45 protein-coding genes and 4 pseudogenes (2 of these 49 running past the window's edge) are annotated in these 57,671 nt (G+C 60.9%); 26 read left to right on the top strand and 23 right to left on the bottom strand.

Translation table 11 applies throughout. The annotated features are described in order from the left end of the window. Nucleotides 1–1,037, bottom strand: partial view of a HAMP domain-containing sensor histidine kinase gene (locus QCL51_RS10710; protein ID WP_028697252.1) — the 5' portion only. 238 nt of this gene lie to the left of the window's left edge; only the first 1,037 of its 1,275 coding nucleotides appear in the window; it begins with the start codon at nucleotides 1,035–1,037; its stop codon lies off the left edge, out of view. Nucleotides 1,038–1,187: 150 nt separating this feature from the next. Between QCL51_RS10710 and QCL51_RS10705 the strand changes: the two genes are divergently transcribed. From QCL51_RS10705 to QCL51_RS10680, 6 genes are all read left to right on the top strand, one after another. Then, nucleotides 1,188–2,381 (top strand): ABC transporter substrate-binding protein, encoded by a 1,194-nt coding sequence (locus QCL51_RS10705; RefSeq protein ID WP_338444827.1) that lies wholly within the window; start codon nucleotides 1,188–1,190, stop codon nucleotides 2,379–2,381. Between the two features lie 30 nt (nucleotides 2,382–2,411). Continuing rightward, nucleotides 2,412–3,401, top strand: a complete 990-nt coding sequence (locus tag QCL51_RS10700; RefSeq protein WP_274101520.1) for a YVTN family beta-propeller repeat protein — start codon at nucleotides 2,412–2,414, stop codon at nucleotides 3,399–3,401. Next, complete coding sequence (locus QCL51_RS10695; RefSeq protein WP_028697254.1) at nucleotides 3,398–4,138, top strand: ABC transporter ATP-binding protein; 741 nt, start codon at nucleotides 3,398–3,400, stop codon at nucleotides 4,136–4,138. The genes QCL51_RS10700 and QCL51_RS10695 overlap by 4 nt, the downstream gene beginning before the upstream one ends. Further along, nucleotides 4,135–4,926, top strand: coding sequence for an ABC transporter permease (locus tag QCL51_RS10690; RefSeq protein WP_010953586.1), 792 nt, complete (start codon nucleotides 4,135–4,137; stop codon nucleotides 4,924–4,926). The genes QCL51_RS10695 and QCL51_RS10690 overlap by 4 nt, the downstream gene beginning before the upstream one ends. Before the next feature lie 153 nt (nucleotides 4,927–5,079). After that, entirely contained in the window at nucleotides 5,080–5,628 is a 549-nt protein-coding gene (locus QCL51_RS10685; protein WP_028697255.1) for a PQQ-dependent catabolism-associated CXXCW motif protein, read from the top strand. 54 nt (nucleotides 5,629–5,682) lie between these two features. Next, nucleotides 5,683–6,348 (top strand): response regulator transcription factor, encoded by a 666-nt coding sequence (locus tag QCL51_RS10680; RefSeq protein WP_003254108.1) that lies wholly within the window; start codon nucleotides 5,683–5,685, stop codon nucleotides 6,346–6,348. A 45-nt stretch (nucleotides 6,349–6,393) separates the two neighbouring features. Here QCL51_RS10680 and QCL51_RS10675 read toward each other — a convergent pair whose 3' ends face one another. The 14 genes and pseudogenes from QCL51_RS10675 to QCL51_RS10610 all read right to left on the bottom strand — a co-directional run. Then, nucleotides 6,394–8,292, bottom strand: a complete 1,899-nt coding sequence (locus tag QCL51_RS10675) for a NahK/ErcS family hybrid sensor histidine kinase/response regulator (protein WP_021784014.1) — start codon at nucleotides 8,290–8,292, stop codon at nucleotides 6,394–6,396. Beyond that, a complete protein-coding gene (gene nosP / locus QCL51_RS10670; RefSeq protein WP_103462384.1) occupies nucleotides 8,261–9,424 on the bottom strand; it encodes a nitric oxide-sensing protein NosP in 1,164 nt (387 codons plus the stop codon). The genes QCL51_RS10675 and nosP overlap by 32 nt, the downstream gene beginning before the upstream one ends. Before the next feature lie 140 nt (nucleotides 9,425–9,564). Continuing rightward, nucleotides 9,565–10,752, bottom strand: coding sequence for a porin (locus QCL51_RS10665; protein ID WP_021784015.1), 1,188 nt, complete (start codon nucleotides 10,750–10,752; stop codon nucleotides 9,565–9,567). A gap of 391 nt (nucleotides 10,753–11,143) precedes the next feature. Further along, nucleotides 11,144–11,743, bottom strand: coding sequence for a hypothetical protein (locus QCL51_RS10660; RefSeq protein ID WP_021784016.1), 600 nt, complete (start codon nucleotides 11,741–11,743; stop codon nucleotides 11,144–11,146). Next, nucleotides 11,743–12,441 carry a hypothetical protein gene (locus QCL51_RS10655; RefSeq protein WP_021784017.1) on the bottom strand — a complete coding sequence of 233 codons (699 nt, stop codon included), beginning with the start codon at nucleotides 12,439–12,441 and terminating at the stop codon, nucleotides 11,743–11,745. The genes QCL51_RS10660 and QCL51_RS10655 overlap by 1 nt, the downstream gene beginning before the upstream one ends. A gap of 94 nt (nucleotides 12,442–12,535) precedes the next feature. Next, entirely contained in the window at nucleotides 12,536–13,321 is a 786-nt protein-coding gene (pstB, locus tag QCL51_RS10650) for a phosphate ABC transporter ATP-binding protein PstB (RefSeq protein WP_021784018.1), read from the bottom strand. Nucleotides 13,322–13,371: 50 nt separating this feature from the next. After that, nucleotides 13,372–14,265 carry a phosphate ABC transporter permease PstA gene (gene pstA, locus QCL51_RS10645; RefSeq protein ID WP_064491590.1) on the bottom strand — a complete coding sequence of 298 codons (894 nt, stop codon included), beginning with the start codon at nucleotides 14,263–14,265 and terminating at the stop codon, nucleotides 13,372–13,374. Next, complete coding sequence (gene pstC, locus QCL51_RS10640) at nucleotides 14,262–15,230, bottom strand: phosphate ABC transporter permease subunit PstC (protein ID WP_004574212.1); 969 nt, start codon at nucleotides 15,228–15,230, stop codon at nucleotides 14,262–14,264. The genes pstA and pstC overlap by 4 nt, the downstream gene beginning before the upstream one ends. A 70-nt stretch (nucleotides 15,231–15,300) precedes the next feature. Further along, nucleotides 15,301–16,332 (bottom strand): phosphate ABC transporter substrate-binding protein PstS, encoded by a 1,032-nt coding sequence (gene pstS, locus QCL51_RS10635; RefSeq protein ID WP_003254123.1) that lies wholly within the window; start codon nucleotides 16,330–16,332, stop codon nucleotides 15,301–15,303. 217 nt (nucleotides 16,333–16,549) lie between these two features. Next, nucleotides 16,550–16,783, bottom strand: coding sequence for a hypothetical protein (locus QCL51_RS10630; RefSeq protein WP_021784019.1), 234 nt, complete (start codon nucleotides 16,781–16,783; stop codon nucleotides 16,550–16,552). A gap of 71 nt (nucleotides 16,784–16,854) precedes the next feature. Further along, nucleotides 16,855–17,280, bottom strand: a complete 426-nt coding sequence (locus QCL51_RS10625) for an MAPEG family protein (RefSeq protein WP_021784020.1) — start codon at nucleotides 17,278–17,280, stop codon at nucleotides 16,855–16,857. Further along, complete coding sequence (locus tag QCL51_RS10620) at nucleotides 17,277–17,591, bottom strand: hypothetical protein (protein ID WP_021784021.1); 315 nt, start codon at nucleotides 17,589–17,591, stop codon at nucleotides 17,277–17,279. Before QCL51_RS10620 ends, QCL51_RS10625 begins: the two co-directional genes overlap by 4 nt. A 176-nt stretch (nucleotides 17,592–17,767) precedes the next feature. Next, nucleotides 17,768–18,620 (bottom strand): annotated as a pseudogene (locus QCL51_RS10615) (IS5 family transposase). A gap of 708 nt (nucleotides 18,621–19,328) precedes the next feature. Then, a pseudogene (locus tag QCL51_RS10610) lies at nucleotides 19,329–19,562 on the bottom strand (RHS repeat-associated core domain-containing protein); the annotation flags it as partial. Nucleotides 19,563–20,505: 943 nt separating this feature from the next. On the opposite strand from QCL51_RS10610, the pseudogene QCL51_RS10605 reads away from it, so the two are divergent. The 4 genes and pseudogenes from QCL51_RS10605 to QCL51_RS10590 form a co-directional block, all read left to right on the top strand. Further along, nucleotides 20,506–20,763 (top strand): annotated as a pseudogene (locus QCL51_RS10605) (IS630 family transposase); the annotation flags it as partial. 89 nt (nucleotides 20,764–20,852) lie between these two features. After that, entirely contained in the window at nucleotides 20,853–21,671 is an 819-nt protein-coding gene (locus QCL51_RS10600; protein WP_021784950.1) for a helix-turn-helix domain-containing protein, read from the top strand. Nucleotides 21,672–21,877: 206 nt separating this feature from the next. Continuing rightward, the gene (locus QCL51_RS10595) at nucleotides 21,878–22,753 is read left to right on the top strand and encodes a universal stress protein (protein WP_021784951.1); all 876 of its coding nucleotides are present in this window, start codon (nucleotides 21,878–21,880) and stop codon (nucleotides 22,751–22,753) included. A 292-nt stretch (nucleotides 22,754–23,045) separates the two neighbouring features. Continuing rightward, on the top strand, nucleotides 23,046–24,272 hold the full coding sequence (locus QCL51_RS10590) for an MFS transporter (protein WP_021784952.1): 1,227 nt from the start codon (nucleotides 23,046–23,048) through the stop codon (nucleotides 24,270–24,272). 105 nt (nucleotides 24,273–24,377) lie between these two features. Here QCL51_RS10590 and QCL51_RS10585 read toward each other — a convergent pair whose 3' ends face one another. The 4 genes from QCL51_RS10585 to QCL51_RS10570 all read right to left on the bottom strand — a co-directional run bounded on the left by QCL51_RS10585 (nucleotide 24,378) and on the right by QCL51_RS10570 (nucleotide 31,596). Next, nucleotides 24,378–24,755 (bottom strand): DUF2493 domain-containing protein, encoded by a 378-nt coding sequence (locus QCL51_RS10585; RefSeq protein ID WP_003254146.1) that lies wholly within the window; start codon nucleotides 24,753–24,755, stop codon nucleotides 24,378–24,380. Nucleotides 24,756–24,776: 21 nt separating this feature from the next. Continuing rightward, complete coding sequence (mgtA, locus tag QCL51_RS10580) at nucleotides 24,777–27,491, bottom strand: magnesium-translocating P-type ATPase (RefSeq protein ID WP_338444826.1); 2,715 nt, start codon at nucleotides 27,489–27,491, stop codon at nucleotides 24,777–24,779. Between the two features lie 740 nt (nucleotides 27,492–28,231). Next, nucleotides 28,232–29,857 carry a methyl-accepting chemotaxis protein gene (locus tag QCL51_RS10575; protein ID WP_021784954.1) on the bottom strand — a complete coding sequence of 542 codons (1,626 nt, stop codon included), beginning with the start codon at nucleotides 29,855–29,857 and terminating at the stop codon, nucleotides 28,232–28,234. Nucleotides 29,858–30,105: 248 nt separating this feature from the next. After that, on the bottom strand, nucleotides 30,106–31,596 hold the full coding sequence (locus tag QCL51_RS10570; RefSeq protein WP_021784955.1) for a PLP-dependent aminotransferase family protein: 1,491 nt from the start codon (nucleotides 31,594–31,596) through the stop codon (nucleotides 30,106–30,108). A 79-nt stretch (nucleotides 31,597–31,675) separates the two neighbouring features. Here QCL51_RS10570 and QCL51_RS10565 point away from each other — a divergent pair, with 79 nt between their 5' ends. Together QCL51_RS10565 and QCL51_RS10560 are read left to right on the top strand one after the other, a co-directional pair. Continuing rightward, nucleotides 31,676–33,364 (top strand): NAD(P)H dependent flavin oxidoreductase family protein, encoded by a 1,689-nt coding sequence (locus QCL51_RS10565; protein WP_021784956.1) that lies wholly within the window; start codon nucleotides 31,676–31,678, stop codon nucleotides 33,362–33,364. 1 nt (nucleotide 33,365) lies between these two features. Further along, a pseudogene (locus tag QCL51_RS10560) lies at nucleotides 33,366–33,521 on the top strand (GNAT family N-acetyltransferase); the annotation flags it as partial. Between the two features lie 52 nt (nucleotides 33,522–33,573). Here the strand turns inward: QCL51_RS10560 and dapA are convergent. Next, nucleotides 33,574–34,440: a 4-hydroxy-tetrahydrodipicolinate synthase gene (dapA, locus tag QCL51_RS10555; protein ID WP_021784957.1), complete on the bottom strand. Its 867-nt coding sequence runs from the start codon at nucleotides 34,438–34,440 to the stop codon at nucleotides 33,574–33,576. Between the two features lie 450 nt (nucleotides 34,441–34,890). Between dapA and QCL51_RS10550 the strand changes: the two genes are divergently transcribed. Beyond that, nucleotides 34,891–36,744 (top strand): ABC transporter ATP-binding protein, encoded by a 1,854-nt coding sequence (locus QCL51_RS10550; RefSeq protein WP_028697022.1) that lies wholly within the window; start codon nucleotides 34,891–34,893, stop codon nucleotides 36,742–36,744. Between the two features lie 77 nt (nucleotides 36,745–36,821). On the opposite strand, the gene tssM is transcribed toward QCL51_RS10550, so the two are convergent. The 3 genes from tssM to vasI are packed head-to-tail and all read right to left on the bottom strand — an operon-like array spanning nucleotide 36,822 to nucleotide 42,540. Then, nucleotides 36,822–40,442, bottom strand: a complete 3,621-nt coding sequence (gene tssM, locus QCL51_RS10545) for a type VI secretion system membrane subunit TssM (RefSeq protein WP_028697023.1) — start codon at nucleotides 40,440–40,442, stop codon at nucleotides 36,822–36,824. Further along, nucleotides 40,439–41,902, bottom strand: a complete 1,464-nt coding sequence (gene tssA, locus QCL51_RS10540; protein ID WP_028697024.1) for a type VI secretion system protein TssA — start codon at nucleotides 41,900–41,902, stop codon at nucleotides 40,439–40,441. Before tssA ends, tssM begins: the two co-directional genes overlap by 4 nt. After that, nucleotides 41,890–42,540: a type VI secretion system-associated protein VasI gene (gene vasI, locus QCL51_RS10535; protein ID WP_172402857.1), complete on the bottom strand. Its 651-nt coding sequence runs from the start codon at nucleotides 42,538–42,540 to the stop codon at nucleotides 41,890–41,892. Before vasI ends, tssA begins: the two co-directional genes overlap by 13 nt. Nucleotides 42,541–42,866: 326 nt before the next feature. On the opposite strand from vasI, the gene tssB reads away from it, so the two are divergent. From tssB to QCL51_RS10470, 13 genes are all read left to right on the top strand, one after another. Next, a complete protein-coding gene (gene tssB, locus QCL51_RS10530) occupies nucleotides 42,867–43,370 on the top strand; it encodes a type VI secretion system contractile sheath small subunit (protein ID WP_028697026.1) in 504 nt (167 codons plus the stop codon). 17 nt (nucleotides 43,371–43,387) lie between these two features. Beyond that, the gene (gene tssC / locus QCL51_RS10525; RefSeq protein ID WP_103462378.1) at nucleotides 43,388–44,878 is read left to right on the top strand and encodes a type VI secretion system contractile sheath large subunit; all 1,491 of its coding nucleotides are present in this window, start codon (nucleotides 43,388–43,390) and stop codon (nucleotides 44,876–44,878) included. After that, nucleotides 44,875–45,285, top strand: a complete 411-nt coding sequence (tssE, locus tag QCL51_RS10520; protein WP_084851648.1) for a type VI secretion system baseplate subunit TssE — start codon at nucleotides 44,875–44,877, stop codon at nucleotides 45,283–45,285. Before tssC ends, tssE begins: the two co-directional genes overlap by 4 nt. A gap of 3 nt (nucleotides 45,286–45,288) precedes the next feature. Next, nucleotides 45,289–47,055: a type VI secretion system baseplate subunit TssF gene (gene tssF / locus QCL51_RS10515; RefSeq protein WP_028697029.1), complete on the top strand. Its 1,767-nt coding sequence runs from the start codon at nucleotides 45,289–45,291 to the stop codon at nucleotides 47,053–47,055. Next, complete coding sequence (gene tssG / locus QCL51_RS10510; RefSeq protein ID WP_028697030.1) at nucleotides 47,019–48,035, top strand: type VI secretion system baseplate subunit TssG; 1,017 nt, start codon at nucleotides 47,019–47,021, stop codon at nucleotides 48,033–48,035. Before tssF ends, tssG begins: the two co-directional genes overlap by 37 nt. Further along, the gene (locus QCL51_RS10505; protein WP_028697031.1) at nucleotides 48,032–48,601 is read left to right on the top strand and encodes an FHA domain-containing protein; all 570 of its coding nucleotides are present in this window, start codon (nucleotides 48,032–48,034) and stop codon (nucleotides 48,599–48,601) included. The genes tssG and QCL51_RS10505 overlap by 4 nt, the downstream gene beginning before the upstream one ends. Continuing rightward, on the top strand, nucleotides 48,598–49,395 hold the full coding sequence (gene tssJ, locus QCL51_RS10500) for a type VI secretion system lipoprotein TssJ (RefSeq protein WP_084851651.1): 798 nt from the start codon (nucleotides 48,598–48,600) through the stop codon (nucleotides 49,393–49,395). Before QCL51_RS10505 ends, tssJ begins: the two co-directional genes overlap by 4 nt. Before the next feature lie 55 nt (nucleotides 49,396–49,450). Then, complete coding sequence (tssK, locus tag QCL51_RS10495) at nucleotides 49,451–50,788, top strand: type VI secretion system baseplate subunit TssK (protein WP_084851653.1); 1,338 nt, start codon at nucleotides 49,451–49,453, stop codon at nucleotides 50,786–50,788. 1 nt (nucleotide 50,789) lies between these two features. Next, the gene (gene icmH / locus QCL51_RS10490; RefSeq protein ID WP_103462377.1) at nucleotides 50,790–51,659 is read left to right on the top strand and encodes a type IVB secretion system protein IcmH/DotU; all 870 of its coding nucleotides are present in this window, start codon (nucleotides 50,790–50,792) and stop codon (nucleotides 51,657–51,659) included. Between the two features lie 133 nt (nucleotides 51,660–51,792). Next, a complete protein-coding gene (locus QCL51_RS10485; RefSeq protein WP_010954872.1) occupies nucleotides 51,793–52,308 on the top strand; it encodes an Hcp family type VI secretion system effector in 516 nt (171 codons plus the stop codon). A 77-nt stretch (nucleotides 52,309–52,385) separates the two neighbouring features. Then, on the top strand, nucleotides 52,386–54,554 hold the full coding sequence (gene tssI, locus QCL51_RS10480; protein ID WP_338444825.1) for a type VI secretion system tip protein TssI/VgrG: 2,169 nt from the start codon (nucleotides 52,386–52,388) through the stop codon (nucleotides 54,552–54,554). Continuing rightward, nucleotides 54,551–55,474 (top strand): DUF4123 domain-containing protein, encoded by a 924-nt coding sequence (locus QCL51_RS10475; protein WP_028698404.1) that lies wholly within the window; start codon nucleotides 54,551–54,553, stop codon nucleotides 55,472–55,474. The genes tssI and QCL51_RS10475 overlap by 4 nt, the downstream gene beginning before the upstream one ends. Beyond that, nucleotides 55,467–57,671, top strand: partial view of a T6SS effector BTH_I2691 family protein gene (locus QCL51_RS10470; protein ID WP_338444888.1) — the 5' portion only. The gene runs 786 nt beyond the window's last position; 2,205 of the gene's 2,991 nt are visible here — the first part of the coding sequence; it begins with the start codon at nucleotides 55,467–55,469; its stop codon lies beyond the right edge, outside the window. The genes QCL51_RS10475 and QCL51_RS10470 overlap by 8 nt, the downstream gene beginning before the upstream one ends.

Here is a 57,671-nt window from a genome sequence, read left to right as displayed (position 1 = left end):
AGGGCCTCCTGCAACAAGCGGTACAAATGCGTTCTGCTCGGCCCAGTCAGCGCCGGCAAGTGCTCGCCAACCCGCAGCCGGCATTCGATACCCTGGCTGGCCTGCCACTGGCCCACCAACAGCCCGAAGGCCTCGGCCAGCGGCATGTAGTGCAGCGCCACCGGATACAAGTTGTGCACCAGCGCGCGAAAACCTTGCTGCAGGCGCTCGCAGTTGAGTTCAAGGGCCTGCGCCGTCTGCGTCACCACCTCTGGCTGTTCGGCCACCATACGCAGCAGGCATAGCTGGGCACGCATGCCTGCCAGATATTGCCCCAGATCATCGTGCAGGGTCTGCGCCAGCTGGGTACGCTCCTGCTCCTGCACTGCCAGCAGGGTCTGGGTCAGTTGGGCATTGTCGGCCTGGGCCTGCTCCAGGGTTGCGGCCATGCGGTTGAAGTGTTTCGCCAACTGGCGCGCTTCCGGCAGGCCGGCCTCGCGCAGGCGTGCCGTCAATCGCCCGCCCGAGACCTGGTGCAAGGCACCCAGCAGTTCATCCAGCAGGCGCATGGCCCGCCGCACCGCCCAGCGGATGGTCAACAGGCTCAACAACAATGCCAGGCCACAAACGCCTAGCAGTTGTTGCAGGGAGTCCCAGACTTCATCGATTTCATCCCGCGCATCCACGGCAATAAACACGCGGCGGCCATCACTCAAGTCCAGCAGCCGGCTGCTGTGGTAGCGCTCGCCGACTAACTGGCGGCCCAGCCAGGCATCCATACCGGCCTCCTGCGGCAGCCTTGGCACCTCACCCGGTGCCAGCCAATGCACCCGCACATGGCGCAGGCTCTTGGTCAGGCCGGGCTGCAGGTTTGCCGGGTCGCGTTCGGCGGTGTCGCCCAGGTACGCCACCACGGCTTCGGCTGACTGCAACTCACGCTCGACGTCGGCCACCGCCTGGTGCAACAGCACCCCGGCGCAAGCCAGCGTGACCAAGGCGAAGCATAACGTGACCCAGAGGTTGACTCGCCACAGGGCCGACAAGTTGACAAGGCGCACAAGCGGTTCTCCTCAGGCCGTTGTGGACCATCGTAAAACTGCGGCCCCCGCACTGAATTACTACCTTGGTACCGGCCGAGCGCTACTTTCTGCATATTTCCCCCTCCCGGCGGGCTTCCTATGCTGGCGCCATCTGCCGTGGAGTGTGTTATGCGCCAGCCTGCCCACCTTGCCTTGACCTGCCTGCTGGCCCTGGCCGCGACGCTGGCTACGCCCTTGGCGCCCGCCGCTCAGGGCCCGGGCGCTGCACCGCTGCACATACGCATCGGCTACCTGGGCTATCGCCCCGCCTCTGGCCCGCTGCTGTCCAATGTCATCCCCGAACCCGGCGACGCCGGGCTACAAGGCGCCGAGCTGGCCATTGTCGACAGCAACAGCACCGGGCGTTTCCTGAAGCAGCAATTTCAGCTGACCAGCGCCAACGTCGACAGCCCCGAGGCCCTGCTGCAAGCCGCCAGGGCCCAGCATGACCAAGGCCTGCGCCTGTTCGTGGTGAATGCCCCGGCCGCCAGCCTGCGCGCGCTGTCTGCCGCCCTGCCCGACAGCCTGTTGTTCAACGCCGGCAGCCCCGACGACAGTCTGCGCAGCAGCCAGTGCCTGGGCAATGTCCTGCACAGCTTGCCGAGCCGGGCCATGCTGGCCGATGCCTTGGCGCAGTTCCTGGTACTGCGCAAATGGCAACGGGCGCTGCTGGTGGTCGGCCAGACCCCGGACGACCAGGCGTACGCCGCTGCCCTACGCCGGTCGGTGAAGCGTTTTGGCGTGCAACTGGTCGCGGAAAAAACCTGGACCTTCGATAACGACCAGCGCCGCAGCGCCCAGGCCGACATGCCGTTGTTCACCCAGACTGCCGAATACGACGTGGTGCTGGTGGCCGACGAGCGCGGTGACTTCGGCGAGTACCTGCCCTACCAGACGTGGTATCCGCGCCCGGTGGCCGGTACCCAGGGCCTGACCCCCACGGGTTGGCACAAGACGGTGGAAACCTTCGGGGCGGCGCAGTTGCAAAAACGCTTCGAGGCCCAGGCCGGGCGCTGGATGAATGACCGTGACTTCGCCGCCTGGATGGCTGTACGCAGTGTCGCCAGTGCGGCCAGCAAGCTGCGCCTGGCCGAACCTCGCGCGCTGCAGCAACTGCTGCTCAGCGAGCAGTTGCCGCTGGACGGCTTCAAGGGGCGCAAGCTCAGTTACCGCCCGTGGAACGGCGAACTGCGCCAGCCGATCCCGTTGGTTCAGCCCCGCGCCCTGGTCAGCACCTCGCCGCAGGAGGGCTTTCTGCATCCCTTCAACGAAATGGACAGCCTGGGCTACGACAAGCCCGAAGTGACGTGTAGCTACCCCTGACCCGACAACCACAACAATAAGGAATTCGCCATGCGCCGCCCCCTCTTCCACCGGGCCCTGATTTACCCCAGCCTGCTGTCGGGCGCCATGGCGCTGGCCAGCAGTCACGCCATGGCTGCCACCGCCTGGGTCTCCAACGAGAAGGACAACAGCCTCAGCCTGATCGACATGCAAACGCTGGAAGTCACCGAAACCCTGCCGGTGGGCCAGCGCCCGCGTGGCTTGCTGCTGTCGCACGACAGCAAGCTGCTGTATATCTGCGCCAGCGATTCGGACCGGGTGCAGGTGATGGACGTGGCCACCCGCAAGATCATCAAGGAGCTGCCTTCCGGCAAGGACCCCGAGCAGTTCGCCCTGCACCCCAACGACCGCTGGCTGTATGTGTCCAACGAGGACGACGCGCTCGTGACCGTGATCGACACCGTCACCGACAAGGTACTCGGGCAGATCGACGTTGGCATCGAACCCGAAGGCATGGCGGTCAGCCCTGACGGCAAGTGGGCGGTCAACACCAGCGAGACCACCAACATGCTGCACTGGATCGACACCAGCACCCAGACCCTGGCCGAAAGCACGCTGGTCGACCAGCGACCGCGCTTCGTCGAGTTCAGCAAAGACGGTTCGCACCTGTGGGCCTCGGCAGAGATCGGCGGCACGGTGACCATACTCGACGTGGCCACGCGCCAGGTGCTGAAAACCCTGAACTTCCAGATCAAGGGCGTACACCCCGACAAAGTCCAGCCAGTGGGCATCAAGCTCAGCGCCGATGGCAAGTACGCCTTTGTCGCCTTGGGCCCGGCTAACCACGTGGCGGTGGTCGATGCCAAGACCTTTGACGTGCTCGACTACCTGCTGGTCGGGCGGCGGGTCTGGCAGCTGGCATTCACCCCGGACCAGCGCCAGTTGCTGGCCACCAACGGTGTCAGCGGTGACGTTTCGGTCATTGATGCAAAGAACCTCAAAGTGCTCAAGTCGGTGAAGGTCGGGCGCTACCCCTGGGGTGTGGTGGTGACACCATGAACGCCCTCGATGTCAGTGACGTGAGCTTTGCCTATGGCCAGCGCGAGGCACTCAGGCAGGTCGGTTTCAGCCTGGCACCCGGGCGCTTCGCCGCATTGCTGGGCCCCAATGGTGCCGGCAAGTCGACCTTGATCGCCCTACTCACGCGCCTGTACGACCTGCAGCATGGCGACATCCGCGTGTGCGGCTGCTCGCTACGCAACGCTGCACGCCCGGCCTTGCGCCAGCTGGGCGTGGTGTTTCAGCAAAGCACCCTGGACCTGGACCTGAGCGTTGAGCAAAACCTGCGCTATCACGCCGCCTTGCATGGCCTGTCGCGGCGCCAGAGCAACCTGCGGGTCGCAGCCGAACTGGCCCGCCAAGGCCTTGGTGAACGCCGGCGCGATCGTGTGCGTGAACTGAACATCGGCCATCGGCGGCGGGTGGAAATTGCCCGCGCACTGCTGCATGAACCGCGCCTGCTGCTGCTGGACGAAGCCAGCGTCGGCCTCGACCCGGCCAGCCGCCTGGCGCTTAACCAGCACCTGCGCCGGTTGTGCCGCGAGCAGCAGCTCAGTGTGCTGTGGGCCACTCACCTGCTGGACGAAGTGCAGCCTAGCGATGACCTGTTGATTCTGCATCAGGGGCGCCTGGTGGCCAGTGGCACCGCCGATGCACTGAGCCTTGAGCACGGCGGTGACCTCGATAACGCCTTTGCCCGCTTGACCAACGCCCCCTCAGGAGCCAACGCCCGATGAACGCTTACTGGCAATGTTTCAACGGCATCATGCTGCGCGAGTGGCTGCGCTTCGTGCTGCAGCGTACACGCCTGCTCAGCGCGCTGGTGCGCCCGTTGCTGTGGTTGCTGGTATTCGCTGCCGGGTTTCGCGCAGCGCTGGGCATTGCCATCATCGAGCCCTACGACACCTACATCCCCTACGAGGTGTACATCATCCCCGGCCTGGCCTGCATGATTCTGCTGTTCAACGGCATGCAGGGCTCACTGTCGATGGTTTACGACCGCGAGATGGGCAGCATGCGCGTGTTGCTGACCAGCCCGCTGCCACGCCCATTCCTGCTGGGCAGCAAACTGCTGGCAACTTCGTTGATTTCCCTGCTGCAAGTCTATGCCTTCCTCGCCATCGCCTGGTTATACGGGGTACAGCCACCGGCTGCGGGCTTGCTGATGGCACTGCCAGCGTTGCTGCTGGTAGCCTTCATGCTCAGCGCCCTGGGGCTATTGCTGTCGAACGCGATTCGCCAGCTGGAGAACTTTGCCGGGGTGATGAATTTCGTGATCTTCCCGCTGTTCTTCCTGTCTTCGGCGTTGTACCCGCTGTGGAAAATGCGCGAGGCCAGTCAGTGGTTGTACTGGCTGTGTGCTGTGAACCCGTTCACCCATGCCGTAGAGCTGGTGCGGTTTGCACTTTATGAGCGATTGAACCTGCTGGCGCTGGCGGTATGCCTGGGCTTGACCGCATTGTTCACCCTGCTGGCGATACTCACCTTCAACCCCCAGCACGCGGCGCTGCGCAAACCACGCTGAGCGGCCACAAGCCGAAGGTTCATGTGGAGAGGCGCGCAGCGCCCTTTGCGCCCGGCCATCTACTACTTTAGTACCGCCTTTGCTGTCTAATCGTCGCATTCACAACGCACCGTCCCTGGCATGTAATGGGCCTATAACAAGAAGGATAAAACCATGCCACGTGCCCCGCGCCCTTTGTTGGTTGCCCTTGCGCTGAGTCTGTCGCTGGGTATCGCCCACGCCGACACCACGCCGCTGTTCTCCGCCGACGGCTATCGCACCACGCACTATCGCAGCCCGACCCCGCAACAGGTCGAAGGCGGCCAGGTCATCGACACCGCCACACTGCAAGGCCTGCTGGGCCAGACGCCCAGGCCGGTGCTGATCGACGTCTATCGCCGTCAATGGCTGCAAGGTCGCTTCATAGAAGACGAACCGCACAGTAACCTCCCCGGCAGCCTGTGGCTGGCCAACACCGGCAACGGCGCACTGAGCCCGGCATGGCAGGACTACTTCGTGCGTAACCTGCAAAGAGCCACGGCCGGTCACCCGGACCAACCGCTAGTCTTTTACTGCCGCTCCGATTGCTGGTTAAGCTGGAACGCGGTAAAACGCGCGAAAGCCTTGGGCTATAACAACCTGTATTGGTACCGCGACGGCCTGGATGCCTGGCAGCAAGCCAACCTGCCATTGCAGCCGGCACAACCGGTACCGTTCCCCTGAAATGCCTGCATATGCGTGCCCCGCTCCATCCAATAAAAACAAGGTGAAAAGGCCATGTACAAAATTCTGATTGCCGACGATCACCCCCTGTTTCGCGAAGCCATCCACAACGTCATCAGCGATGGTTTCCAGGGCAGCGAGGTCATGGAGACCGCCGACCTTGAAAGCGCCCTGGCCCTGACCCAGGCGCATGACGACCTCGACCTGATCCTGCTCGACCTGAACATGCCCGGCATGCACGGCCTCAATGGCTTGATCACCTTGCGCAACGAGGCGCCGACCACGCCGGTGGTCATCGTTTCGGCCGAGCAGGAAAAGCAGATCGTGCTGCAGGCCATTACCTATGGTGCCGTGGGCTTCATCACCAAGTCGTCGCCACGCTCACAGATGATCGAAGCGATCGAGCAAATCCTCAATGGCAATGTCTACCTGCCGCCAGACATCATCCGCGCGCAGAAAAGCAGTACCAGCCGGCGCCATAACGATGCACCGAGCTTCCCGCCGGAAATGCTCCAAGCCCTGACCCGTAAGCAACTGCTGGTGCTCGAGCGCATGACCAAAGGTGAATCGAACAAGCAGATCGCCTACACGCTGGACATCGCCGAAACCACGGTCAAGGCCCATGTTTCGGCGATCTTGCGCAAACTCAATGTGCACAACCGGGTACAAGCCATTCTCAGTGCCGGCGATATCGATTTTGCTGATTATCTGCGCCGTTGATCCCTGCCCGCCGTTTCGCGGATAAACCCGCGAAGCGGCCACCCGTTATGCCACGCCACTGGCCAGCAGATGGCTCATCGCCGTCTTGAGTTTCATCGGCCTTACGGGCTTGTGCATCAGCGTGTGACCCAGCTCGCGGATCTGCTGCTTGAGATCGTTGCTGTAGTTGGCAGTGATCATCAGCGCCGGTAGCGGCTGGGCACGGCGGGCATTGATCCGCGCTACGGCGTCGACACCATTGCAGTCGTTGTCCAGGTGGTAGTCGGCAATCAACAGGTCGGCCTCGGCGTGGTAGTTGTCCACCTGGCGCGCCAGGTCTTCCTCCGACAGCGCAGTGACCACCCGACAGCCCCAGCCTTCCAGCAAGGTGCGCATGCCCGCACAAATCGCCGCATCGTTATCCAGCACCCACACCCGCGCCCCGCGCAGGCGTTCGAGCATCGGCTCGCATATCGCCTGGCTCGGCTGGGCTTTGGGGGCGGTGGCGCTCAGCGGTACCTCGACTGCGAACACTGACCCTTTGCCCAGCCATGACCGCACGCGGATCCGGTGGCCGAGGATGCCGGCGATCTTCTCCACGATCGCCAGGCCCAGGCCCAGCCCACGGTCCTGGTCCGGGCGCTGCACATCACCACGCTTGAACTCCAGGAACATGTCTTCCAGATGTTCTTCGGCAATGCCGATGCCGCTGTCCCATACTTCAATCCGCACGCCACCGCGCTGGCGCCGACACCCCAGCACCACGCGCCCACTGCGGGTGTAGCGAATGGCATTGCTGAGCAGGTTGCGCAGGATGCGCGCCAGCAGCTGAATGTCACTGCGCACCACGGCAGAACACCCCACAAAGTGCAGCGCCAGCCCTTCGCTACGCGCCACCTGGGCGTATTCGGCGGCCAGGTTGTCCATCAGCTCGCTGAGGGCGAACGGGGCGACATCGGCCTTGATCACGCCAGCATCGAGCTTGGAAATATCTACCAGCGTGCCCAACAGGTTTTCCACATCCTCCAGCGAATTGCTGACATTACGCACCAGGTGGGCAGCGTTTTGCGGCTCGTCGCGTTCGAGCAACGCGCTGGTGAACAACCGCGCCGCGTTCAGCGGTTGCAACAGGTCATGGCTGACCGCAGCAAGGAACTTGGTTTTCGACAGGTTGGCCTGCTCGGCCTCGCGCTTGGCCTCGCGCAGACGCGACTCGGCCTGGCTGCGCTCTTCAATTTCACGCAGTAACTGGTCGTTGAGGCTGGTCAGTTCGGCAGTGCGTTCGCGCACCCGTTGCTCCAGGTGCTGATAGGCCTGGTGTAAGGCCTGTGCGGTGTTGCGGCGCTCGGTGATGTCGCGAATCAACACGAAGATACCCACCACTTCGCCACTGGCCAGGCGGTTCGGTACGTAGGAGCGCAGCATATAGCGTTCCTGACCGTTGATATTGGTTTCGGCAAATTCAAACGTCACGCTCTCCCCCGCCAGCGCCCGTACCACGTAGCCTTCCAGGCGCTGGTAGTGCTGCTCGCTGTGGGCCGCGCGCAGGCTCTGGCCCAGCATCACGCCATGCGGCCAGCAATACCACTCTTCGTAAACCTTGTTGGTGAATTCGTAGACCAGATCGGCGTTCAGGTAGGCGATCAGCGCCGGGACGTTGTCGGTAATCAGGCGAATCTGGTGCTGGTGGGCCGTCTCGGCCCGTTGCCTGGCCTCGCTGAGCAGGCGGTTGACGGCCTTGAGCTCGGCCATGGCCTGGTTCAGCGCATCAGTGCGTTCGCGCACCTGCTCGGCCAGCACCACCGAATGCTGGAACGCGGCGTATGGGTCATTGCCCCGGGTCACACCCGACTCGATGCGCTCGATCAATGCGTCATTGATGCGCTGCAGCTTGTGGTTCTGGTGCTGCAGCCGAGTCAGCTCGGCCTGCAGTTCAGCGACCGACAGGAGGCCGGTTGCGGGCAATGGCGACCCCGGTGAAGGTCTGGTTGATGTGCATGCCATTGAACTGTTCTCCGTAGGTGTTGAAACCGATCACCCGTTGCTCGCGCAGGAACGCGCCGACCGGCTCCAGGCCGTGATGGGCCTCCAGTTCCAGCCGCCGCAGGAAACAATCACAACCGATAGTCAGCAACAACGGGCCGAGGCGCTGGTGCAGGCCATCGAACAGCTGGTGCAGGTTCGGCAACAGCGGGCCCGGAGTCATGGCCGTGAGCACGATGCCGTTCTCCACCGCGCAGTAGAAGCTCAGGCTGAGGTCAGGATGCATTTGCTGGATCGCCCGCACGTAGTACTGATCATGAATGCGCACGGCTAGCGGGTGGGCGGCGAACACCCGGTGATCGAGCGCATCCACGGGCACACCGATGTGGCGGGCATACTCCTCCGCCGCCGGCTCGGCATTCAGTTCGAAAACCCGGCGCTGGGCGCTGTCGGCACCGGTTACCACCAGCTTTTCCTGGCGCGGCAGGATGTGATGCGTGGTGAACACTTCGAAGTCGAGCCAGGTGTTGACCAGCACCACCACGGCTGCGCCGTTGTGGAATGTACCGCCGTAATACACATGGGTGCGGTTCAGGTAGTTGTCGTCACCGGCCGAGCCGCCGAAGTGCGGGATATCCCCCAGTGCTGCGCTGAGTGCGGCAAGCACCATTTCCTCGCGGCTGGACAAGCCATCGAGCAGTGTGAGTGCAAAACTGTGGCCCTTGATTGGCGCCAGGGTATTGCTGCGGCAGGTGCCGACCAAGCGCTCGACCATCTGCTGCGCGTCGATCAGGCTGAAGCGCTCCATCTCATCGATCAACGCAGTGGCGATCGAAAAGTGTCGGTGATCAAAGCCCACCGCCGTCACGCAATTACGGCCGTAGCCCAGCGGGGTGATTTCACCGGCGCTGGTGCAGCCGACCAGGCGTATGCCGCCAAAATCCTGCTCCAACGCTTCGCCCAAAGCCTGCAAGTCGTATTCGGCGGAACAGAAGAACAGCACGAAACCCAAATGCGGGTGCAGCAACTGCCGCGCCAGGTCCTGGGCGGCCAGCCGTGCGTCGGTAGCCTGAGACATGGCACTGACCACACCGTCGTTATGAGCCTGTTGCATCGTGGTCTCCGGCACGGGGTGGCTGAGCGATCAGTTTAAGGAGGTGGTAGCGGGTGACGAATGCTACTTGGGTAGCGGGTGGGCGGTTCCATGGGCGTAAAAGGCCGCGTCAATCGGGGCCGCCTTGCGGCCCCGGGCGCTTACCAGGTCAATACCGCGCCCACGGCAAAGGTATCGGTGTCTTCGTTCTGCGCACTGGTGTCATGCCCGTCGATGGAAAACTGGTTGTACTCGGCCACCAGTTTCAGGTTGTCGTTGATGTCATGGAACAGCGCCACACCCCGGGTCTCGTAGTCCGCACCGCTGTCAACCGCACCATTGCCATCGTCCTTGGTCTTGCCATAGGACAGCGCCACGCGGTTCTTGCCGAACTTGTACGAGCCCTGCAGCAGGTAGCCGTCACTGTCGACATTGCGCAAAACCGGTTCGCCGGCATTGTTGGTGAAGAACGGGTTGATGCCCTTGGCCTGGAACCCCGAGCCGGTCAGCGACCAGCCGCCCATCTTTGCCTGCACCCCGTAACCCACCCCCTTGGAAGTGACCGTCTCTACCGTGGAGTCAGTATTGTCCGAGGTCTGGTAACTGCCGTTTATCCAGCTGTAGATCTGCGCCCCACCCAGGTCGAACTGGTAGGTGATCTCGCTCTCGGTGCGTGGGTTTTCCTGGTAGGCCTTTCCGGTCGGGCTGCTGTCGTTGGTGTCCACCGGGTCCATGATGCCCACCGCCACCCGCAGGCCGTCCATCACTGGCGTGCGGTAGGTGATCTGCGAGGTTGGGAACGGGTACGGGTAACCGCTGCCAATGTTGCCGAATGACACCCCGCCGCCGTCCACCAGCCCCAGGGTGTCGCTGACCTGGCCATAGCCGGCCAGCAGTTCGTCGAGCAGGATGTTGGAACGGGCGAACAGCCCGAAGTCCTTGCCGATCAGCACCTCGCCCCACTCGGGGTTGGCCACCGTGCCGTAAAACTGGCGTACGTCGATGGCGGTGTCGGTGCCGTTGGTTTCACTGTCGTTGATGGTTACCCAGAACGAGGCACGCGCGCCGAGCTTCAGGTCATCCACCTGCTTGCCCATGTTGAAGCCCAGGTAGTTGGGCAAGAAGCCCATCTTCACCCGCGACTGGCGGCGGTCAAACTGCTCGCCCTCGCGGTCGACCTTGCTGTTGACGTAGAAGGCGTTGATATAGCCATCGGTGGAAAACGTCGTCTGGTCCTTGTCGTACAGCATGATCTCGGCTTCGGCGACGCTGCTCAGGCCAAGCGCAGAAAAGCTGGCGATGGCGGCTGCGAGAAAACGAGGCGGCAGGTGCTTATTGTTGTTGTGCATGGCGCGCTCCAAACGGGGACGGGATGTCGGAGGCGATTATCAGAAGTGGGCAAATTGCCAGGAACGCTGCTTTGGCGTGGGGTGGCGAGTGCTTTGGGGCGGGAGGGTGTGGCCCGGTGATTTGGTCCCGGTACCTGCTTGGGTCTGGGTTCGAGACTTAGGACTTAGACATGAGTGGTAGGCAGGTATCAGTACCGCTGCATGAGCGGGTTAGTACGGTCAATTGCAGGCGTGGCTGTGTTGAAGATGCGCGGGGGATGGCACCGGCATTGCCGGTGTTCGCGGCTAAAGCCGCTCCTACAGGTGCCGTGCAAGACCCGAAGGTTGCGAGCGTCTGTGGGAGCGGGTTTACCCGCGAAGGATGCTACGCGGTCGCTGGCATTGCGTCCGTTCAGGAAGCCAGTGCCTGCGAACGCTGGCAAGCGGGCATTTCATAACGGTGCGGTTGCTGCCAGGCCAGCCGTGCCTGCACATCCACCACCGCATCCTTCACCTTCTGCGCCCAGTGCTCATCCTTCGGGCACACCACCACCACGCGGAAACCGTGGTCGACACCTTCCAGGCGCACACCTTCGGAATCATCTACGTGCAGATCAATATCAAAAGCCGAAGGCAGCTTGGAGGGAGAGTTTTCCAGCCCACGTTGGGCCAGGATATGCTGGTGCCGATCACTGTTGACCACGCCATCGACATGAATGCCGTAAAGCATCAGCCACCGGCGGATGTAAGCCGGGGTGCGCCCCGACGAGGTGTAGATCCAGATGCTGCAGCCCTGGCGGCGCAGGTCGCGGATCAGTTCACGGGTGCCGCTGCGCAGGGGCTCACCCAGCCAGCGATGGACGAAACCCGGCAGCTTGCTGTCTTCGGCAGCAGCGTGCTCGGGCAGGCAGGCCAGCGTGTCGTCGATATCGAACGAAATGCGTACCTGGCCACGCTTGAGCTTGCGCTCGATGGCTTGCCGCCCTCGGGCGAACAGTGATGAATGTTGCATCAGCGGCTCCCCTCACAGGCAGGCTCGGGCGTGCCGCTCAGGAAGAACTTGCCGGGCTCAGGCGCCTTCGCTTCCAGGAAAGCGGCGTACTTTTTCTTGATCTTGGGGAGTTCGTACAAAGCCTTGACACCGTGTTTGGCGGAGTTGCGTATGACCGAGGACGGGTTGAAGTAACCCTCGGCGTTATCCAGCGACAGCACGAATGGCGGCAGCCCGGCACGCATCAGCAAATAGCTGACAATAAGCGAACCCGTGCGGTTGTTGCCTTCGATGAACAGCTGCGGCTTGCTGAGGATCCGTACATACACACCCGCGGCCCGCTTCCAGATCGAATCGCTGCGGTACGAGCAGTACCAGTTGTACAAATCCTTGATGCCACCTTCCACGTTGTTGAAAAAATGTGCCTCGGTCGCTGCAAGGTGCGGGGCGAACTCCAGGCGACGGGCCGGATCGCTGCCGCATAGCACGGTGGCATTGATTTCCAGCATCAGGTTCAGCTGTTGCAGGTCGAACAGGTCGATACCGCGGGCGACATAGTCGTCAATCAGCGCATAGCCTTCAACCACATTCAGCAGCACCTCGTCGGTAAACGGGTCCCGCGGTTCGGTGAAATGCTGGCTGAGTTCGGTAAAACGGCCCTGCACCTCGCGCAGTGCGCGCTCTACCGCTGACAGATCAAGACGACGTGTCGCTCGCATTGGTAATCCTGGGTAACACTTTAACGGAAGGTAACGCGGCCAGGCGTCGCAACCATCCTGGCTGCAACACCTGGCCACCTTGGGCTTGCATGACTCAGCTGAACTTGCCGCTGATGTAATCGCTGGTCAGCTGCTCGCGCGGGTTCTGGAAAATCTGCGCGGTTGCGCCCATCTCGACCAGATAGCCGGTGCGGGTGCCCTGGGAAATGTCGACCGAGAAGAACGCGGTGGTGTCGGCCACACGAATCGCCTGCTGCATGTTATGGGTCACCAGCGCGATGGTGTAGTCCTTCTTCAGCTCGACCATCAGTTCTTCCACGCGGCGGGTGGCGATCGGGTCGAGTGCCGAGCAGGGCTCGTCCAGCAACAGCACTTCCGGCTCGGTGGCGATGGCACGGGCGATGCACAGGCGCTGCTGCTGGCCACCAGACAGTGACAGCCCGCTGACCTTGAGCTTGTCCTTCACTTCGTCCCACAGCGCGGCGCCTTGCAAGGCGTGCTTCACGCGATCGCCCAGGTCGCCTTTATAGCGGTTCAGGCGCAGGCCGAAGGCCACATTGTCGAAGATGCTCATCGAGAACGGGTTGGGCTGCTGGAACACCATGCCGATATAGCGGCGCACCACAACAGGGTCGACGCCCTTGCCGTAGACATCCTGCCCAAGAAAGTGCACATGGCCTTCGAAGCGGAAGCCCTTCACCAGGTCATTCATACGGTTCAAGCTACGCAGCACGGTACTTTTGCCACAGCCCGAAGGGCCGATAAAACCGGTGATCTCGTTTTTCCTGATCGGCACATGGCTGTCACGCACGGCCATGAAGTTACCGTAGAAAATCTTGTCGAGCTTGCAGTCCATGACAATGGGGGCTTCGCTGACCATGGGAGCGGCTCTTTGCGCAGTGGATACGTTCAAGTTGGATGCTCCCTTTCTCAATACTTGGGCTTGCCGAAGACTCGGCTCAAAATGTTGATGACCAGCACGATCATGACCAGCACCAGCGAGGCCGCCCAGGCGAGCTCGAGCTGGTTGTCGAACGGCATGCCGGAGAAGTTGTAGATCAGTACCGCAAGCGAGGCTGTGGGGTTCATCACCGCCAGGTCGCCGTCGTGGTAGATCCAGTAGTTGCTGAACAACGCGGTGAACAGCAGTGGCGCGGTTTCGCCAGCGGCGCGGGCCACGGCCAGCATCACCCCGGTAAGGATGGCCGGCAGGCCGGTAGGCAGCACGATTTTCCAGATGACCTGGGCGCGGGTGCAGCCCATGCCGTAGGCGGCGTCCTTCATGATCTTGGGCACCATCTTCATCGACTCTTCGGCAGTCAGCACCACGATCGGCAGCATCAGCACCGCCAGCGCCACGCCGCCTGCCGGTGCCGAGTAGGTACCGGTGGTCATCACCACCAGGGCGTAGGCAAACACACCGGCCAGGATCGATGGCAGGCCAGTGAGCATCTTGGCGGCAAAGCGCGCAGCATTGGCCAGCTTGCTGTCGGGGCCGAGCTCGGCCAGGAACACCGCTGCCAGGATACCGACCGGCACAGCGATGGCGGCGGCAATGCCGACCATGACGAAGGTACCGGCCATGGCGTTACCGAAGCCGCCGCCCATTTCGAAACCGGTAGGTGGCAGTTCGGTGAACACTTCCAGGTTGAGCCGTGCGCCACCGCGGGTGATCAGCATGTACAGCACGGAAATCAGCGGCACGCTGGCCACCAGTGCCGCGAACCAGGCCAGCGTGGTCAGGATCAGGCTGCGCAGGGCACGGCCTTCCAGCTTGCGCTGCAGGCTGGGCAACGCGGCTACAGGGGTCGTCAGGTCAGTCATTGTTTGTTACCACGCTGGGCGTAGAGCATGATCATCGAGCCGAGGACGTTCACCAGCAGGGTGATGAACATCAGTACCAGTGCCGCGTACATCAGCACTTCGACCTCGTTCGGGCCGGCTTCCGGGAAGTTCAGCGCCAGCAGCGCCGCCAGGGTGTTAGCCGGTGCGAACAAGGACAGGGAAATGGTGTTGGCGTTGCCGACCAGCATGGCCAGCGCCATGGTTTCACCGAGTGCACGGCCAAGGCCCAGCACCAGCGAACCGAAGATGCCGGTAGCCGCCGAGGGCACCATCACCTTGAGGATGGCTTCCCAGTGGGTGGTACCCATACCGTAGGCAGCCTGCTTGGTTTTCATCGGTACGCTGGTCAGCGCATCCTGGGAAACCGCAGCGATGGTCGGCAGGATCATGATCGCCAGTACCAGCGCCGCAGGCAGCAGGCCTGGGCCACTGAGGGAGGTGCCGAAAAACGGGATCCAGCCCAGCTCGCTGTTCAGCCAGGCGGTCAGCGGGCGAATCGCCGGGATGACCACATAGATGCCCCACAGGCCGTACACCACGCTGGGGATGGCGGCGAGCAGCTCGACGATGGTGCGAAACACCGCGGCAAGCTTGGCCGGAAGGAAATCCTGGGTCAGGAAAATGGCCATGCTGACGCCGAAGAAACCGGCGATCAACAGGGCGATCAAGGCGCTGTACAGCGTGCCCCAGATCGCTGGCAGAATACCGTACTTGCCTTGGTTAACGTCCCAGACACTACCGAACAACACGTCAAAACCGTGCTTTTCAATGCCGGGCAGTGCCTTGCGGCCCACTTCGTAGACCAGCGCGAAGACCAGCGCCAGCACCAGCACCACGCCAATGCGCGCAAGCGCACGGAAGGTGCGATCGACCAGAAAGTCTTTCGCAGACGGTGGCTGGCACGCGGAGTCGGGGTTATCCGGTATGGCAAAAGGTGTGTTCATTGGCGAGTTCCGGGACAAGAGACAAACACCCCCGGCACGGCTTCATGCCAATACCGGGAGCGCCTGGGTATTACTGGATGTTGGCGGACGCTTTACGCACCTGGTCGACTACCGACGGCGGCAGCGGGATGTAACCCATCGAGTCGGCGATGGTCTGGCCTTTGGTCAGGCTGTACTCGACCATTTCACGCATGGCCTTGGCCTTTTCCGGGTTGCCGTTGTCCTTGCGGAAAATCATCCAGGTATAGGAAGTGATCGGGTAGGACTTGGCACCGTCCGGGTCAGGCAGCCAGGCCACCAGGTTTTCCGGCATGTTCACCGCAGCCAGTGCTTCGGCACCGCTCTCGGCATTCGGCACGACGTATTGGCCAGCCTTGTTCTGCAACATGGCGAAGTCGACCTTGGCCAGCTTGGCGAAGCCGTACTCGATGTAGCCGATAGCGCCCGGGGTCTGGCGGACGGTGGCGGTTACGCCGTCGTTCTTCGGCGACTTGATGAACTTGTCGGTGGCCGGCCAGTTGACGGTGTTGCCTTCGCCCAGCCCTTGCTTGAAGTCAGCGTTGATGGCCGACAGGTGCTTGGTGAAGACGGCAGTGGTGCCGCTGGAGTCGGCACGCACGACCACGGTGATCGGGGTGGCAGGCAGCTTCAGGTCAGGGTTGGCCGCAGCGATTTGCGGGTCGTTCCACTGGGTGATCTTGCCGAGGAAGATATTGGAGTAGACGTCGCGCGGCAGCTTCAGCCCTTTAGGGTTACCCGGCAGGTTGTAAGCCAGGACGATTTCACCGGCGGTCATTGGCAGCAACTGCACGCCTTCGCCAACCTTGGCAATGTCTGCTTCGCTCATGGCCGAGTCGCTGGCGGCGAAGTCGACGGTCTTGTTCAGGAAGTCCTGAACGCCCGCGCCGCTGCCCTTGGACTGGTAATCGACGGTGACGCCAGCCGTGTTCTTGCTGAAGTCCTTGAACCAGGTCAGGTAGATCGGTGCAGGGAAGCTGGCGCCCGAACCGGTCAAGCGGACGTTTTCTGCAGCAAAGGCTGCCGAGGTGGCGCAAAGGGAAACCGCAACGGCGAGTGCAGCAGACTTCATCAGGCGTTTCATCAAAAAAGTGCTCCGTGTGATGGCCAGCACACTTTGCATCAGCTGTGTTACAACTTTGTGACTGTTGAATGGCAAGCCGCGCGGTAGAGCTTTTTGCCTGTGCCATCAGCCGCTGAGCCGGGACCCTGAAACGGTTCCAGCCTCATCGCAAACGCTTGAATGTGGCGATAGACCCTGCAAAGCAGCACCAGAAACAAGAACGGGCCACAGCAGGCGATCAACCAATACTGGCGAGATCTGCATCACCGGCATCCCCACAGCGGTTGCGGCATGCACATTCGAACTCGGCTTGGGCACGGGTGGAAAAGTTCAGGCTCAGACGCATCTTGTCTTGCGTGTCATAGAGGTCGTACCCCTCCGCCAGTGCGGCAGGAAAGCCAAGCCGTCGAGGATAAGCCTCTTTCTTGGGTGGCACTGCGGGAACCACAACGAAGCGTGTCTGCATGATCATCCCCTTCGGCAGTGCTTAAGTATTAGTACTGCTATGTGAAAGCATCAAGATGACTCATGCAATATTTTGGGTCAGCCGACTATTTTCGCTGCGATGAGTGAGCAGAAGCCCAGCAGGCAAATGACCCCGATGCCATAGAACAACGTTCTCCATGGCTGCAGGCCCCGCAGATAGGCCAGCGTATGCAGGACCCTGGCAACCGTGAACACCGTACTCAGCCACAGCACCGGTTGCGTGGCTGCTTCCAACGCGACAGCCAGCCCGCCGAGGGCAAAGAATATGGGAATGTTCTCCAGATCATTGGCCCATACCTTGGCAGCACGTGTCACCTGCGGGCGTTCAACGGCCTGGGCGACGCGCCTGAACACGGCAGCGTCCTCCGGGTTGGTGAACGCGACGAAGCGCAAGCGGTGATAGCCCTGATAGCAGGAAACCAGGAACATCTTGAGGAACAGCACCACCACGCACAGCGCATAGACCTGCAGAGCACCGCTCATGGCTGGCGCCCCTCGGCAACGCCTCTGGTTACCAGGTACAGCAACGGCCCCAGCGAAACGAACATGACGGTCAGCATCAGGTAAGGCAGCACCGCGATCCCGGCTCTGCCGCGCACGCGGTTGTCTCTCATCATCCAGCAACCGGCCAGCCCGGCCATCAGGTACAGGTCGATGACCACCTGGGCGGTGTCCGGCCGCGCCAGCAGTGCCAACCCGAATGCCAGCAGCGATTGCTCGGCAATCAGCAGCGTCCAGCCGGTGTACAGCGAAAACAGCACCAGTACCGCCAGCGCGCAGATACGCAAGCCCATATGGCTCTCCTTGATAGGGTTTGCCGGCACAGTAGTGATAGGGTTGCTTGCACTCAATGACCCGTGAGGTCATGGACATTGCACTCAAGGACGATCAGGGCAACGTATGATCATCGCCCACTGCCTTTGCTCAATCCAGAAGGCTGCCCAAATTACCGGGCTACTTGAAACCTTCCCTAGGCACTGTATGAAAAGTAATGTCGTAGACACCGCCGCCAGCAAGCCAGCGAGACCATCGCAGCGAAGCTTTCCGCCAGCTTGCAATAGCGTGTACCCAGACGGCGGTGCTCCTTCAATCAACCCAATAGACGTTCGATAGAATTGCGTTGCCGATACTTGGGCCTGTCAAACAGCCGCGGCAAACCCGGCTTCGGCATACGTTTCATGTCACGTAGCGGAATCACCGGTTGCATCCGATAGCGGTCGCAGCATTGCCGCAAGGATTCTGCGTCATACCCTTTGTCGGCCAAGAGCAAACGGCAACGATTGTGTGGCCGGCCTCGACTCGAAGGGATGTGGACACCGTCCAGCAGTCGTTGAGCATGGGAGATGTCGCTGGCGTTTCCGCCTGAGAGCGTGAAGTGGAGTGGGATGCCACGAGCGTCACTGACCATGTGAATTTTCGTCGCCAACCCGCCCCGGCTTCGTCCAAGTGCGTGGTCCGTTGGTTCTTCGCCCCCCTTTTTTGCCTGCGCCTGAAGAGGCACGGGTGGCTCTCACGGCGGTTGAGTCGATGCACCAAGTGTTCAAGTCAATCAGGCCCTGCGCATTGAGCTTGAGGTGTAACCGCGTGAGCATCTTGTTGAAAATTCCTTGATTTCGCCAGTCTCGAAATCGTTGATAGACCGTCGACCAAGGCCCGAATCGTTCTGGCATGTCCCGCCAGGTTGCACCGGAGCACAGCACCCATAAAACGCCGTTGAGCATCAAGCGATCATCGACTCTTGGGCGTCCTGTACGTCGATGTGCGGTGAAGAGGTCCGCGACTATTTCCCATTCTGCATCGGAAAGTTCGTATCGCTTGGACATGGCAGAATCCTTCGCCTAAAAAGCGAGAAATCTACGGAAAATCGGCTTCCAGAGACTCCAGTGAGGTTTCAAAGGTCTTCATACAGAACCTAAGCTTACACAAGGTTCCACTGCCCCTCAAAATGGCGCCTCGTTAGGCCTAAGAAGCACTACAGAATCTCTTATACCTGACCGGACTGCAATTAAATGATATGCAGGCTCCCTGATGACAATTTCTAAATTTCTACGCATCTCTGCGACGCCCTCACGCACTCTAATCGAATAGTCTCGCCCTAATTTGAGGCGACTGGCGTATTTGATATAAACTCCGTATAACTCTGGTGTTTTCCCGCGCATCCAAAGACTTCGAGCGTACATAAAAGGGTGGTACGGATCAGGAGCAAGATAGAATCCCTTTCCAAACAGTTGAGCATGGCTGGAACCTTGAAACGCTGGATCAAGCCCTGACATCAAGCTGGGGCCATGCTCCTTCGAACTTCCGTGAGCTCCAAGATAATCCCAGTCACTGATGTCCTCCACACCAGGCGCACTAGAAGCAAGCGACGGTGCGGAGGCAGACCTCGCTCTCGTTTCTCGGGTATATATTTTGGTCTGGCTTGTAGTAACCGCGTTGAATAACCGACCCGCCCCTTTCGCTTCCTTAATGAAGCCAGCTTTTAGGCCAGCCCACCTGAAGAATCGAGATAAAAATGTTGGCACTGGAAAACGCCCGCTCGGGTCTCGTAAATTTATTGGATCCCCAAGGCAACAACAATAAGAATTAGTCCCACCCCGCCCGAACGGACTCATACTGTCTGGGGAGTTGAAACGCATTAAGACAGGATTGAGCCCTCGATGGCCATTACCCAACAGATAGTGCCCAGTTACTGGATCTTCTCGCTCGCCATTAAATGCAATTAACTGTGAACATCCCGAGCAGTATCCATAAGGTGTATAGCTGAGAGCCCGCCACAACTGGCATTGACTTTCATCCATGCTATTTTTAATTTTTCGTGCCATCAGCGTGCACCTCAAAGCTGCCTTTAGCACGACTGTCTCATAACAAGCCTGAAACCACTACTGGCATAAATACCAGTTTTCATGCTGACAAACTCCTGCTATGCGTGTAACGCTTATATAGCCAACGGAGGAAGAAGAGGACAGGATCAGGAGCACCAAGCACCATGATCTATTCGGTGGACCGTTATCTGGTAGAAATCCGAGCCCCATTGAAATCTACCCATTAAATCCAGCATCATTTCAGAAGTCCCCTAGTAGCAGATCTATCAGTTTCTCCTGAGCGACACCCAGGTGGAGATCAACAAACATTATTTGAAAAATTGTGCTTATTCGTTGAACAAGACGGGGGTCCGTCGGAAATTCATACCTGCAATGATAGCGCTGAAGATAAGTATTCCGATCGCGGAAAACATGACCCAGCGAACAACCTGCTTCCAATCGCCAGACCTCCAACAAAGAGGCGTTGGCGCCCCACCCTGTCACCGAGGATGCCCGCACCCAATAGCAAGCCAGCGACGATCGATGGATACATGTTGACGATCAAAAACTTGTCGGTAGTGGATGTATCGAGATGCATGGGTGAGGGTCAGAAGCGCGATCTAGAGAACGGCCATACCGATCGCGACCAACAGCAGCGCAAAAGACAGCACGAATAGTACTAGCCAGCGCCGAGGGTTGTTAGCCAGGAAGTTCTCCTTGCCACCAACACCCGACATCCATGTCGTCATTTCCTCAAGCACATCCAAGGCTAGCTGAGTAGTATCCCATTGCAAAAAACAACGAGACAATCTGTTAATTCATGTTGCACAGCATCAGGAAATCCCGCAGAAGGCGAGTTTGATCGAAAAAACAGCTGAGGGAAACGCCTCTCTTCAAACAGTTATTCAAGCGACATCAACGTATTTCATATACACTCACTCCGACCTTCAACTCCTGGATTAACTTAGTTGAGCGCATTTTTCGGGATATCACTGTTTACCCACGCGACGGCAGCCTCAGTTCGACATGCGAATTGGCCGGTTCCATTAATACATTTTTAGCGCTGCACAACGCTCAGCCCTACCGGTATGTATGGCGCGCAAAAGGCGAAACATCTTGCGCAAGATCCAGAAAGGGGACTGACGAGCCTTCCGATCACGCCTAGGCAGCACTCGCGGCGGCCTGACAACCACCAACACAAACGCCGCGCAAATTGATAGGGTTGCTTGTACTCAAGGACGATCAGGGCAACGCATGAATCATCATCTGTTCCATCGCAGCACCCCTGCCCCACACATCTCAGCGGGCCAGCATCTTCGCGAACTGCGCCGTCAGGCCAAACTCAGCCAGCTGGAACTGGCGCTGCTGACGGGACTGTCGCAGCGTCATCTGAGCTGTGTGGAAACAGGACGCGCCAAAGCCAGCCCAGGCACCTTGCATGCCCTCCTGTCGGCCCTGGATGCACCGCTGGAGCGGTGCAACGAAGTGTTCGTTGCTGCAGGATACGCGCCCCGCTACGCCGCCACACCACTCGATGCGCCTGAACTGGCCTTGGTGAATACTGCCATCGAGCATATTCTGCAGGTGAACAACCCCGCTCCGGCGATCGTCATCGACAGCAACTGGGACGTCATCGCCGCCAATGCCAGTACCGGCCTGCTGCTGGCGATGGCCGGTGTCAGCGCACAGCCGGCGACCGGCCTCAACCTGCTGCAGACACTGCTGTGCCCCGGTGGTCTGGGTGATCATATGGCCAACGCGCCGGAAATCCGCGCTGCTGCCTGGCACCGCGCATCCAGGGAGGCCGCAGGCAATCCGGCACTGGCAGCGCGCTTGCGCGACTTGCCGCCCCCGGCAAGCCCGTGCCAGATGGCAACAGCCACCCCTTTGCTGCTGACCCGCGTGAACACCCCGTATGGCGAGCTGAGGTTCCTGTCCACGTTCACCACCTTCGGCATGCCGCTGGATGTCACCGTGCAGTCACTGCGCATCGAACACCTGATCCCCGCCGACGCACAGACCCGGCAAAGCATGCAGGCAGCGTTCGAGCAGTGGTCGGCCGTTACTGCCTGAACGTCAGGGTCTGGCTGCGCCCGGTTGCGTGCTGTTGCCGGCATGATCCGCCGCCGCACCTACACGTCATTGACCCAAATCAAGCCCTCGCGCCGAGTTCGCGCGACGATGGCTGCACGCAAGGAATGACTCAAGCACCGCCAGGCGCACAGTGCTCAAGGTTTACCGCTTGATCGCTGTGCGCGGCCTTGGCCAAGGAGCCCCACATGAACCCGCTGAAACACATACTGGTTGCCACCGACCTTTCCCCACATGCCCGCAACGCCGCTGAGCGCGCTGCCTACCTGAGCGATGCGCAACAGGCCTCGCTGGACCTGCTCTACGTTGCCAACCCGGCACCCTTCGAGCGCCTCAAACAGTTGGTGACGCCTGATGACGATCTGTTGAAACGCGTACTGGATTGCGCAGGCGAGAAAACCCACGCACTGGCAGCACTGCTGTTCCAGCGTTACGGTATCTCCGCTGGCGTGCAGGTCGCCGGCGGCTCGGTGATCACGGAGATCAACCGGGTGGTGCAGGACAAGCACAGCGACCTGCTGGTGTGTGGGGCCAGGGGCCAGAGCGTGGCGCGGCGCCTGCTGCTGGGTTCAACCGTGCAGAAAATGCTCAACCACATGCCCTGCCCTTTGCTCGTGGTCAAGCCGGCCCCTCGTGATGCCTACCGCACTGTGCTGGTGCCAGTCGATTTTTCGCCCGTTTCACTGCGCACCCTCAAACTGGCCAAGGCCATTGCCCCGCAAGCGGAGATCATTCTGCTGCATGTGTACGAAGCCCCGTTTGAAGCCAGCGTGCGCTTCGCCCATATCGACCACGGCACCCTCACCCACTACCGCAATGTCATTCGCAAGGATGCAGAAGCACAACTCGCGGCGTTGAGTGAGGCTGCCGGCATGGCCGATGCGCGGCAGGTCCTGGTGCACGGTAACCCGGGCTGGTGCATTGTCGAGCAGGAGCAGGAGCTGGAGTGCGACCTGATTGTGGTCGGCAAGCAGGGAGCAAGCGCGCTGGAGGAGCTGCTGGTCGGCAGCGTCACCAAGCATGTGCTGAACGAATCACTGTGTGATGTGCTGGTGGCACCATAGGCGGCATAAGCACGCTGCACTGCCGCCTGTTGCACCTGTCCGGGTCAAGCACAAGCGCCCTTGGCTAGCCTGACGGCGAACGGGTTAGGGAATAAAGCCCCCGCCCATAGCATTCGCAAGCGGGACGCCATTGCTCAGAGCAGCCGCTCTACGCAAGACGTTTCATCGATTGCGCTGATGATTACTATCGAGCGGCCTGCCTGTCGGCCAGGCAAGGCCGTCTCTACAATCGCCTGCAAATCCCCCCGCTCTTGCGCCTGCTACAGGCGAGATCCCTCATGGAACCTAACCCATGCCAAGCAACAGCCAGGCCCCTCGCGGCCTTCCCGAACACAATCAACAGAGTGTCACCCAGCAATGGCTGGCAATCCTCTCGGTAGCCGTGGGTGCGTTCGCCCTGGTCACCAGTGAGTTCCTCCCGGTGGGGGTGCTAAACGATGTGGCCAGCGACCTTGGCATCAGTGCAGGCCTTGCCGGCCTGATGGTGACCTTGCCCGGCATCATGGCTGCATTGGCCGCCCCATTGATTTCCGTAGGCGTGGGCGCGCTGGACCGGCGCTACCTGCTGATCGGCCTGACGCTGATCATGATCATTGCCAACGCCATCGTGGCCTACGCCGGCGACTTCAGCCTGCTGTTGGCCGGCCGTGTGCTACTGGGTATCAGTATTGGCGGCTTCTGGGCCACAGCCATCGCCCTCAGCGGCCGCCTGGCACCTGAAGGGATGGGCGTAGCCAAAGCCAACTCCATCATCATGGCGGGCGTAACCCTGGCGACGGTAGTGGGCGTGCCTGTGGGCACCTGGCTGAGTGGCCTGATGGGCTGGCGCATGACGTTCCTGGTCACTGCACTGGTAGGCGTACCGGTGCTGCTGGCACAGGTATTCCTGCTGCCGCGGCTGATGCCGGAAAAGGCCATCCGCATTCGCGACCTGCCGGCGTTGTTCATCAACCCGCAAGCACGGGTCGGCTTGATCGCCGTATTGCTGATCGGCCTGGCACACTTTGCTGCGTACACCTATGTCGCACCGTTTTTCAAACAGAATGCCGGCTTTGACGGGCCTACGATCGGTTCATTATTGCTGTTGTATGGCGTGGCCGGCTTCATGGGTAACATCTTCGCCGGCTTTGCTGCCAACCGCAGCGTGCGGCATACGCTGATGCTGGTCGCGCTCATGATCGCAGTCAGCACCGCCCTGTTCCCGCACTTCGCCACCGGCATGACGGGTGCCGCGATGCTGATCGCACTGTGGGGCTTTGCCTTCGGTGCGTTCCCGGCTTGCGCCAATATCTGGATGTTTGTCGTGGCGCCCAAGGACGTCGAGCGTGGCATGCCACTGTTCGTGGCCATGTTCCAGGTAATCATTGCCGTGGGCTCGTTCTTCGGCGGGCAAGTCGTAGACCATATGGGCACTGCGGTACTGCTGAGCCTGGCCACGGCGCTGGTGGGCTGTGGCTTTGTCACCGTGCTGGTGCTGGGGCGCAACGTCAGCAACGATCTGGCGACGCAGCCAGGCTGAGCAGCCGCCCAGGGCGGCTGCGCAATGCTTGAGGCCGTGAAACCGAGGCGCCTGCTTCGCGGGCAAGCCCGCTCCCACAGGTACCGCACGGCCCCAGGCGCTGCATTAGCTGCAATCGCCCCGCTCAGGCTGACGTGGTTGCCTGGCGCACATCACCTGAACCTCGGCGCCACGGGCCCTGGCCAGCAGCTCCTCGGTGTCATCCCCGCCGGGCAAGGCAAGCAACAAGTCAGGGCGGCTGTCATTGAGCATGAACAGATTGCGCAAGCGTTCGGCCTGCTTGCCGTGCAGCTGCCAGTTTGGTGGGTAACGCACCAGATCGGCGCCATGCTCGCGTGCCCAGCTTTCAATTTCCCCGCCAAGAAACTGGCTGCCACCGTGGATCAACACCCGGATCGGCCGCTGGCGCTGGACGTCGTCCAAGGCCTGCCGGCAGCGCCGGGTGTCTGCGTAATTGCGTCCTGCACAGATCAGTACTCGCATGGTCGGCTCTCCTTGAATGACTCAGAACCACTGGCCGAAACGGCGGATGTAGAGGGTCTTCATGGCCTGGGCGACCACGCAGTAGCCCAGCAGGGTAGCGACCAGCCAAGGGAAGTACTCCCACGGCAGCGGCACCAGGCCAACCATCGCGCCCACAGGAGAGAACGGGATATAGATACCCAATACCATGACCAGCCCTGTTGCCAATACCACCGGCAATGCAGCGGTGCTCTGGAAGAACGGCACCTTGCGAGTGCGCAGCATGTGCACTACCAGCGTCTGGGACAGCAACCCCTCGATGAACCAGCCGGACTGGAACAGCGCCTGCATTTCGACGCTGTTGGCGGCGAACACGTACCACATCAGGGCGAACGTGGTGATGTCGAAGATCGACGACGTAGGACCTATCCACAACATGAATCGGCCGATGTTGCGGGCATCCCATTTGCGTGGCTTGCTGACGAACTCCTTGTCCATGCGGTCCCAGGGCAACGACAGCTGGGAAAAGTCGTACATCAGATTCTGTAGCAACAAGTGAATCGCCAGCATCGGCAGGAACGGAATGAACGCACTGGCCACCAGGACCGAGAACACGTTGCCGAAGTTGGAGCTGGCAGTCATGCACAGGTACTTCATGATGTTGCCGAAGGTTTCGCGGCCTTTGAGCACGCCCTCCTCGAGCACCATCAGGCTCTTTTCCAGCAAAATGATGTCGGCTGATTCCTTGGCGATGTCGGTGCCGCTGTCCACCGAGATACCGACGTCAGCGTCGCGCAGGGCGGCGGCGTCGTTGATGCCGTCGCCAAGGAAGCCCACGGTGTGACCATTGGCCTGCAGGGCCTTGAGCACCCGTGATTTCTGCAGCGGGGTGAGCTTGGCGAAGACGGTGCGCTCCTCCACCTGAAGCTTCAGGGTGGTGTCGTCCATGCCCTCGATGTCCTGGCCGAGCAAGGGCTGGCCTGGCGCCAGGCCCACTTCACGGCAGACCTTGGACGTGACCACCGGGTTGTCGCCGGTCAGTACCTTTACCTGCACGCCCATGTCGCGCAAGGCGGCGATGGCCGGGCCGGCAGTTTCCTTGGGGGGGTCGAGGAAGGTCAGCAAGCCCTGGATGACCAGATCGCGCTCATCTTCGGTGTGATACTGCGCCTTGCCTTCGGCCGCCGGGATCTCCCGGGTGGCAACCACCAGCACGCGGAAGCCGTCCTGGTTGAAGGCATCGACCCTGGCCATCAGCTGCTGGCGACGGCACGGATCAAGGGCAACGACCTTGTCGCCTTTCTGCACATGGGTGGCGATGGCGAGCATCTCCTCGACCGCCCCTTTGCTTACCAGCAGGTGATCGCCCAAGGCATTCTTCACCACCACTGACAGGCGGCGGCGGATGAAGTCGAACGGCAGTTCGTCGACCTTTGCGTAGGCGTAAGGCGCCTGGAACTGGTGGTCCTGGCGGGCGAAATGCAGCACGGCCTGGTCCATCAGGTTGCGGATGCCGCTTTGGTGATGGCTGTTGAGCCAGGCCAGTTCGAGGATGTGCTTGTCGGTTTGGCCGTCGAAGCGCACATGGTGCTCGAGGATGATCCGATCCTGGGTGAGCGTACCGGTCTTGTCGGTGCACAGCACATCCATGGAGCCGAGGTTCTGGATGGCGTTCAGGCGTTTGACCACCACCTTGCGCCGGGCCATGGCCACGGCGCCCTTGGCCAGGTTGGCGCTGACGATCATCGGCAGCATTTCCGGGGTCAGGCCCACTGCCACGGCAAGCGCGAAGAGGAAGGCATCACCCCAGTCGCCTTTCACCACTCCGTTGATCATGAATACCACTGGCACCATCACCAGCATGAAGCGGATCAACAGGCTGCTGACGCTGTTCACGCCGCGGTCAAAAGCGGTCTGGCTGCGCGAATCGGCAATGGCCTTGGCCAGCGAGCCAAAATAGGTGCGTCGGCCGGTGGCGACCACCACGGCGCGGGCGCGGCCACTGACCACATTGGTACCCATGAAGCAGATGTTCGGCAACTCGAGCAGGTTGTCCTGGCGGGCGCCATGCTCGGCGGCGGACTTCTGCGCGACATTGCCCAAGGTGTCGTACTTTTCGACCGGCAACGCTTCGCCAGTGAGCACGGCCTGGCTGATAAACAGGTCACGCGCTTCGAGCAGGCGGATATCGGCGGGAATCATGTCACCTGCAGAAAGCTGCACGATGTCGCCAGCCACCAGTTCGTCCATGGGCACTTCGCGCAGGCGCGGGGCTTGGCCGACCTGCTCGCGACGCAACACAGTGGCAGTAGTGCGCACCATTGCCTTGAGCGCATCGGCAGCCTTGTTCGAGCGGTACTCCTGCCAGAAGCGCAGCAGGCTGCTGAGGCTGACCATGGTCATGATGATGATGACCTTGGTCAGGTCGGCGTCGTCTGCTTCGCCTGCGCTGACCGGCAGCCAGTAGTCGGTGACGAAGCTGATACCGGCCAGGGTCAGCAGTACATAGATGAACGGGGTGTTCAGGGCCTTGAGCAGCTGCACCAGGGCGTGGGGTTGCGGGTCGTGGGCAACCTGGTTGGCCCCATCGCGCGCCAGGCGCTTGGCGGCTTCGTGCTCGGTCAGGCCCTGTTCGCTGGCATCGAGGTTGGCGAGGGTGACCGCCAGGCCATTGCGCGCTTCACGGGCGGCGCGGGTGGACAGGCGGGTTTCGCGTTCGGCCTTGGCCGATGAGGTGTTACGGTGTTTGACAGTCATGTTGCTGTGCTCCTGCCGCTGCGGCGGCACGACACACAGACGTTTCACTCAGGCGGTGAACGAAGGCATGTCGGGTCGCTGAATAATGCTGGTTCTTTCCGACAGTTGTCTGTCCGCTGCCGAGAGTCGGAAGTTGTTTCGGCAGCGAACTTTCTACTCGCACAATCCATGGCTTGATTCCTTTTCATAAACACAGGGCAATAGTTATCCCGCGAACTTTTAACGTAAAAAGTTCGAGCACAAAGATACCGTTCAATATCTTTTATTCAGTGAGAAGTGCGGGGGCTCAAGCGTGCATGAAGACGCGCCAGCACCCCGTAACTACTTGGGGGGTGCTGGTGGTGGTCAAGGTAGCCGTGCAGACGCCGCGGCCAGGCGCGGGCCTGCCGCGGTGCAAGGCACGCAGGCTGGCGATGTGAAACGAATGAAGTGAGGTTCATGAGCTTGCCTCCAACCGGCCAACACCGGCGGCGGCAAGTCACGGGGAGCATCAGGCTCTGGCGCGGCTTGCCCGACCGGGGTGTCGGGACCGGTGTTCCGGTTCAAGTGCCTGACCGGGCCATACGGCAGGGGTCAGGCAGCGACTAGATACTGTGTCCATTGAATTCTTCAGTGAAGGGAAAAAAGGCCCCGCGCTCGGGGCGGTCGAACTTTATTCAAGCGTAGTATCGAAGTCAACCCGCAAAGGGAACTTTGAATAAGTTTAACCTTATCTTAATGTTCCACGCAGGCGCAGCGCCTCAAACCTTGAACCGCCCCACCAACGCCGTCATCTCCCCCACCAGCCCCGACAACGCCTTGCTCGCCTCGCTGGTCTGCTGCGCACCTGCCGCGGAATGGTTCGACAGTTCGCGGATGTTCAGCAAGTTGCGGTCTACTTCCCGCGCCACCTGAGCCTGCTCTTCGGCCGCACTGGCAATGACCAGATTGCGCTCGTTGATTTCGCCGATCGCACTGTAGATGCCCTCCAGCACTTGCCCCGAGGCCAGAGTCACGTCCAGTGTCGACTGGGCGCGGTTGGTGCTGGCCTGCATGGAAGCCACCGCAGCTTCGGTCCCCGCCTGTACGCTGCCGATCATCTGCTCGATTTCCTGGGTCGATTGTTGCGTGCGGTAGGCCAGTGTGCGCACCTCATCCGCCACCACCGCAAAGCCGCGCCCGGCCTCACCGGCACGGGCCGCCTCGATGGCAGCGTTGAGCGCCAGCAGGTTGGTTTGCTCGGACACCGAGCGGATCACTTCCAGCACCTTGCCGATGTCCCGCACCTGCCCCACCAACTGCTGCAGGTGCGCACTGCTGGTCTGGATCTCGCGGGTCATGGCTTCGGTGCCGTCGATGTTTTCGCTGACTTGCCGGCGGCTTTGCGCGGCCAGCTGGTTGGATTCACTGGTGGTTTGCGAGGTGGTGATCGCGTTGCGCGCCACCTCCTCCACTGCCGTGGTCATTTCGGTCACGGCAGTCGCGGCCTGCTCCAGCTCCTGCCCCTGCTGACGCAGGTTGTTGGCGCTTTCCTCGGTGACCGCGTTCAACGCCGTGGCAGCGGCGTCCAGCTGCCGGGCACAGTTGTTGATCTGCCCAAGGGTGTCGCGCTGGCTCTGCTGCATGCGCTGCAGCTCATGGAACAGTTGGCCGATCTCGTTGTTACCCTGCCCTTGCACCGGCACGCTCAGGTCGCCACTGGCAATGCGCCGGAAATGCCCACCGGCTTCACGCAGGGGGTGCAACACACGCTGGGCAATGAACGCCCAGCACAGCACCGCCAGCACCACGGTCATGCCCAGCAGGCACACGCTCAGCAATTGTGCCCGGGCCAGACGCCGGTCGGACTCGAGCATGATTTGCTGGCCACGTTCGCTCAGTGTGGTCACCAGCTGCTGGCGCAGGGTTTGCAACCGCCCCATGGCATTACCGGCATCGCTGTTGACCTTGAAATACTGCTCCAGCGAACGCTGGCGGGTCGCTTCACGCTGCCCCGCCACCGCCTTGGCGTATTCGGCAAAGGTAGCCTGCAGCTCGGTTGCCAACCCGCGAAGGGCGGGTTCGCGGGCGTTTTCGACAAATTCGTCGACCAGCACCTGGCTCTTGTTGTTCAGCTCCACCGACAGCGCCATGCGCTTGCCTGCACTCTCGTCATGGCCACCCAACTGCTCGATAAAGCCCGAAGACACATTGGCACTGGAGCGAATCGCCATCAGCAACGCATTGTTCAACCGGTCCGACTGGTGCGCAGTCTGGTCCAGTTCAGTGATCTGCTGGTCGCTACCCACGGCAGCCCACCAGGCACTGGCAGTCGAAAACAGCAGGGTCAGGCTGAACAGCGACAACACCCAGAACATTCCGGTGCGAATTTTCAGGTTTGCAAGCATGCGGGCAGTACTCCTTGTTGGCACCACTTCTGATCGATGATTCGAGGGTGGGTGTGCTGCTATCGGAGGTACTGGCGCAGGCTTGAGACGCCGTGATGCGGTTATGTGCGGTAACCGAACGGAATGCGTTGAGACCCAGAGGCCTCGAAACCCTTGATGGCTTAACCCTTTTGCATAAATCCTGAGGCCAGCGCGATCACTGTGGGAGCGGGCTTGCCCGCGAACACGGGCGAAGCCCGTGCCATCCGCTACCGCGCCTTGCCAATCGCTTTCGCTGCGTCTGCCAGGCGTTGGGTCGCCTGCCGGATCTCATCCGCATCCAGCGAAGCAAACCCCAGGCGCAAGGCATTCTCGGCATGGCCAAACGGTGAAAACTGCCGCCCGCTGCGCACCACCAGGTCCAGTTCCAACGCTTTGTCGACCAACTGATCCACGTTGATCCCATCGGCAAACCTCACCCACAGCGCCAGACCACCTTCTGCCGCCTGTACGCTGATCTGCTCACCGAACGCATCGCGCAAACACCCCAACAAGGTCTCACGCCGGCGCCGGTACTCGCGGTTGACCCGGCGCAAGTGCTTCTTCAGTTCGCCATCATTGATCAGGTCCGCCAACATCTGCTGCATGACTGCATCGCCCTGCCCCAGGGTCAACATCGCCCTGCGTTCCAGCACGGTTGTCACTTCCACCGGTGCCACGATATAGCTGCAACGGAACGTGCTGCCCAAAGGCTTGGACAGTGAGCCGATGTAAATCACGTGCCGTTGCTGGCGGTCGCTGGCCAACGGCAGATAAGGCCGCCCGGCAAAGTGGTATTCGTAGTCGTAATCTTCTTCGACCACGCAAAAGGCATGCTGGCGCGCCAGCTCCAGCAGCTGTTGCCTGCGCCCGGCTGGCAGGCTGACCGTGGTCGGGAACTGGTGATGGGGTGTTATGTACATCATCCGCACCTTGTGCTGCCGGCACAGGGCATCTAGCTGATCGACCCGGCACCCCTCATGGTCCAGCTCCACAGTCACCAGGCGGGCACCCAGCTGACGGAAGATCTCCCAGGCGGGGGGGTAACTCAGGCGCTCGACCAGCACAACGTCACCCGGCTTGAGCAACACACTGGCCACCAGGGACAGCGACATCTGCACCCCCTGGGTCAGGCAGATATGCTCGGCGCCAACGTTCAGGCTGCGATTGTGCCGCAGCATATCGGCCAGGGCGCTGCGCAGATTGCGGCTGCTGCACTCGCTGCCATGGCGCACGCTGTTGCTGGTGAAGCTGCTGCGCAAGGCATTGCGGTAATAACGGTGCAGTACAGCCTGTGGCAGCAGGCGGTGGTCACAGGCGCCGTTGTCGAAGAACAAGGCCCCTGGCCGCCCTTGCTGCGCTACAGCCTGTTCGTTCGCCTTGAAGTAGGCAACGGCAGGCTCCTCTGGCAGCGCCAGAGCAAAAGGCCGCACGGCACTGGGCACGGCCGCGGTGCCTGGCGCCAGTTGCTGGCTGACGAAGGTGCCCCGGCGTTGCACGCTTTGCAGCCAACCCTTGGTTTCGGCTTCCTCATAAGCAAGGATCACGGTCTTGCGATTGACGTTCAGCAGTTGCGCCATCTCCCGCGTGCCCGGCAACGGCGTGCCAGGGCGTAGGCGACCCTCGCTGATTGCGGCCACCAGCCCTTCGACGATCTGCCGGTACGAAGCTTGCGCCCCATCGAGCTTGAGCAGTGGCTGCCATTTACGAAGCTGGACCATACGAAATATCCAAAACTGGAGGTTCTGCTGGTCCTGGACTATAGCAACAATCGAAACCTCCATTTGCCCCGAGGTGTTCATGCAAAGCCGCCACGTCATTGAGTTGTCGCCCTCGGGCAAAACCTTCGAAGCCAGCCAGGAGTTGCTGCTCGATGCCATGCTCGCCAGCGGCCTGCCGGTACCCTTCTCCTGCCGCCGCGGCGCCTGCGGCTCGTGCAAGGTCAAGGTGGTGTCGGGGCAGCATCAGGACAAGCAGCGGGATGCGGACACACCGCCGCCTTCCTATCCCTTGGCCGCCGACGAAATGTTGCTGTGCCAGAGCCACGCCTGCAGCGACATGCGCCTGGAAATACCCGGCTGGTCACTGGACGCCCCGGCACTGCAAACCCAGGCACAGGTCGTTGGCCAGCGCGCGCTGAGCGCAGATATTGTCGAGCTGGTGCTGCAGCCTGCTCAGCCATTGGAGGTGCGGGCGGGCCAGTACATGCGGTTTCAGTTGGACAACGGTGACAGCCGCTGTTTCTCCATTGCCAACCTGCCTGCCCAGGAACAAGGGCAACTGGTGTTTCACATCCGCAAGGTCAGCGGTGGGCTGTTCACCGAAGGTTTGCTGCCCACCCTGCAAGCAGGTGCAACGGTAAAGCTCGAAGGCCCGTTGGGCGCCTGTACCTGGCAGCACGATGACCAGCGCCCGCTGATCCTTTTCGCCACCGGCACAGGTTACGCCGGCATCAAGCCGCTGCTGCTGACGGCCTTGGCCGGCGATGCCGAAGTCACGCTGTACTGGGGCGGCTCTTCGCCGGCGGATTTCTATGACCGCGAATTTCTCGATGTGTCCAGCCGTGTGCACCCGCACTTTCGCTGGCAACCGGTGCTCTCGGCCCAGGCACGTATACAACAGGTGGCGCTCAGCCAGACGCATCGCTGGGACGAAACCCAGGTATATGCCTGTGGCAATGCCACGATGATCACCCAGGCCCGCGAGCAATGCCTTGCAGCAGGGGTACAACCCCATCGCTTTGTGGCCGAGGCCTTTGTCGCCAGCGGTGCACTGACAACGCAGGCTTCATCAGCCAGCACGCTGCACCCTCAGCTGGAAAAGGTCGGCCCACGTTATTCGCTGGACGGCATGCTCGCAGCCCGCGAACAGTCGGTACGGGCCGTGGCCGCCATTGCCAGCCAACTACAGGTCGGCATGACCACCGCCCAGGCACTGGAGATGGCCGCGCATACCCTGCAGGCGATGGGCGCCTCACACACCTGGCACCCCACCTACATCCGTTTTGGTGACGATACCGTGCGTACGCCACGGCAAGGCATTGACCTTCAACGTGTGCTACGTACCACGGACATCGTCGTGGTCGACGTTGGGCCGGTATGGGATGGCTATGAAGGTGACTATGGCGATACCTTCGTGTTTGGCCAGCACGCTTTGCACCACGCCTGCGTGGAGGCACTGCATGAGGTGTTCGACGAGACCCGTCAGGCCTGGGGCCGCGGGTTGACCGGGCGTGAACTGTATGACTTCGCCGAGCGCAGTGCCCAAGCCAAAGGTTGGCAGCTGGAGCGCAACCTGGCCGGGCATCGCATCGCCGACTTCCCGCATGTGTTGTATAGCCAGGACAAGCTGGCCGAGGTGGAGATTGTCCCGAGCGAGGTGGTGTGGGTGCTGGAGATACAGCTGTGCCACCCTACCGAACCTGTCGGGGCATTCTTCGAAGACATCCTGATTGGCGAACGCAAGCCGGGCGCTGCCACGGCAGCTTGAGGCCGCAATCAACGCACACCATGCCAGAGCTGAGGTGATGACGGTAAAGGCGTCATTGTCTTCTGTACCCGCCTACCAACGCTACGGCTTCACCCTGGCAGGCAACGTGGGTGAGTTTGCCGGGCTGGTGTATCAGCCAGTGGAAAAGCGCCTGCCGGCCCAGGCCCAGAGCGTGGCTGCTCTTCAACCCGCCATCAACCGCTGCCGCTTCACGCGTCGAGTGAACACAGCACGCTTTGCAGCTTGCTTCGGGTGGGATCCGTACACGCCTGCATGGGCTCGCGCAGCTCGTCTGCAATCAGGCTTTGCAGCTGCAACGCCGCCTTGACCACAGCCGGGTTGGGCTCGGCAAAGGCCACCTTGATCCAGGGCAGCAACTGGTAGAACGTGCCACGCGCGGCGGCCCAATCACCGCTGTCGACCTGCTGCACCATGCGTACGTACAGGTCGGCGCGAACATGTGCGGAGGCCGAAATGGCCCCTGCCCCACCCAGGCACAGGTTATTGAAGATTTGCAGGTCTTCACCGGCCAGCACCTGGGCGTGGCCGTCTTCGATCAGGGCCATGGTCGTCTCGCTGTCACCGCCACAGTCTTTCACTGCCGCAATGCGTGGATGGCGCACGATACGGCGCAGGGTTTCGCGTTCGATGCGTACGCCGGTGCGGTAGGGAATGTCGTAGACGATCACTGGCACGCTGGCGGCATCGGCCACGGTGGCGAAGAAGGCTTCGATGCCAGCCTGCGAAGGGCGAATGTAGCAAGGTGCGGGAACCAGCAGCCCGCCAATGTCACGCTGCTGGATTTCAGCCTGGAAGGCCAGCAACTCACGCAGGTTGTAACCTGACAGGCCCATCACCACCCTGCCAGGCTCCACCCAGGCCAGCATGGCATCCAGCACCGCCAGTTGCTCGGCCTTGGACAGCGCCGCCGCCTCACCCGTGGTCCCACACACCACAAAACCGGTCACACCGTCTTCGAGCAACTTCTTCACCAGCTTTTCCAGGCCTGGGAAGTCAATTTCATTAGCGCGCATTGGCGTGACGAGGGCGATCCAGATACCACGGAAATTCGACATGCAAAAACTCCTGATGTTGACCGAAAGTCAGCGTCAGCAGGGCGAAGAGTGGAAGTGGTGGCAGGGATACCTGGCGCCTTCTGTCTCGTCAGCCCACCTGACGAGACAGCGCGCCTCGGTCAGATGAGCGGCTGTTTCTTGGATTTCTTGGCAACGGCAACGCACGCGTCTGCCTGAGCGATGAAGCCCGAAGCGGAAATGGCGTGGTTGGATGTGGACATGCTGGCAAGCCCGTTGCGTAGGTATGGCTGGATAATGGCGGGAAAAGTCGCCACAGGCAAGCCCGCAGTCGCACGCTTCAGATCAGGCCTTGCTTCACCGCTATAGCAATGCAGTGGGTTTCAGGCGCCGACCACACGGACCTGCTTCAGCGGCGCCTACCTACAGGCGAATGCTTTGATGTGCTGTATGGTTACCGGTTAAGCAAAAACCGTTTTTTCGGAGACAAGCATGCTGCGTATCTTTGAACGTAGGCTCGACCCCTTCCCACCCGACGAGGTACCACCGCCGCCCGTTGGCCTGTTGCGCTTCATGTGGGCTTGTACCCGCGGCGCCCGTGGCTACATCCTGGCGCTGGCGCTGCTCAGTGCCGGGGTGTCGATATACGAAGCCTGGCTATTCGCGTTCCTGGGCCAGGTGGTCGACCTGCTCGCGTCCTGGCAGGCAGGCGGTACTGTTGGCCCCGAGGAAAGCCGTGTGCTGTGGGGGATCGGCATCGTCCTAGTGGTCAGCATCGGGCTGGTGGCGCTGCGCACCATGGTTCAGCACCAGGTGCTGGCGATCAACCTGCCGCTGCGGCTGCGTTGGGATTTTCACCGCCTGATGTTGCGCCAGAGCTTGTCGTTCTTTTCTGACGAGTTTTCTGGCCGGGTCACAACCAAGGTGATGCAGACGGCACTGGCAGTGCGCGATGTGCTGTTCACCCTTATCGAAATCCTGCCCGGGATTGGCGTGTATTTCATCGCGATCATTGCCCTGGCCGGCGGCTTTGCCCTGAAACTGATGCTGCCCTTCATTGCCTGGGTCGTGCTGTTCGGTTTGGCCATGCTGTATTTCGTACCCCGGTTGGGCAAGGTCGGCCAGGAGCAGGCCAATGCCCGGTCGTCGATGACCGGGCGGGTTTCTGACGCTTACACCAACATCACCACGGTAAAACTGTTTTCGCACTCCAACCGCGAAGCGCACTTTGCGCGCGCAGCCATGGAAGACTTCAAGCAGACCGGTTTTCGCCAGATGCGCCTGGTGAGCCAGTTCGAAATCGTCAACCAGGCGCTGGTGGTGGGCTTGATCTTTGGTGCCGGTGGCTATGCACTGTGGCTGTGGCACCAGGGACAGGTCGGCACCGGGGCCGTGGCGGCGATTACCGCCATGGCCTTGCGCGTCAACGGTATGTCGCACTGGATCATGTGGGAAATTACCTCGCTGTTCGAAAACATCGGCACCGTGCAGGACGGTATGGCCACCCTCACCCGCGGCCCCAAGGTGCAGGATGTGCCGGGTGCTGCAGAGCTGGTCACCACGGGTGGCGCGGTGAGCTTCGACAAGGTCAGTTTCAACTACAACGGTGAGCGCCAGGTGCTCAATGAGCTGACGCTGCACATTCGTCCGGGCGAAAAAGTCGGCCTGGTCGGCCGCTCCGGCGCCGGCAAGTCCACCTTGATCAACCTGTTGCTGCGCTTCTACGACGTGGACAAAGGGGAAATACGCATCGACGGGCAGAACGTCGCCAAGGTCACGCAAGACAGCCTGCGCAGCGCCATCGGCATGGTCACGCAGGACACCTCGCTGTTGCACCGTTCGATTCGCGACAACATTGCCTATGGCCGCCCCGATGCCACCGAAGCACAGATCCGCGCCGCTGCGGCCAGTGCCCAGGCCGATGGTTTCATCAGCCAGCTCAGCGACCGCCAGGGCAACAGCGGTTACGACACCCTGGTGGGTGAACGCGGCATCAAGCTGTCTGGCGGCCAGCGCCAGCGCATTGCAATTGCCCGGGTGATGCTGAAGAACGCACCGATCCTGCTGCTGGACGAAGCCACCAGCGCGCTGGACTCGGAGGTGGAGGTGGCCATTCAGGAGAGCCTGGATGAGATGATGCAGGGCAAGACCGTTATCGCCATCGCCCACCGGTTGTCGACGATCGCAGCCATGGACCGGCTGATCGTGATGGATGAAGGGCGCATCATCGAGCAAGGCACCCATGCCGAACTGTTGGCTAAAAAGGGTACCTATGCACGGTTGTGGCAGCACCAGAGTGGCGGATTCCTGGGTGAGGATCAGGGCGTGGCCGAGGCTGTGGAGTAAGTAAAGGCCGGGGGCAGCCAGCGCATACCCAGGTTTCGAAAGCTTGCCCAGTCAATGAACTGCGCCCCTGACGATGCTCATGGTCGCCGCCCATCCGATAGCACCGCCTGCACCACACTGGCTGGCTGTTGCAATAGGCCTCGGGGCAAGCGGAAGCCTTTGAATGGTTGCTGGGTAATGGGATTGAAGGCTTTTTCAGCGTTAAGCCGATAGCGCATCACGCCATCTCCGGTCCTGAAGCTCAGATCCACGCTGGTCGCAGTCCGGCCATTGAGCGCGCCGCGGCTGAGCAAGCGGAACATCGACCAAGGGCCACGGTATTCCAGGCTGCTGCTGTTGCCATTTTGCCTTAGCAAGGTGAGATTGCTACGGACCTGCTGCCCCAGGGTATTGGGCCAGACAATACCCGTGATATGGCTTGGCCCATGGGTGTAGGCAATCAACTGGCCATCCAGGTCCAGCAGGCTGGTACGCTGGTTCGCACTGAGCCCCAAGGGCTCGATGCTGAACTGCACACTCAGCTTGCCACGCTGATCGAAGAAGGTTTCGCGAATGCGATCCGCCAGCTCGAGCTGCTCGATTACGTCGGCACGAATCAGGGATTGCCCGTGCTGAGTGGACTGCAAGGCCTCAAGGTTGTCCTTCAGGAAAACCTTGAGATACCGATCATTAAACTGCTGCAGGCGGCCTTTCGGCCCGAAGAACGCTTCGAAGTCATCCAAAGAAGCATCGGGTGCCTTCACCATAAAGGGGTAGCGGCCTGCCAGACGTTGCTGGAAGAAACTGTACACTTCAGCATCCCAACGTCGCTCCAGTTCGCGCAGTGCTTCAACGTTCAGCACCTGGGCAGTCTGGTCGGCGAGCTTTCTGACCTGGTGGCTGATGGGCTCCGGTAAACCTGTGGCAACACGTTGCAGGGTGCCGATCGGGTCCTGCCCTGTCATCGCAAAGCGCTGATGCACGGCTTGCAACGCGGCCTTGCCGCGGTCCGGGCTGTCCTGTATGGCCTTGGCGTAGTCCAGCACGGCCGCAACAGCGCCCAGGGTTTCATCGTAGTAGCTCGGTTTTTCTCCTGTCGCCTGCAGCATGGCGCCCAAGCCTGCAAACGCCCGCTGGATGGCCAACGCTTGCTGTTGCTCAGGCTTTCCGGTTGCTGCCCACAACGTACTCAGCTCACCCGGTGCTTCAACACCTGCTGGAGGTGCAAGCGAGGTATTATCCCTGACCGTGTCCAGCAGCCGCTGCAAAGGTGCTGTGGGGCCGGTCAACTGCTCCAGGATCGCGACACCATGGTCCAGATCACGGAAGTCAGCCACCGTAAAAGCGTTCAGGGCGCGCCGCCAGCTGTCAATATAATCGGCGCTGTAGAGGTTATAAAGCCGCTCGGTCAGCGCATCGCGGTCAACGTCCGAATAGTCGAGTTGACTGCGCTCCCCCAATGCCCATTGATCAACCATCGCCATTTCAGCGAACTGCTGGCTGCGCGGCGCGAAGTATTCCCTGAAACCTTTGGCGGTGAGCATGGCGGCCAGCCTTACATCCTCATCCCCTTGCCTGTCCCCGGAAGACGGCTGGTACACCACATCAAACGCAGGCCCTACCTGGTGGCGCAGGTCCAGCCCGGCGTGCAACTGCTGGTACGATTGTTGTTTCAGCCCTGCATAGACCCGCTGCGGCAACGGCAATTTGCGCAACGTCTGCTGCACTTCGCTGATCCGCTGGCGGTACTGCGGCAAATCGGTATCGGCATAGGCCAAGGCGTATTTCAGGTGCTGCATGAGGTCACGCTGCAACTGCCCCTGGCCAGGAAAGGCGCGTTGCCACTGACGGGCCATCCAGTCCTCGACCCATTCGGGCCGGCGGCTGTTACGGTCCTCGATCATCCGGTAAACCCTGAGCGCGGCCATTTGTTGCTCGCTGCCAGGTGGTGCTGCGTTCATGGCATCGATCACACCACTGGCCAAGGCCGGCAAAAAACGTTTCGACAACAAGCTGAGGTACGCCTCATCAACCAAGGGACCAATGTTGCGCCCTTGATACAAACCCAAATCGGCAACCACCGGCCAGGCTGCACGATAGTCGCCAAACACCGCCACCGCGTCGCGAATCTGGTCCAGCGGCTCCAGCAGGTTGCGCCCGGTCGGATCAAGACGCATATCGACTTCGTGACCGCTGTACTCCTGGCTTTTGGCGAGCACACTGGCAGCCTTGGCGCCATTGATATCGGCGTAACGCTGCCAACTGGCAATGGCGATACTGAACGCCAGGATGCCTACACCAGAGCCCACCCACAGCAAGTGGCGCTTGCTGCGCGCAACCCGAACATTGTCACCCGCCAGCCCGGCTTCCTGGTAGATAACCCGCCTGAATGCTTGCTGGATGAAATAGACCAACGCCTTCCCCTGCGCTTTACCTTCACGCAGGGGAAGCTTCGTCGTGTAGGGCTGAGCCGCTTCACGGACAAAGGCATTGCGCATGTCGCCTTGCTGTACCACTGACGACCAGTACACACCACGTACCAAGGGGGTCGTGGTGAACCGGTCACTCGCCAAGGTTTCGCGTAGGAATGCCTGCAGTATGGGGCGCAACCCGATCAATTGTGCATACAGTGAGAACAGGCGCCCGCACGGTGCTGTCTTGCCCAGTACATCCAGCCGGTCGATGACCTGCTCATGCAATTGGGTGAGAAGTCGCCCGTAGTGCTCGTCATACTCATCCAGCCAGGCGTCAAACGCGTCAACCGCATCCAGCTTGAAGGTGAACCCCAACAGACTTTCACGCTTGGCGGCCGAAAGCTTGCTGTAGAACTGGTCGAAGCCGTCCAGCAGATCGAATTTGGTCAGTACCACGTACAGCGGCAGGCGCGCCCCCAACTGACTACTCACTTCGTACAGGCGGGTGCGCAACCCATGGGCCAGCGCGACACGCTGCTCGGGCTTGCCATGCAGCAGCGCCGGCAGGTCGACCACCAACAACACACCATTGAGCGCCCGCTGGCTTCGCTTTCGCTGCAGCCAGCCCAACAGGTGCTCCCACAACCGGGCCTGGATGCCGGGCGGCGCGGAGGCGTCAGAGGGATCGTTGGCCGCCAAGCCCGCCAGTGGTTCTTGACTGATGAAAACACCGGGCGGGTCGATAATCACGGCATCGTCGCTGACCCACCAGCCTACCGGGTAGGCCAGTGCTTCAGCCTGTCGGCCCCGCGCCTGGGCCTGGTCGATACGCGTCAGGGTAAAGCGCTGATCGGTGCGGTCGATGAAGCTGCTTTTACCGGACTGTTCGTCGCCCAACACCAGATACCAAGGCAGCCGGTACAACGCGCGTCGCCCACCGGCATTGTCGAGGTACCGCTCAAGCCCCTGGCTCAAGGCCCGCTCTTGCGCCTGCACGAACGGTAGCGCTACATCCTGTTCGGCGGCCAGTGCCTGGCGGCGCTCCGCTTGCAGGCGGCGAAAGCGCGTGCGCAGTACCCCAAGCCAGCACAGAAGCGGCACCAGCACGAGTAACAGGCTTGCCACGCTGCGATGAGCCACACTTGCCAGCGGCTGCTGATCACGCCACGTCCATTGCGGGCCAAGCCACCAGATGGCGACCAGCATCAGCAAAGCGCCAAGCCCGAGCAGCAGCGGCAGCGCCAGGCCAATGCGCGTTACCCACGGCCAGCCCCAACGTTTGAGTTGCGTCCATACTTGATTCATCGAGGTTCCTGATCCTTGTCTTGAACTGCCAGCACTGGGGAAGCGGCGTACTGCTGAAGCCGCTGAAATACCTCGGGTTCCCACGCACTGGCGGAGGTTTGCTGCATGGTTCGGGCAACGTTGGCGCACAGGTCCTGGGCCAGCCAGGACACACCCCGCGCGGCCAGCAGATCGGCTGCAATCACGGTGGTGTGGCAGCGCTCACGGGGAGCACGAAAGCCCGCTTGCAGCCCTTGCAGCCGAAGGAGCAGCGGTTCTACGCCACCGGTTTCCAGCTGGCTTACCAACTCCTCGCGCAGGCCGCTGAACTCCTGGGGGGTTGCACCTTGGCCGGACGGCCCTTGGGTGCCCTTGAGCCAGGCCAGGCATTGGTCGTCGACAAATACCATGCCGTCGCTGAAGCACAGCTGCTGCAGCGCCGGCATGCGCTGCACAAACCGGGCGGTGGCACCACGGATGGCTTCGGCCACTTCGCACATCGCCAGCTGTGTGGCGACGGTCGCAGCCAGAAAGCTGCCACGAATCCAGAAGGGGCAAGCCGTCAGGCTCTTTTCAACGCGCTGCAGCAAGGCGGGGTCAACCACCTGACTGGCTATGGCCTCTTCATAGACCCGCGTGATATCCAGCGGAACCGCCATCAATTCCGTACGGTTGCCCTGCCTGACTTGGGGAGCAATCTGAATGTGCGCCCACAAACCGAAACGCCGTAACTGGTAGCCGGTAGCGTCGTAAGGGTCCTGCTGGTTGATGAGCTCGGCCATGGACAGCACGGCCCGGCGTGTCTCACGCTCATTGCCCATCGACATGCGTGACACAGGTGTGGCGATGACATCGGCCAACGGTGCAGGCTTCTCGGTTGCAGCCGGCGTTTTGGGCACAGCAGCCTCGCCAACACCGTTGGCAAGCTCCGAGTGTTTGCGCAGCAGGCGCTCAAGTTCGCCGAGTGCTGCCGTGTCCAGCTGCCCCGTTTCCTGTTGTTGCAGGCGTTTCAAGGCAGCCTGCGCTGCCGCTGCGTGGGTCGGGGTGTAGGTAAAACGATCAAGACGCGGGAGTGCCTCGGCCAAGCGATCGATCACCAGGGCAACCAGCTTGCGCTTGCCAAGGAAGCCTTTCGGTCCCGGCTTGGGATGAGCGGCCTCCCAGTAGCACTCGAGCATGCCGGCCAGCAACGCTAAGGTGCATCCCCACCGCTGCCAGCAGCCGCTACGCAACCATGCGGCACTCAGGTGCGCAACGATTCGCAGGTGCTTGCATTGCTCGCTAAGGTACTGACGGGACGCTTCATCGATAAAGCCCCAGTCGATCGAGGCGTCCTGCAGCCCACCCAGCTTGACCATCTCCTGATCAATGGCCTGATAGGTTTCGTCCTCGACATCGAACAGGCCGGCCGGAACTGCCGGATCAATCGGCGCGAGCAACCGAGTGACCTCTTCCGCGGATATCTGCGCTACCACCGACATGTGCTTCGCGCCCGGCTGATCAAGGGGTCAAGGCCTTGAGCATCGAAGATCAGCCCGTCGACCTCACCGTGATCACTCACAACCTCGATACGCTGGGCACCGATCAGCTTCCTGATCTGCTCGATGGCGGGCAGGCCCCGCCCGGCATCGAGCACTTGGCCGTTCTCCATCACTTGCCAGGGCGTCTCACGGGTAGACCAGCCCTCCCCGCTCAAGCGTACCTTGACCCAGCTTGCTTCGATCGGACGCCTGGCAATCAGCTGTAGCCGGGAGATGGCCTGGATGCAACTGATTGCCATGTAGGCACGTTCGTCACCCGATGCGATGGCGGGCGCCGAAATCACAAGCGCTGGTGCGCCTGCCCCGTCCTGGGTCGGGCTCCCGATGCGAAACGTCAGGTCATCCGGTGCCCGTTCAGCTTCATTTGCCATCACGCGCAACACAGTGGGGGCCTGCTGCTCCGGTGCAGACCATTGCCGCGTTGGCGTGTACGCCGGGGTGCCAGCAGCCTGATCGAAACAGGCCAGTCGCTCGATGTTGGACACAATCCGGGGACAGTCCCGCGTGGAGCCTGCCAGCACCGGCTGCAGACAAAACAGCAACGAGAGACCGGCGCCATATGCACAGCGGTTAATCATCCTGAATTTACTCTCTGAATAGTACAAATGGCCTATATGGCACAAAGAACTTTCCTACAACCAAGTAGCAATACCCATGCGCCCACGCGACCGATTCAAACAAATCCAGCAGAAGCCTATTACACAGTACCGAATGCACACAAACAAATATTTAATTACATCTTAACGCTCGACCAAAGAGCAGTATTCCGTGCATGGTTTTTATAGAGAACGGGCAAACAACCCAACCAATTAAACATTTGTAGGAATCTTCCCACAAGATCGGGACAACAATAAACACAACTAGCACCTGAACATCCTACAACCCAACAGGGAGTTGCGTACCGATGTCTAAAAATACGGGATCCGTTGCGCCGAAAGAACGCGTCAATATCAGGTATGTGCCCGCTACTAGCGATGAGCAGGCTGAGGTGGAACTGCCGCACAAGATGCTGGTGCTGGGCGACTTCGGCCTGGATGACAGCCGTGCGCTTGAGGACCGCCAGGTCATGCGCATCGATAAACATACATTCAACAGCGTGTTGAACGACGCAAACGTGAGCCTGGACGTGGCGGTACCGTCCAGGCTCAGCACCGCCCCGGATACCGAGCTGGCGGTGCACCTGCAGTTCAGGTCCATCAACGATTTCGGGCCGGACCGGATAGCGCGCCAGGTGCCCGAGCTGAACAAGCTGCTGGAGCTGCGCGAAGCACTGGTCGCCCTGAAAGGCCCGCTGGGCAATGTTCCGGCCTTCCGCAAGCAATTGCAGCACCTGCTTAACAACGAGCAGGCGCGTAAACAGCTCGCCCAAGAACTGGACCTGGTGCTCGAGGCGCCAGAAAAAGATTGAGACCACGGAGCGTCCCCATGCCCAAGCCAAGCAGCACCGCCATCACCACAGAAGCAACCGCCGACACGTTGAGCAATGCCTCCTTGCTCGACCAGATCATGGCAGAAACCAAACTGGTACCTGCCCAGGAGGGCTACCAGATTGCCAGGCAGGGCGTATCTGCCTTCATCGCCGAAATCCTCAAGAGCAATGACCCGGATCAACTGATCAACAAGCACCGGGCCGACCAGATGATTGCCGAAATCGACCGAATTCTAGGCAAACAGATGGATGCCATTCTGCATCAACCGGAGTTCCAGCAGCTTGAATCATCATGGCGCAGTCTGAAACTTCTGGTCGACCGCACGGACTTCAGGGAGAACATCAAGCTCGAAATCCTGCACGCTACTAAAGAGGACTTGTTCGACGACTTCGAAAATGCTGCGGACATTACCTGTAGCGGTATCTACAAACATGTTTACACCGCAGGTTATGGCCAATTCGGGGGAGAGCCGGTTGCAGCCATGGTTGGTAACTACAATTTCGGCCCGTCTTCCCCTGACATCAAGTTGCTAAGTTACATGGCCTCCGTTGGTGCCATGTCTCATGCCCCTTTTCTTGCTGCACCTGCCCCCGAATTCTTCAATTTGAACAGCTTCGAGGAGCTGCCTAACCTCAAGGAAATAAAAGACCTCTTCGCCGGCCCACGGCATGCCAAGTGGCGCGCCTTTCGTGAAAGCGAAGACGCCCGCCACGTCGCCCTGACCGGGCCGCGCTTCATGCTTCGCTCCGCTTACCACCCGCAGGAACAACCGATCGAGAGCTTCAATTACAACGAAGACATCTCCGGGCAGCACGACAACTACCTGTGGGGCAATTCTGCTTTTCTGTTAGCCAGCTGCATCAACGACAGCTTCGCCCGCTACCGCTGGTGCCCGAACATCATCGGCCCACAATCGGGCGGTGCCGTCGAAGACTTGCCGGTTCACCTGTACGAATCCCTGGGTCAGTTGCAGGCCAAGATTCCTACCGAAGTGCTGATATCCGACCGCAAGGAATTCGAACTGGCCGAAGAGGGTTTCATCGCCCTGACCATGCGCAAAGACAGCGACAACGCCGCGTTCTTCTCGGCCAACTCGGTACAAAAGCCCAAGCATTTCCCGAAAACCCCTGAGGGGCTCCAGGCACAGACCAATTACAAACTGGGTACCCAGTTGCCCTATCTGTTCATCGTCAACCGGCTGGCCCACTACATCAAGGTGCTGCAGCGCGAGCAGATCGGCAGTTGGAAAGAGCGCCGTGACCTTGAGTCCGAGCTGAACAAATGGATCAAGCAGTATGTCGCCGACCAGGAGAACCCGTCTGCCGACGTTCGCAGCCGCCGACCGCTGCGTGCCGCCCGTATTGAGGTCTCGGATGTTGCGGGTGACCCGGGCTGGTACCAGGTTTCGCTCGCCGTACGTCCGCACTTCAAGTACATGGGCGCGAACTTCGAGATCTCCCTGGTCGGGCGGCTCGATACGCAATGAGTGGTCTTTTTGATCGCCTGATGCTGGACCAGTGCACCCGCCGGGAGGCCTCCCAACGCGAGAACGCTTCCCACAAGTTCGCCGCCATCCAGCGACACCTCGAAACGCTGCTGAATGCCCGCCAGGGGTGCTCCCAGAGCAGCCCCGAGCTGGGCCTGCGCGACTTCAACGGGCATGACGTGAGCAACGGTGACTTGCTTGTGCAGGTGAGCGCGGATATTCGCCGCACCCTCCAGCGCTTCGAGCCACGCATACAGGTACGCACGCTCAACGCAGTGCCCGATACCCGTGCCCCGCTGGAGCTGCATTTCAGGCTGGATTGCCTGGTACAGGTCAACAACCACGCAGAGCAGCTGCAACTCGAGCTGCTGGTCGACGGACACAACCGCTACACACGCGTGAGGTGACCGATGTCACTGAGAGACAATTTCAGCGAAGAACTGCGTTACCTGCGCGAACTGGGGAACGACTTTGCCAAGGACAACCCACAACTCGCGCGGTTGCTTGGCAAAGGTGCCAGCGACCCCGATGTCGAACGCCTGATGGAAGCCTTTGCGTTCCTGACCGCCAAGCTACGGCTGAAGCTGGAAGACGACTTGCCAGAGCTGACCCATCCCATGCTGCAGTTGCTGTGGCCGAACTACCTGCGGCCGCTGCCCAGCGCGACGATCATCAAGTTCAGCCCGGTGAGGCAATCCCTCAGCCAGTCTCAGCACATCCCGAAGGGGTCGAGGCTGTTCTCGAAACCGGTAGACGGCGTGGCCTGCGAGTTCCGCACCTGTACAGCGGTCAACATTCATCCGTTCGAGATCGACACGGTGGCCGCCACCCGGACATCCGACAGTTCTGTGGTCTGCATCGGCCTTCAAACACTGGTCGATCGGCCATTGAACAGCCTGGGCTGTACCAGCCTCGACTTTTACCTCAGCGGCGATATCCGTACCGTCTGCACGCTTTACCTGTGGGTTTCTCAATACCTCAAGCATGTCAGCGTGACCATCAATGGCCAGGTTCGTCGGCTGCCGGCAAACAGCATCGCATTCCCAGGATTCAGCCCCAACGACGCCTTGCTGCCTTACCCACAGAACGTCTTTGATGGCTATCGCATCCTGCAGGAATACTTCGCGTTCCCTCAACGCTTCCACTTTTTCAGCGTTACCGGCCTGGAAAAAATCTGGCCAGCTCATGATAGCCAGCAGGTAATCCTCGAATTTCACTTCACGCGCCAGCTACCCGACTCGCTACGTGTCGGCAAAGCAGATTTCAACCTGTTCTGCGCACCTGCGGTCAACCTGTTCCAGCACAGCGCCGAGCCCATCGACCTGTCCGGCAAGGACGCCATGGTTCCACTGACGCCCAAGGGCACAACGCCGCACGGCTACGAAATCTTCAGTGTCGACCAGGTGGTCAGCACCCGAACGACGACTGACGGGAACACGGGTGAGCACCTTCGGACCTTCCGTCCCTTCGAGTCATTCGCCCATGAAATCGAACACGTCCAAGGGCGCACGGCGCTGTATTACCGCTGCCAGCTGGAAGAGTGCCTGCACGGCAATGGCGTCATGCATCGAATCGCCTTCGTCCGCGCCGACGCCAACAGCTACATAGGCGAACTGGAAACCGCCTCCATCGACCTGACCTGCACCAATCGGGACCTACCACTGGCGCTGGGCATCGATGACATCAACGTCCTGACCGAGCTTACGCCGCCACTGGCCACCTACACCAATCTCTGTACACCCACCCGCCCCTGTCGCCCAGTGCTGGACGGCCAGTTGCAGTGGGCATTGATCTCCAACATGTCGCTTAACTACCTGTCCATGCTCTCGGTAGAGCCGCTGAAAGCGGTGATCCGTGCCTACGACTTCATGGCCCTGCACGACATCCAGCAGGCCCGCACCACCCGTAAACGCCTGGAAGGCATGCGCGACATTCACACGCAGCCCATGGATTGGCTGATCAAGGGGCAACCCATTCGCGGCCTGCACACCCAGCTGAAACTGGACCAGACCGCCTTCCTCTGCGAAGGCGACTTGTACCTGTTCAGCTGTGTGCTCGCCCACTTCTTCGCCCTGTACGCCAGCATCAATTCCTTCCACCAGCTGGAAGTGATCAACACCACCAATAACGAGCACTACACATGGCCCATACAGACCGGCAAGCAACCGCTGATCTAGCCGACAAGCTGCTCTGCAAAGCGCACCAGTACAACTTCTTCCAGTTGCTGGAGCGGTTGCACGGGCTGCATGGCGATGACCTGGAACCGCGTTGGCCGGACAAGGCCACCCGGTTGCGCGTGCGCCTGGCCTGCGACCCACGGCTGACCTTCCCCGTATCGGACGTGTACAAAGCCCAGCGAATGTCCGTTGAGGACGAGCGCTACCGCATCGTTGCCACGTTCCTGGGGTTGCACGGCACCGATTCGCCATTGCCCACCTATTACCTGGAACAGGTGGCGTATGAACATGCGCATGGCATCGGTGTACGGCCGGCCTTCTTCGACTTTTTCAACCACTACCTACTCAGCCTGTTGCACCGTATCTGGCGCAAGTACCGCTATTACATCCGCTTCCAGCCAGGTGCCAGTGACGGGTTCTCGCAGTACATGTTTGCCCTGCTGGGGCTTAACGACAAGCAGTTGCGAGGGGACACGGCGCTGCCTTGGAGCCGCCTGCTCAGTTTTGCCGGCGTGATCGCCAGCCGCAGCCGTGCGCCGGGTACTGTGGCCGGCATCATTGCGCACTGCTTCGACCTCAAGCAAGTGCACATCCGCGAGTTCGAAACGCGATCAGTCGTCACGACGTCCAGGCAGCTTGCAAGCCTGGGGCGGACCAACGGCCAGCTGGGCAGCACGTTCATGATTGGCAGCCGCACGCGCACCCGCAGCAGCAAGTTCACCATCGTGATCAGCGAACTCGACCAGACGCAGCTGCGGGACTTGCTGCCCAGCGGCATCAACTTCGGCCGTTTGCGTGCACTGATCGACTTTCTGCTGCGTGACGGGCTGGCCTACGACCTGGAACTGCGCCTTAAGCAAAGCGCGTTGTCACCCTTCTGCTTGCACCGCAGCCAGGCCGCCTACCTGGGCTGGACCAGCTTCGTCGACGACCGGCATGGCCAGATCAGCCCGGTTGTACGCATCCGGGGGCGCTCATGAGCACAGTCACCCTGAGTATCACCAACCTCGATCAACTGCAGCACGGCGTTACTACTCGTCACCTGTTCGATTGCAAGGGCGGCACCATCGGCAGCGGGCGAGCAAACTGGCAGATCAATGACCGCGATCAGACCGTTGCGCCCATCCACTGCGAAATCCGCTGGATCGAAGGCAGCTTCTGTGTGATCGACCACTGCCACCGCACCTACGTCAATGGGAGTGCCAACAGCCTGGGGCCGCTTTCACCCAGGCGCCTGGTTGAGGGTGACCAGCTTCTCATTGGTGCCTATCGGCTACAGGTTCAGTACACCCAGGATCAGGCCTGCACACGCTCGCTGGAGGACCTGTTCAACCCGGACCCGAGGGTGCTCGACCGCCTGATAGCCGAAGCGCCTGCCCTCGCTTGCCCGGCACAGCCTTCTACCCCCCAACCAGCCGTCGAGATCTGCTCGGTCTTCAAAGCAGCCATGGGGAGTGACCCTCTGGCAGCGCTGGATGCAGCAGACGGTGAAGGGGCACTCCAAGAGAGCCCACTGCAGCGCCTGATTGCCGGAGCATACCCATGAAGCCTCATTCACTTCTGCTCGCCCCCCTGCTGCTTGCGCTGGTCGCGCCCACCGGCTGCACCTCTTTGAGCAGAATGAGCCAGGTGGCCATGGACCACTCGTTGCCCATCGGGCCGCCCAAGGACCACCCGACCGAGGTCGCATTCAGCATCAATGCCAGCCCTACCCTCAACGGTAATCCGAACAGCCTTGACGTCGCAGCCGATCAGGATCGCGCCCTGGCCCCCAGCCCCTACGCTGTGACCCTGAGTGCTGGCGACCCCTATGCATTGACCGAAAAAATCGGGGTTCTGTTCGAATACCTTCAAGCGCAATTCCCGGCCATGTCCCCCGTCGAGCTGGACGAAGGAGACGAGAGCGACCCGGCTCGCTCGCCCCTGGAAGAAAGCGGCCCCGGCAGCTACGACGACCCTCAGGTGGCGTTGACCCTGCCGCGCACCACAAGCGTTGCCTCAGCGCTGGTCGCCACGCCCATTGCCATCACGATCCTGCAACTGCGCGACGACTCACTGCTGCGCAACACCGTGTACCAGCTACTGGAGCAGGACCCGGCCAAGGCGCTGCGCAGTACCTATATCCGTAGTGACGACTACCTGCTGCGCCCTGGCCAGTTCAAGTACATCCCGTTCGAACCCATCCACGCCGAAACCCGCTTCGTCGCGGTGATTGCCGACTACCGAGGCCATGAAAACGCCAGCTGGCGGCAAGTACTGCGCATTCCACCGCGTGGCCGCCAGATCATGCTGTCGGTGTTGGTCAACGACACGCACATCATGCTCAAGGAAGAAGACTGATGGCGACTCAACACCCTTTGCCCTTCCTGCTTACTCACGCTGACACGGAGCGCCCATGAGTTCACGCAATCCCGTTCTCTGGCCTGAAGGCCTGTTCGTCAAACCACAGCATTTCCAACAGGCGACCAGAGCCAGCGAAGCAGCACTGCACCAGCGCCTCGCCAGCCTCAATGCAGCCTTCTACGGCTTCAGCGAACTTCAGTTGAACGACGAATACCTGAGCCTGGGCAAAGTCGCCATCACCCGGGCGCGAGGCGTCATGCCGGACGGCACGGTGTTCGACATTCCCGCCGACCTGCCGCCACCGCCGCCACTGGAAATCGGCGACGACGCATGCAAAGACAGTGAGGTGTATCTGTGCCTGCCGCTGCGCACCGATGGCGGCCGCGAAGTGAGCTGGCCCGACAATGCAGCCAATTTCCGCTATACCGCCCAGGCACAGGAAATCAAGGATACCCACACCGCTGACGGTGACCTGGTGCAGGTAGACCTTGCGGTGCCCAACCTGCAGCTCAAACGCAAGACCGAAGACAGCAGCGCCTACACCTGCCTGGCCCTGGCACGTATTCTGGAACGGCGCCCCGACGGCAGCCTGCAACTGGACGAAGCGTTCTACCCCACCAGCGTTTCGGTACGGGCGGTGCCAGCGCTGCAGCGGTTCCTTGACGAAATTACCCATACCTTGCGCGAGCGGGCGCGCGGCCTTGCCACCCGGATTGGTGCCTCAGGCCAGTCAGGAATCGCTGACATTCGCGACTTCAACCTGCTGCAGGCCATGAACCGTTGGTGGCCATGCTTCCAGCATTTGGCCAGGCAAGCGCAAACGCACCCCGAGCAGCTGTACCTGTGCATGAGCCAGGCCTGTGGCGAATTCGTCACCTTCACTGACCAGAACAGGCTGCCGCAGGAGTACCCCGCCTATCACCACACTGCGCTGCGCACCTCTTTCAAACCACTGGAAGACACCTTGCGCAGATCTCTGAGCACCGTCTTGCGGCCGCGTGCTGTTTCACTGCCGCTGGAGAGTGAACAATTCGGCGTGATGACGACCACGCTGGAAGACCGCCGGCTGATCGAAGAAGCCGACTTCATCCTCGCCGTGCGCGCCGACATGCCACCACAGGCGTTGCGCCAGAGGTTCATCCAGAAAGCCAAGATCACCTCGCTTGAGTCACTGAGTGACCTGGTGCCGCTGCAATTGCCGGGCATCCCATTGTTGCCATTACCCGTGGCGCCCCGCGACCTGCCCTTCCATGCGGGCTTCAGCTACTTCGAGCTGGACCGACGCGACCCGGCCTGGGCGTGCATGAGCAAAGCGAATGGTTTCGGCATCCACATTGCGGGCGACTTCCCACGGCTTGAACTGCAGTTCTGGGCGATCAGGAGTGAGTGACATGGGAAAAGACAACAATACGCCCACCGATCAAAACAGCGCCGTAGTCAACGCGCTTGATTCAACCCTTGAAAAGCCAGTACCCGCCCCCCGGGCTGCGGCAACCAATAGGCAAGCACCCACAGACAAGCCTGAGCCAGAGCCCGTTTCCGAAGGCTACCCCGCTGACCCGGAATTTCAGCTGCGGGGCGGCTTCGCCAATCTGATGCTGGATGCCGCATCACCGTTGTTCGGCTTGGTTTTACGCCTGCGTACGCTGGACGAGCTGCCAAACATTCAGGACGTGCACCAGCAAGTACGCAGCCAGATCGACAACATTCAGGAAGAAATGCGCCAGCACGGTTACGAGCCCGCTCAGTTGCTGGCGTATTCCTACGGTCTGTGCCTGTTCATAGACGAGGCCGTGATGGAGCGGCCCTGGGGCAAAAGCAGTTGCTGGAGCCACGAGCCGCTGCTCAGCATCTTCCACGACGAGACCTGGGGTGGGGAAAAAATCTTCACCGTGATTACCCGCCTGATGCAGGAGCCCAAGCGTTATCAGGACGTACTGGAGTTCATGTACTTCGCCCTGTGCCTTGGGCTGAAGGGCAAGTATGCGCTCGCGCCGAAAGGCGAAGAAACACTCAACGCACTGATTCACCAACTGCACGGGATCATCCGCGAACTGCGCGGCCCCACCCCCGAAGAAGTCTGCGACCCCTACACCAACGTCGCCCCAAAAAACTTCCGCATGAGCCGGATATGGCCGTGGTGGAGCCCGTTGGTCATCTCCGCCATCGCCATGGCCGTGGCCTACGGGATCTACAGCTATCGCCTGCACCTGATCACAACCGAGGTGCTGGAGTCGCTGAACGGCATTTTGCAGCAATAGCCAACCGTGACACAGCACCACTGAGTTCAACGAATTCGCGAGGTTTTTGCCTCGCTGACAAGCCCATCGTTTCCGATGGCCACGCCACCTGTGGTGCGCGTGCTTTACCCATATGGACGCAGGAGTAACTGCCATGCCAACACCCGCTTACATCAAGATCGTAGGCCAGACCCAAGGCAACATCACCGCTGGCGCCTTCACCGCTGACTCCGTCGGCAACGTGTTCCAACAAGGCCATGAAGATCAGATTCTGGTTCAGGAAATCAAGCATGAGGTGACTACGCCCACTGACCCCCAGAGCGGTCAACCGAGTGGCCAGCGCGTGCATAAGCCTTTCATATTCACCAGTTCACTGAACAAAGCTACCCCCCTGATGTATCAGGCACTTGCCACCGGCGAAATGCTGCCAACGGTCGAGGTCAGCTGGTATCGCACCTCCTCGGAAGGCAAACAAGAGCATTTTTTCACCACCACGCTCGAAGACGCCACCATCGTCAGCATCAATACCGTGCTTCCCCACGCACTCGACAAAGACAATGAAAACTACACCCAACTGGTTGAAGTATCGCTGGCGTATCGAAAGATCACGTGGGCTCACGATGTAGCCAACACCGAAGGCTCTGACGACTGGCGCGCACCCGCCGCCTGACCTGTGCAAATGCCCCGGGCAGGCGGCCATGCCCGCCCGGGCTTTGTGTTGATTCAGACGGCGGACAAGGATCTTTTATGCCTAGCCAATCTGATTTGCGCTACAGCTTTGAGGCTCTCGTTGGCAAAGCTGAATTCGAAGTGGTGTCGTTCGAACTCCGAGAGGGCATCAGCGCACCCTTTGAACTGGAGCTGAAACTGATCAGCTTCGAAAACGATATCGACTTCGGCCATTTGCTCGACAAACCCGTGCTCTTCACCATCTTGGACGGAGAACGCCCGGTACGGTACGTGCACGGCCTTGTCAGCAGCTTCAGCCAGGGCGAGAGCGGCTTCTACCGCACTTACTATCACGCCTTGGTCGAACCGCAACTGGCCCGCGCAAGGCTGCGCTCGAACTGGCGCATCTTCCAGCACAAGACCGTTCCGCAAATTCTCGAGCTGATGCTCAAGCGCCAGGGCATCGACCAGTACGAACTACGCGCCAGCATGGACCATCAGGTGCGCGAATTCTGCGTTCAGGCCGGTGAGACGGACTTGGCGTTCATCGCCCGCCTTGCCGCTGAAGAAGGCTTCGTCTACCGCTTTGCGCACAGTGAAAAGCTGCACAAGCTGATCATCACCGATCGGCTGCAATCACTCGGGCTGATCAGCCATGGCGCCGTCAAGGCCGACCATGACGACGAGGATTTCGGCGATGACGACGAGCCTGTAGGCCCTGACAGCGTGCTGTACCAAGCCAACAGCGGTGGCGATCAAGCCATACCCTGCCTTCACCGCTTGCGCTACAGCGAGCAGGTGCGCACCGCTCGCCAGGTGCAGCGCGACCACACCTTCACCCACCCGGCCTACCGCCAGGAGCACAGAGCCGCCGGGCCCTTCCTGGAGCATCAGAGCAAAGATTACGAATACTTCGATTACCCAGGCCGCTACAAACGCGATGCCGTGGGCAAGCCGTTCACCGAAAACCGCATCACAGCGCTGCGCCATGATGTGCGTATTGCCGAGGTCCAGGGCGATGACGTGCGCCTGCAACCGGGGCTCAGTTTCACCCTGACCGGTCACCCACGTGACGACCTCAATGCGCATTGGCGGGTGAACACGGTTACCCATAAAGGCCACCAGTTCACCAGCCTGCAGGAAGAAGCTGCCGGGGCCGATCAGGGCACACGTTACGAGCAAAAGGCGGTACTGGTGCCAGGCAGAACCGAGTGGCGCCCAGCCCCGTTGCCCAAACCACGCGTTGACGGCCCGCATATGGCCACCGTGGTGGGGCCGCCCGGTGAAGAGATCTACTGCGACGAATGGGGCCGGGTCAAGGTCAGCTTTCCCTGGGACAGAGAAAGCCAGGACAACGCGTTCAGCTCCTGCTGGGTACGCGTATCCCAAGGCTGGGCCGGCGGCAGCTGGGGCTCGATGGCCATCCCACGGATTGGCCAGGACGTGATCATCCACTACGTCAACGGCGACCCCGATCAGCCGATGATCACCGGCCGTACTTACTGCGGTAACCAGTTGCCACCCTACGACCTTCCCCGCCACAAGACCCGCATGACCATCAAGAGCCAGACCCACAAGGGCGATGGCTTCAACGAGCTGCGCTTCGAAGACGAACTGGGCCAGGAGGAAGTGTTCATTCATGCCCAGAGGGACCAGAACAATGTGGTCAAGCACGATGAGACTACGCAGGTCGGCAATGACCGCAAAGAGCAGGTCGATCACGACGAATCGATCCTGATCGGCCACGACCGTACGGAAACGGTTGGCAATGACGAGCGCATCACCATTGGGCAGGATGCCGCGCTCGACATCGGTAGAAACCACACGATCAGGATCGCCAAGGACCGTGTCGAAAACATCGGCAATCACCGTCACGATCAGATCGCCGCCAATCACCACACCCGTATCGGTGGCAACTTCGAGCAACGGGTCGAAGGGCATGCCGAGCTGGAAGCCCGCGGGGATATCCGCAGACGTACCCGCCGTTATGAACTTCGAGCATCGGAAGCCGTAGTCATCCAAGGCCCTGGGGGCTCCATTCGAATCGACGAAACAGGCATCACACTGGACAGCCCGACGATTCGCATCACCGGCCAGATGCTCAAGTCGGCAGATGGGACGACAAGCCCCTTTTCCATCAGCAGTGCACCGAACACTGGCAAGCCGCTGGAGCGCCTGTGTGGGCGCCGCCCTGATGGCTCCTGCCCCCTGCCCGATTGCCGCTGTATCCGAGGGCAAGTCCAATGACCACCTTGTCATCACCTCCTCCGCGCAGCGAAGACTTCGCTCACAACTGCCGCTTTCTGCTGCTTATGACCAGTGCAATCGAGAACTGGGCCTATCGGCCCATCCCGCAGGAAGGTGAACTGGTTCCTGCTTATGCCCCATCGGTACTCGATCTTATAAACGCTGTCAGCCGGAATACTCAAAAGGCATGGTTATGGAAGAACAGCGCCCTGGATGACCGTCATGAGTTTGGGCCTTTGCTGGTGGACGTTGCAGACGCTCACGAGCTGCTTGCCCATGCAATCACGACCTGGATGCCTATCGGTGGAGCCATCGCGCTGGATGCCGAGGTTGGCCTGGCAGCGCTGGCAGACCACTTCACCAGCCTGTCGCAAGTCGTGCTCCCTGACCAGAGCGTTGCCACTCACCATGTCACACCGGACCATCTTGCAGCCTGGCTGAATGCGCTGGACGACGACCATCGCAAGGCCTGGCTTGGCCCGGTGTCTCGGTTGGCATGGCGAGTCAACTGGGGGCCGGCTCATGAGTGGAAAACACACGAAAACAAGCCGATTGCTGCCCGCTCAAAATCAGCACTGCCTTTAACCCTCCAGCAGCTTGAACTTGATCGGCTGCAAGCAGGCATGCACGAGCACTTTGTCCTCTCATTGGCGCATGAGGTCTTGGCCATGCCGCCCCATGCCAACCATACCTTGGCGGACATACGGCTCTGGATAGAAACACTCCTGCCGCAACTGACAGCCCTCAATTTCCGGAGCGAGGAAGTTGCGGGCCAATTCATCCGGCTGATAGCCGGGCACATGTGGCTGATGAGCAATGACAAGGCGGGAAAAATCTACACCAACCTCGAAGAGTCGCCCCAGGCCCGCCTTCGCGAGCTCCAGGCACTGGTCGAAAGCAAGGAACCTGCCCATGACTAACGCCTCCGTCAGCCGCGCCACCTCCGGCCCTGCCTGCAGCGCACGCGTACCCATCCTGCCAGTGCGCTACGCCATCGTGCCCCGCACCGGCGACGCCCCCGCCTGCCGCTATGTCGATGCAGGCTTCAACCTGGAACAAGACTTCCCCACGCTGCAGCACTCGGCCTATACCCTCCGCGCTTTGCGCCCAGGTTATGTCTACGTGTTCATGAAAGGCCCTCAGGGCGAAAAGCTGGTCATTCATGAGCACGTCGGCGCGGGCCTCTACAAGGAGCTGCGCTACCAAGGGCTGGAGGACTACCACCGGCGTGAGCGCTACCTGTCCGGCCAGAGCATGGGCTGGGTGTGGGCCGACACCTGTCAGGACTCCGCCAAGGAAGTGTGGATCGGCTACAGCCCGCACCTGTGGACCAACGCCATCACCGCCCGTATCACCGGTTCGCCAGCCCTGCGCAAACGGCACATGCGCCAGCTGGACATGGCCGACCTGGTGAGCGGCAACCAGGCGCCGTCCACCCAGCCCCATGTGTTGCCAGTGAGTGCCCTGCAAACCTGGGTCGAAGACTTAAAACCGACAGAGCGGCGCATGCCGCTGACCTGGAGCAGCGACCCGGTCACCGAAACTTTGCCCATCGGCAACCTCACTGCCATCGCCCGCCACTACCCCTGGACCCAACCGAAAGTGCCGGTGGTGGTGGCGCTCGCCGACGCGGAAGGCATGGCCCTGGACCTGAGCCTGTCGGTCTCGGCCTACCAGCATCAACTGCGCGACCTGATGCCGGCCGAGCAACTGGAACACACAAAACCCGCCCAGCCTCCCGAGCAGGAGCGCGTGCCGGCATGCTACCGGCTGGATGCCGAACAGCTCAGCCCGCAGAGCCGCGACTTTCACCATCGCAACCTGGTCGCCATGCTGCTGAACAAGACGCTGGAAAGCCTGTACCCGGCGGATGCGCCTTCACCAGAACTGGCCGCGTTCAGGCTTGGCACGTCACGCCGGGGGCCCGCCCTGTCGCCGGCCGAGTCCCATTTCCAGGCCCTCACCCATGAAGACTATTCACCCAATGGTGCACGCCTGGCACAGCGCCTCGATGTCGACAAATACCGGCGCTTCCTCGCCGAACGCGACGCGCTGGAACGGCGTATTGCCGCCCTGCGCAACCTGGCCTTGCAAGCCAGCAACGATCATGACGCCTGGCTGGCGACGGCCGAATCCCAACACATCGATAACTCCTACAGCCTGGCAGCCGCCTTGGCCTGTTACGACCGCGACGAACGCACCTCCGCCCGCGGTCTGGAAATTTCACTGGCCTTGCTGATTCACCCGATGGGCCAGCCGACACCCGGCACCGAAGAGCATGACCGACGCTTCAAACGCCTGGAGCAATGGCTGGACCAGCACGCCAGCCCGCTTTACACCGCCTTGGCACCGTTCAACCCGTTCAAGGACAAAGCCGATTCGATCGGCACCTTGTTCGGCGCCAGCGACAACGTGATCGAAGGGCTGGCTGGTCGCTTCCCGGCCATGGCAGACATCACCGACCTCACCGCCCAGTCGGTCAATACCGTGGTGCTCAAGCGCCTGCGCGGGCAGACCCGCTGGGATGCCAGCCATGGCCTTCGGCGGCAGGTGCAGTTGGCAGCGCGTGAGGCCAATGCCGATAAAGCACTGGGGTTGTTGGCGGCGCGCTATCGCATCACCGAGCAGGCCATTACGGAAAATCCCTTTAGCCAGGAGGTGCAGCGGTATTTGAAGAGCGGCATGGCGCAGGTTGAAGAGATGAAAGCGTTGCGCATATCAGGAAGCCGCACGGTGTCCATCGAGCTGACCACCACTGCGCGTGTGAAACCTAGCTTTCTCGGGCTGCTCACCTCGGGCGGTGGTGGTGGTTTAAACGCGGGGATGCTGTGGTTCAACATCTTATCGCTCAAGACGGCCTACAACAGCCTGCAGAAGAGCGACACACCGGAATACACCCTGGGGTTCGCTTCATCTGTTTTCGGGGTAATCGGTGCAGCGGCGGCGACATTGGTCAGCGTGCGGGCGACGCAAAAGGCCGTCATGCTGAGATTAAGTGCCACAGCGCCGGGCATGGCCTTTGGCAATGGGGTTATCAAGTTTTTGAGTAGCAATCTGTTTGCGCGTTTAGCCGGATATCCGGCAATAGCATTTAGCCTATTTTCTGACCTATTTAAG

It is taken from the genome of Pseudomonas sp. LTR0 (assembly GCF_036630035.1).
Classification (GTDB): Bacteria; Pseudomonadota; Gammaproteobacteria; order Pseudomonadales; family Pseudomonadaceae; genus Aquipseudomonas; species Aquipseudomonas putida_Y.
The sequence above is the reverse complement of the archived record's forward strand: the minus strand, read 5'-3'. Positions and strand labels throughout refer to the sequence as shown.

Bases quoted from the DNA above. Each gene is read 5' to 3' on its own strand.
- QCL51_RS10565 (WP_021784956.1), top strand. From the start codon at position 31,676: ATGCAAAGCCGCCACGTCATTGAGTTGTCGCCCTCGGGCAAAACCTTC.
- mgtA (WP_338444826.1), bottom strand. From the start codon at position 27,491: ATGACTGTCAAACACCGTAACACCTCATCGGCCAAGGCCGAACGCGAA.
- QCL51_RS10655 (WP_021784017.1), bottom strand. From the start codon at position 12,441: ATGCGAGCGACACGTCGTCTTGATCTGTCAGCGGTAGAGCGCGCACTG.
- tssB (WP_028697026.1), top strand. From the start codon at position 42,867: ATGTCTAAAAATACGGGATCCGTTGCGCCGAAAGAACGCGTCAATATC.
- QCL51_RS10700 (WP_274101520.1), top strand. From the start codon at position 2,412: ATGCGCCGCCCCCTCTTCCACCGGGCCCTGATTTACCCCAGCCTGCTG.
- QCL51_RS10705 (WP_338444827.1), top strand. From the start codon at position 1,188: ATGCGCCAGCCTGCCCACCTTGCCTTGACCTGCCTGCTGGCCCTGGCC.
- dapA (WP_021784957.1), bottom strand. From the start codon at position 34,440: ATGTCGAATTTCCGTGGTATCTGGATCGCCCTCGTCACGCCAATGCGC.
- pstA (WP_064491590.1), bottom strand. From the start codon at position 14,265: ATGACTGACCTGACGACCCCTGTAGCCGCGTTGCCCAGCCTGCAGCGC.
- QCL51_RS10595 (WP_021784951.1), top strand. From the start codon at position 21,878: ATGAACCCGCTGAAACACATACTGGTTGCCACCGACCTTTCCCCACAT.
- icmH (WP_103462377.1), top strand. From the start codon at position 50,790: ATGGGAAAAGACAACAATACGCCCACCGATCAAAACAGCGCCGTAGTC.
- QCL51_RS10570 (WP_021784955.1), bottom strand. From the start codon at position 31,596: ATGGTCCAGCTTCGTAAATGGCAGCCACTGCTCAAGCTCGATGGGGCG.
- QCL51_RS10550 (WP_028697022.1), top strand. From the start codon at position 34,891: ATGCTGCGTATCTTTGAACGTAGGCTCGACCCCTTCCCACCCGACGAG.
- QCL51_RS10695 (WP_028697254.1), top strand. From the start codon at position 3,398: ATGAACGCCCTCGATGTCAGTGACGTGAGCTTTGCCTATGGCCAGCGC.
- pstC (WP_004574212.1), bottom strand. From the start codon at position 15,230: ATGAACACACCTTTTGCCATACCGGATAACCCCGACTCCGCGTGCCAG.
- tssF (WP_028697029.1), top strand. From the start codon at position 45,289: ATGTCACTGAGAGACAATTTCAGCGAAGAACTGCGTTACCTGCGCGAA.
- tssC (WP_103462378.1), top strand. From the start codon at position 43,388: ATGCCCAAGCCAAGCAGCACCGCCATCACCACAGAAGCAACCGCCGAC.
- QCL51_RS10485 (WP_010954872.1), top strand. From the start codon at position 51,793: ATGCCAACACCCGCTTACATCAAGATCGTAGGCCAGACCCAAGGCAAC.
- QCL51_RS10665 (WP_021784015.1), bottom strand. From the start codon at position 10,752: ATGCACAACAACAATAAGCACCTGCCGCCTCGTTTTCTCGCAGCCGCC.
- QCL51_RS10685 (WP_028697255.1), top strand. From the start codon at position 5,080: ATGCCACGTGCCCCGCGCCCTTTGTTGGTTGCCCTTGCGCTGAGTCTG.
- QCL51_RS10630 (WP_021784019.1), bottom strand. From the start codon at position 16,783: ATGATCATGCAGACACGCTTCGTTGTGGTTCCCGCAGTGCCACCCAAG.
- QCL51_RS10475 (WP_028698404.1), top strand. From the start codon at position 54,551: ATGACCACCTTGTCATCACCTCCTCCGCGCAGCGAAGACTTCGCTCAC.
- tssI (WP_338444825.1), top strand. From the start codon at position 52,386: ATGCCTAGCCAATCTGATTTGCGCTACAGCTTTGAGGCTCTCGTTGGC.
- QCL51_RS10600 (WP_021784950.1), top strand. From the start codon at position 20,853: ATGAATCATCATCTGTTCCATCGCAGCACCCCTGCCCCACACATCTCA.
- nosP (WP_103462384.1), bottom strand. From the start codon at position 9,424: ATGCAACAGGCTCATAACGACGGTGTGGTCAGTGCCATGTCTCAGGCT.
- QCL51_RS10575 (WP_021784954.1), bottom strand. From the start codon at position 29,857: ATGCTTGCAAACCTGAAAATTCGCACCGGAATGTTCTGGGTGTTGTCG.
- vasI (WP_172402857.1), bottom strand. From the start codon at position 42,540: ATGATTAACCGCTGTGCATATGGCGCCGGTCTCTCGTTGCTGTTTTGT.
- QCL51_RS10625 (WP_021784020.1), bottom strand. From the start codon at position 17,280: ATGAGCGGTGCTCTGCAGGTCTATGCGCTGTGCGTGGTGGTGCTGTTC.
- QCL51_RS10620 (WP_021784021.1), bottom strand. From the start codon at position 17,591: ATGGGCTTGCGTATCTGCGCGCTGGCGGTACTGGTGCTGTTTTCGCTG.
- QCL51_RS10590 (WP_021784952.1), top strand. From the start codon at position 23,046: ATGCCAAGCAACAGCCAGGCCCCTCGCGGCCTTCCCGAACACAATCAA.
- tssM (WP_028697023.1), bottom strand. From the start codon at position 40,442: ATGAATCAAGTATGGACGCAACTCAAACGTTGGGGCTGGCCGTGGGTA.
- tssE (WP_084851648.1), top strand. From the start codon at position 44,875: ATGAGTGGTCTTTTTGATCGCCTGATGCTGGACCAGTGCACCCGCCGG.
- QCL51_RS10660 (WP_021784016.1), bottom strand. From the start codon at position 11,743: ATGCAACATTCATCACTGTTCGCCCGAGGGCGGCAAGCCATCGAGCGC.
- QCL51_RS10690 (WP_010953586.1), top strand. From the start codon at position 4,135: ATGAACGCTTACTGGCAATGTTTCAACGGCATCATGCTGCGCGAGTGG.
- tssJ (WP_084851651.1), top strand. From the start codon at position 48,598: ATGAAGCCTCATTCACTTCTGCTCGCCCCCCTGCTGCTTGCGCTGGTC.
- QCL51_RS10680 (WP_003254108.1), top strand. From the start codon at position 5,683: ATGTACAAAATTCTGATTGCCGACGATCACCCCCTGTTTCGCGAAGCC.
- pstS (WP_003254123.1), bottom strand. From the start codon at position 16,332: ATGAAACGCCTGATGAAGTCTGCTGCACTCGCCGTTGCGGTTTCCCTT.
- QCL51_RS10505 (WP_028697031.1), top strand. From the start codon at position 48,032: ATGAGCACAGTCACCCTGAGTATCACCAACCTCGATCAACTGCAGCAC.
- tssK (WP_084851653.1), top strand. From the start codon at position 49,451: ATGAGTTCACGCAATCCCGTTCTCTGGCCTGAAGGCCTGTTCGTCAAA.
- pstB (WP_021784018.1), bottom strand. From the start codon at position 13,321: ATGGTCAGCGAAGCCCCCATTGTCATGGACTGCAAGCTCGACAAGATT.
- QCL51_RS10585 (WP_003254146.1), bottom strand. From the start codon at position 24,755: ATGCGAGTACTGATCTGTGCAGGACGCAATTACGCAGACACCCGGCGC.
- tssG (WP_028697030.1), top strand. From the start codon at position 47,019: ATGGCCCATACAGACCGGCAAGCAACCGCTGATCTAGCCGACAAGCTG.
- tssA (WP_028697024.1), bottom strand. From the start codon at position 41,902: ATGTCGGTGGTAGCGCAGATATCCGCGGAAGAGGTCACTCGGTTGCTC.